This window comes from Tepidanaerobacter sp. EBM-49 (assembly GCF_001896645.1).
Lineage (GTDB): Bacteria > Bacillota > Thermosediminibacteria > Thermosediminibacterales > Tepidanaerobacteraceae > Tepidanaerobacter > Tepidanaerobacter syntrophicus.
In genome coordinates this window covers 1-44,453 of record NZ_MPPE01000032.1, presented here as the reverse complement: position 1 = coordinate 44,453, position 44,453 = coordinate 1, and the positions used below count along the sequence as shown (strand labels likewise).

General features: G+C 37.3%; 39 protein-coding genes, 1 tRNA gene and 1 riboswitch. Of the genes, 4 read left to right on the top strand and 36 right to left on the bottom strand.

The genetic code is table 11. The annotated features are described in order from the left end of the window. Window position 1: 1 nt before the first annotated feature. Together BUE08_RS05185 and rnr are read right to left on the bottom strand one after the other, a co-directional pair. A tRNA-Leu gene (locus BUE08_RS05185) sits at window positions 2–85 on the bottom strand. Window positions 86–148: 63 nt separating this feature from the next. Further along, window positions 149–2,263 carry a ribonuclease R gene (gene rnr / locus BUE08_RS05180; RefSeq protein ID WP_286680520.1) on the bottom strand — a complete coding sequence of 705 codons (2,115 nt, stop codon included), beginning with the start codon at window positions 2,261–2,263 and terminating at the stop codon, window positions 149–151. A gap of 165 nt (window positions 2,264–2,428) precedes the next feature. Here rnr and hisD point away from each other — a divergent pair, with 165 nt between their 5' ends. After that, window positions 2,429–3,694, top strand: coding sequence for a histidinol dehydrogenase (gene hisD / locus BUE08_RS05175; RefSeq protein WP_286680519.1), 1,266 nt, complete (start codon window positions 2,429–2,431; stop codon window positions 3,692–3,694). A gap of 81 nt (window positions 3,695–3,775) precedes the next feature. On the opposite strand, the gene BUE08_RS05170 is transcribed toward hisD, so the two are convergent. From BUE08_RS05170 to lpdA, 8 genes are all read right to left on the bottom strand, one after another. Continuing rightward, entirely contained in the window at window positions 3,776–4,264 is a 489-nt protein-coding gene (locus BUE08_RS05170) for a VOC family protein (RefSeq protein ID WP_213951076.1), read from the bottom strand. A gap of 39 nt (window positions 4,265–4,303) precedes the next feature. Then, window positions 4,304–5,449 carry a dihydrolipoamide acetyltransferase family protein gene (locus BUE08_RS05165; protein WP_286680518.1) on the bottom strand — a complete coding sequence of 382 codons (1,146 nt, stop codon included), beginning with the start codon at window positions 5,447–5,449 and terminating at the stop codon, window positions 4,304–4,306. Window positions 5,450–5,453: 4 nt separating this feature from the next. Beyond that, window positions 5,454–6,455, bottom strand: coding sequence for an ATP-NAD kinase family protein (locus BUE08_RS05160; RefSeq protein ID WP_281795679.1), 1,002 nt, complete (start codon window positions 6,453–6,455; stop codon window positions 5,454–5,456). A 50-nt stretch (window positions 6,456–6,505) separates the two neighbouring features. Then, complete coding sequence (locus BUE08_RS05155) at window positions 6,506–7,471, bottom strand: alpha-ketoacid dehydrogenase subunit beta (RefSeq protein WP_059033571.1); 966 nt, start codon at window positions 7,469–7,471, stop codon at window positions 6,506–6,508. Further along, window positions 7,468–8,454 (bottom strand): pyruvate dehydrogenase (acetyl-transferring) E1 component subunit alpha, encoded by a 987-nt coding sequence (gene pdhA, locus BUE08_RS05150; RefSeq protein WP_059033568.1) that lies wholly within the window; start codon window positions 8,452–8,454, stop codon window positions 7,468–7,470. Before pdhA ends, BUE08_RS05155 begins: the two co-directional genes overlap by 4 nt. Before the next feature lie 21 nt (window positions 8,455–8,475). Then, on the bottom strand, window positions 8,476–8,844 hold the full coding sequence (locus BUE08_RS05145; RefSeq protein WP_353682090.1) for a Lin0512 family protein: 369 nt from the start codon (window positions 8,842–8,844) through the stop codon (window positions 8,476–8,478). A 184-nt stretch (window positions 8,845–9,028) separates the two neighbouring features. Beyond that, window positions 9,029–10,984, bottom strand: coding sequence for a sigma-54-dependent Fis family transcriptional regulator (locus BUE08_RS05140; protein WP_286680517.1), 1,956 nt, complete (start codon window positions 10,982–10,984; stop codon window positions 9,029–9,031). Between the two features lie 132 nt (window positions 10,985–11,116). Beyond that, window positions 11,117–12,469: a dihydrolipoyl dehydrogenase gene (lpdA, locus tag BUE08_RS05135; RefSeq protein WP_286680516.1), complete on the bottom strand. Its 1,353-nt coding sequence runs from the start codon at window positions 12,467–12,469 to the stop codon at window positions 11,117–11,119. A gap of 339 nt (window positions 12,470–12,808) precedes the next feature. Here lpdA and BUE08_RS05130 point away from each other — a divergent pair, with 339 nt between their 5' ends. Beyond that, window positions 12,809–14,857 carry a methyl-accepting chemotaxis protein gene (locus BUE08_RS05130; protein ID WP_286680515.1) on the top strand — a complete coding sequence of 683 codons (2,049 nt, stop codon included), beginning with the start codon at window positions 12,809–12,811 and terminating at the stop codon, window positions 14,855–14,857. Window positions 14,858–15,110: 253 nt separating this feature from the next. Here the strand turns inward: BUE08_RS05130 and BUE08_RS05125 are convergent, their stop codons facing one another. The 16 genes from BUE08_RS05125 to BUE08_RS05050 form a co-directional block, all read right to left on the bottom strand. Further along, complete coding sequence (locus BUE08_RS05125) at window positions 15,111–15,671, bottom strand: flavin reductase family protein (RefSeq protein WP_286680514.1); 561 nt, start codon at window positions 15,669–15,671, stop codon at window positions 15,111–15,113. 458 nt (window positions 15,672–16,129) lie between these two features. Beyond that, window positions 16,130–16,705 carry a chromate transporter gene (locus BUE08_RS05120; protein WP_213996472.1) on the bottom strand — a complete coding sequence of 192 codons (576 nt, stop codon included), beginning with the start codon at window positions 16,703–16,705 and terminating at the stop codon, window positions 16,130–16,132. Beyond that, window positions 16,702–17,295, bottom strand: a complete 594-nt coding sequence (locus BUE08_RS05115) for a chromate transporter (RefSeq protein ID WP_213996471.1) — start codon at window positions 17,293–17,295, stop codon at window positions 16,702–16,704. The genes BUE08_RS05120 and BUE08_RS05115 overlap by 4 nt, the downstream gene beginning before the upstream one ends. 13 nt (window positions 17,296–17,308) lie before the next feature. Continuing rightward, window positions 17,309–18,511, bottom strand: coding sequence for an ROK family transcriptional regulator (locus BUE08_RS05110; RefSeq protein ID WP_286680513.1), 1,203 nt, complete (start codon window positions 18,509–18,511; stop codon window positions 17,309–17,311). Between the two features lie 231 nt (window positions 18,512–18,742). Then, window positions 18,743–21,376 carry a magnesium-translocating P-type ATPase gene (mgtA, locus tag BUE08_RS05105; protein WP_286680512.1) on the bottom strand — a complete coding sequence of 878 codons (2,634 nt, stop codon included), beginning with the start codon at window positions 21,374–21,376 and terminating at the stop codon, window positions 18,743–18,745. A gap of 219 nt (window positions 21,377–21,595) precedes the next feature. Then, window positions 21,596–23,059 (bottom strand): FGGY-family carbohydrate kinase, encoded by a 1,464-nt coding sequence (locus BUE08_RS05100; protein ID WP_286680511.1) that lies wholly within the window; start codon window positions 23,057–23,059, stop codon window positions 21,596–21,598. A gap of 18 nt (window positions 23,060–23,077) precedes the next feature. Continuing rightward, a complete protein-coding gene (locus tag BUE08_RS05095; protein ID WP_286680510.1) occupies window positions 23,078–24,268 on the bottom strand; it encodes a trans-sulfuration enzyme family protein in 1,191 nt (396 codons plus the stop codon). Window positions 24,269–24,305: 37 nt separating this feature from the next. Then, a complete protein-coding gene (locus BUE08_RS05090) occupies window positions 24,306–25,376 on the bottom strand; it encodes a 2,3-butanediol dehydrogenase (protein WP_286680509.1) in 1,071 nt (356 codons plus the stop codon). A gap of 17 nt (window positions 25,377–25,393) precedes the next feature. After that, window positions 25,394–26,368, bottom strand: a complete 975-nt coding sequence (locus tag BUE08_RS05085) for a sugar phosphate isomerase/epimerase family protein (protein WP_286680508.1) — start codon at window positions 26,366–26,368, stop codon at window positions 25,394–25,396. Between the two features lie 45 nt (window positions 26,369–26,413). Next, the gene (locus BUE08_RS05080) at window positions 26,414–27,115 is read right to left on the bottom strand and encodes an ABC transporter ATP-binding protein (RefSeq protein WP_286680507.1); all 702 of its coding nucleotides are present in this window, start codon (window positions 27,113–27,115) and stop codon (window positions 26,414–26,416) included. After that, window positions 27,109–27,882 carry an ABC transporter ATP-binding protein gene (locus BUE08_RS05075; RefSeq protein ID WP_286680506.1) on the bottom strand — a complete coding sequence of 258 codons (774 nt, stop codon included), beginning with the start codon at window positions 27,880–27,882 and terminating at the stop codon, window positions 27,109–27,111. The genes BUE08_RS05080 and BUE08_RS05075 overlap by 7 nt, the downstream gene beginning before the upstream one ends. Continuing rightward, window positions 27,875–28,768 carry a branched-chain amino acid ABC transporter permease gene (locus BUE08_RS05070; RefSeq protein ID WP_213951055.1) on the bottom strand — a complete coding sequence of 298 codons (894 nt, stop codon included), beginning with the start codon at window positions 28,766–28,768 and terminating at the stop codon, window positions 27,875–27,877. The genes BUE08_RS05075 and BUE08_RS05070 overlap by 8 nt, the downstream gene beginning before the upstream one ends. A gap of 13 nt (window positions 28,769–28,781) precedes the next feature. After that, complete coding sequence (locus BUE08_RS05065; RefSeq protein WP_059033537.1) at window positions 28,782–29,651, bottom strand: branched-chain amino acid ABC transporter permease; 870 nt, start codon at window positions 29,649–29,651, stop codon at window positions 28,782–28,784. 172 nt (window positions 29,652–29,823) lie between these two features. After that, the gene (locus BUE08_RS05060; RefSeq protein ID WP_213951054.1) at window positions 29,824–31,026 is read right to left on the bottom strand and encodes an ABC transporter substrate-binding protein; all 1,203 of its coding nucleotides are present in this window, start codon (window positions 31,024–31,026) and stop codon (window positions 29,824–29,826) included. A 72-nt stretch (window positions 31,027–31,098) separates the two neighbouring features. After that, window positions 31,099–32,136, bottom strand: coding sequence for a 2-hydroxyacid dehydrogenase (locus tag BUE08_RS05055; protein ID WP_213996455.1), 1,038 nt, complete (start codon window positions 32,134–32,136; stop codon window positions 31,099–31,101). Between the two features lie 25 nt (window positions 32,137–32,161). Then, the gene (locus BUE08_RS05050) at window positions 32,162–32,827 is read right to left on the bottom strand and encodes an L-fuculose-phosphate aldolase (protein WP_213951052.1); all 666 of its coding nucleotides are present in this window, start codon (window positions 32,825–32,827) and stop codon (window positions 32,162–32,164) included. 398 nt (window positions 32,828–33,225) lie between these two features. Between BUE08_RS05050 and BUE08_RS05045 the strand changes: the two genes are divergently transcribed. Continuing rightward, window positions 33,226–33,987: a DeoR/GlpR family DNA-binding transcription regulator gene (locus BUE08_RS05045; protein ID WP_083497737.1), complete on the top strand. Its 762-nt coding sequence runs from the start codon at window positions 33,226–33,228 to the stop codon at window positions 33,985–33,987. 85 nt (window positions 33,988–34,072) lie between these two features. Here BUE08_RS05045 and rsiV read toward each other — a convergent pair whose 3' ends face one another. The 6 genes from rsiV to BUE08_RS05015 all read right to left on the bottom strand — a co-directional run bounded on the left by rsiV (window position 34,073) and on the right by BUE08_RS05015 (window position 39,756). After that, complete coding sequence (rsiV, locus tag BUE08_RS05040) at window positions 34,073–34,972, bottom strand: anti-sigma-V factor RsiV (protein ID WP_213996453.1); 900 nt, start codon at window positions 34,970–34,972, stop codon at window positions 34,073–34,075. Further along, window positions 34,972–35,478: an RNA polymerase sigma factor SigV gene (sigV, locus tag BUE08_RS05035; protein ID WP_213996452.1), complete on the bottom strand. Its 507-nt coding sequence runs from the start codon at window positions 35,476–35,478 to the stop codon at window positions 34,972–34,974. The genes rsiV and sigV overlap by 1 nt, the downstream gene beginning before the upstream one ends. 51 nt (window positions 35,479–35,529) lie before the next feature. After that, complete coding sequence (locus tag BUE08_RS05030) at window positions 35,530–36,687, bottom strand: acyltransferase (RefSeq protein WP_286680505.1); 1,158 nt, start codon at window positions 36,685–36,687, stop codon at window positions 35,530–35,532. 14 nt (window positions 36,688–36,701) lie between these two features. Next, window positions 36,702–37,346, bottom strand: a complete 645-nt coding sequence (locus BUE08_RS05025) for a thiamine diphosphokinase (protein ID WP_213951039.1) — start codon at window positions 37,344–37,346, stop codon at window positions 36,702–36,704. 97 nt (window positions 37,347–37,443) lie between these two features. Continuing rightward, the gene (locus tag BUE08_RS05020; protein ID WP_213996449.1) at window positions 37,444–39,192 is read right to left on the bottom strand and encodes a methyl-accepting chemotaxis protein; all 1,749 of its coding nucleotides are present in this window, start codon (window positions 39,190–39,192) and stop codon (window positions 37,444–37,446) included. A gap of 201 nt (window positions 39,193–39,393) precedes the next feature. Then, a complete protein-coding gene (locus BUE08_RS05015) occupies window positions 39,394–39,756 on the bottom strand; it encodes a DNA-binding protein (protein WP_213996447.1) in 363 nt (120 codons plus the stop codon). 320 nt (window positions 39,757–40,076) lie between these two features. Between BUE08_RS05015 and BUE08_RS05010 the strand changes: the two genes are divergently transcribed. After that, window positions 40,077–40,583 (top strand): hypothetical protein, encoded by a 507-nt coding sequence (locus BUE08_RS05010; RefSeq protein ID WP_213996477.1) that lies wholly within the window; start codon window positions 40,077–40,079, stop codon window positions 40,581–40,583. 64 nt (window positions 40,584–40,647) lie between these two features. On the opposite strand, the gene ribH is transcribed toward BUE08_RS05010, so the two are convergent. The 4 genes from ribH to ribD all read right to left on the bottom strand — a co-directional run bounded on the left by ribH (window position 40,648) and on the right by ribD (window position 44,097). Continuing rightward, the gene (gene ribH, locus BUE08_RS05005; protein ID WP_013778900.1) at window positions 40,648–41,118 is read right to left on the bottom strand and encodes a 6,7-dimethyl-8-ribityllumazine synthase; all 471 of its coding nucleotides are present in this window, start codon (window positions 41,116–41,118) and stop codon (window positions 40,648–40,650) included. A gap of 21 nt (window positions 41,119–41,139) precedes the next feature. Continuing rightward, window positions 41,140–42,288 carry a bifunctional 3,4-dihydroxy-2-butanone-4-phosphate synthase/GTP cyclohydrolase II gene (locus tag BUE08_RS05000; protein ID WP_353682088.1) on the bottom strand — a complete coding sequence of 383 codons (1,149 nt, stop codon included), beginning with the start codon at window positions 42,286–42,288 and terminating at the stop codon, window positions 41,140–41,142. A 73-nt stretch (window positions 42,289–42,361) separates the two neighbouring features. Further along, complete coding sequence (locus BUE08_RS04995; protein ID WP_213996577.1) at window positions 42,362–43,000, bottom strand: riboflavin synthase; 639 nt, start codon at window positions 42,998–43,000, stop codon at window positions 42,362–42,364. 14 nt (window positions 43,001–43,014) lie between these two features. After that, window positions 43,015–44,097, bottom strand: a complete 1,083-nt coding sequence (gene ribD, locus BUE08_RS04990) for a bifunctional diaminohydroxyphosphoribosylaminopyrimidine deaminase/5-amino-6-(5-phosphoribosylamino)uracil reductase RibD (RefSeq protein WP_213996578.1) — start codon at window positions 44,095–44,097, stop codon at window positions 43,015–43,017. A 79-nt stretch (window positions 44,098–44,176) separates the two neighbouring features. After that, window positions 44,177–44,308: riboswitch (FMN riboswitch) on the bottom strand. Window positions 44,309–44,453 lie beyond the last annotated feature (145 nt).

Sequence of the window (44,453 nt, the reverse complement as noted above, 5' to 3'; positions counted from 1 at the left end):
GTGCCGAAGGCGGGAATCGAACCCGCATGGTATTGCTACCACTGGATTTTGAGTCCAGCGCGTCTGCCAGTTCCACCACTTCGGCTTGCATGTGTTTATAATATTATCATATGCTAAGAAATTTTTCAAGCAAGTTTTATTGTATATTCTACTCCGCTAGCACAAAATCTATTTGGCGCTCGGCAATATTTACTTTATAAACTTTTACTTTTACAATATCTCCTATTTTAAATACTCTTCCTGTCCTTTCTCCTCGAAGTGTCATGTTTTTTTCGTTAAAATTGTAATAGTCATCTTCGATATTGCTTACATGAACAAGGCCTTCGATTGTATTGTCCAGTTCTACAAATATACCAAAAGGTGTTACGCCGGAAATAATTGCCTCATAAACATTTCCAATTCTAGTAGACATATATTCGGCAATTTTAAGATCTACGGATTCTCTTTCAGCCTCATCAGCAATTCGTTCTCTTTCTGATGAAATTTTTGCAACCTTTTCGACTGTTTTACTTAGTTTTTCTTGGCGCTTTAAATCAAGTTTATTTTCCTGCAGTTCTCGCAAGATTCGGTGTATCTCCAGGTCAGGATATCGCCTGATCGGTGCAGTAAAATGCGTATAGTAAGGGGAAGCGAGGCCAAAATGCCCTAAATTTATCTCGCTATATCGGGCTCTTTTTAGTGAACGAAGAACCATGGTATTTACAAGGCGTTCTTCTGGTTTTCCTTTAGCTTTCTCCAAAACTTGCTGTAGTGATTTTGGTTTTACTATATTGCTATTGCCTTTTATTGTATAACCTAAATTATAGAGAAATTCTCTTAAAGATTCAATTTTTTCTTCATCCGGTGTTTCATGAACTCTGTAAATAAACGGAGTTTTTAGCCAGAACATATGCTCTGCAACTACTTCATTTGCAGCAATCATAAATTCTTCAATTATGCGGCTTGCTATTCTTCGCTCTTCTTTGGCTACATCAATCGGTTTTCCGTTCTCATCCAAAATAACTTTTGCCTCATCTAAATCAAAATCCAGACTGCCTCTTGCAAATCGCTTAGCTGTAAGCTTTCCGGCCAGTTCCTTCATTAAGATAAAATCCTCTACGAGGTAATCAAAACGTTTTATAAACTCAGGGTCTTCATCTTCTAATATTTTGTTGACCTGAGTATATGTCATTCTTTCACATGTTTTTATAATTCCAGGTGTTATAGTGTAGCTTAAGATTTCAGCGTTTTTATCAAAATCAATAACTACGCTCATGGTAAGCCTGTCTACACTTGGATTTAAGCTGCATATTCCATTTGATAGTTTAGTCGGAAGCATGGGAACTACTCTGTCTACAAGATATACACTGCAGCCTCTTCTTAGTGCTTCCTTATCTAATGGGCTCCTTTCTTTTACATAGTAGCTTACATCCGCAATATGAACTCCGAGTCTGTAGCCATCCTCTGTCTTTTCGATTGAAATTGCATCATCCAGGTCTTTTGCATCTTCGTTATCTATAGTGACGATTTTTAGGTGGCGAAAATCTTCTCTTTTGGCAAGATCTTCTTCTCTGACTTTATCGGGTATCTCTGCCAACTGCTTTACAACTTTTGGCGGGAAATCCAAGGGTAGATCATATTTTTTTATAATAGAAAGCACATCTACACCAGGCTCATCTTGATAGCCAAGTACTTCGATTATTTCCCCTGTGGGATTTCTATGTCTTTCCGGCCATTCGGTTATTTTTACTACAACCTTCTGCCTGTTTTTAACTCCTCGTGCCTTATTTTTTGGGATAAATACATCATAAAATATTCGTTTGTCGTCAGGAACTACAAATATGAAGTTCTTGCCTCTCTCTACAGTTCCTACTATCTTGTTATTAGCCCTTTTCAAGATTCGTATTACTTCTCCCTGCTTTTTATGAGCTCCTTTAGGGGCTATTTTAAGTCTTGCCAGCACTATATCCCCATGCATGGCTCCATTCATGTCTTCACGGGCTATATAAACATCTTCAATTTCAGGATTGTTAGGAATCAAAAAGGCATATCCTGCCGGATGGGCTTCTACTTTTCCGGCGACTAAATTCATTTTTTCCGGAACGCCATACCTTCCCCTTCTGTTTTTTACCACCAGGCCATTCTTTTCCATATAATCCAATGCTTTTATCAACTGATCAATTTCGCTTTTATCAACGTTTAAGGCGGAAATAAGCTCTTCCGGTGTCATCGGCTTATATGCCTCTTTATTCATAAATTCAATCAATCTTTCATTTAACGCCATCGGCATCTTCTCCTATCTTGTATGAGCTCCTTTTATTTTATACATAATTTATAAATATAACAATATTAAAATGTGGTTAATGTAAAATGGGTTATAATTGAAAATGCTGTAAATACATGGTATGCTTTTAAAAAATGAGTAATAAAATGAGCGGGGGGCAGGTAGATGAGTATAAAAATAATAAAGAAACCTAATTCTGAGATTAAGTCCGAAAATAATAGCCAGATAAGAGAAAAGGTGTCAGATATACTTTTGCAAATACAAAAAAACGGTGATGAAGCTTTGCTTGAATTTTGCAGAAAATTTGATAACTATCAAAGTGAAAATCTGAGGATTTCCTCAAAGCAAATTCAAGATGCCTATAAACATATAGATTCTGAATATATAAAAGCACTAGAAACAGCGGCTTATCGCATAAAAAAATTTGCTTTATATCAAAAAGAAGCGATAAAGCCTTTGGAGATAGAATTATCTGCCGGTGTTACCGTAGGGCACAGAATAATTCCTGTTTCATCTTCAGGTTCTTATGTTCCGGGGGGAAGGTATCCCCTTCCTTCATCTGCGCTTATGTCTATTATTCCGGCCAAAGTAGCCGGCGTAGAAAGGGTAATAGCTTGCTCTCCGCCTGATAAATCTATCGGTACAATTCACCCTGCAACGCTTGTTGCAATGGATATGGCAGGTGCTGATGAAATTTACTGTATGGGTGGGGCACATGCTATCGGTGCTCTTGCTTTTGGCACAAAAAGTATTGCACCTGTAGATATTGTAGTGGGGCCGGGAAATCAATGGGTAACTGAAGCGAAAAGGCAAGTCAGCGGCAGTGTGGGAATAGATTTTATAGCAGGCCCCAGTGAAGTGCTGATAATCGCAGATAAAACAGCAAATCCCGCTTTCATCGCTGCAGACCTTTTGGCTCAATCCGAACACGACCCAAATGCTAGGGGAATATTAATATCGCTAGATGAAAACCTCATTCAAGAGGTTCTAGAGTATTTAAAAACTTACTTAAATGATCTTCCTACACAATCTGTTGCAAAACGTTCATGGGAAAACAATGGCACAATATATTTTGCAGACAATATCAGCGAAGCTGTTGAACTTTCAAATAAAATCGCACCTGAGCACCTTGAATTGCAAGTATCAGATGTAAACCTGCTAATTCCAAAACTTTATAATTATGGTTCATTGTTTATGGGACCATGGTCTGCAGAAGTATTTGGAGATTATGTTTCAGGAACAAATCATATCCTTCCCACTATGAAAGCCGCCCGCTACACAGGCGGAGTATGGGTTGGCACATTTTTAAAGGTTGCAAGCTATCAACAAATCTCACCTGAGGGGGCAGAAGAACTTGCTCCTATCGCATCCGAGCTTGCAGAACTTGAAGGACTTTTCGCTCATAAACTTGCGTCTGATTTGCGAAAATAAGCAAAGAAGATAGTGTCATGTTCGATATGACGCTATCTTCTTAAGATCTCTTTAATGTATAAATTTAATAAATAAATAGTTTTAGCATTTTGGCGGATAAGTCGGCGCATCTTCCGGCATTACTACTTCTCCGTTATATATTTCGCCTATTAGCGCCAGCTCGTCTGTTAAGTCAAAGTAGGTATATTGCAGCCCCATGTAATTTCCGCCTTGAAGTTCATGGATACCTTTATCTGCAAGGAATTTAACAACATCGTCATAATTATCTATGCCAAGTGCCACGTGATGAATTCCCGGTCCATGGGTTTTTAGAAAGTCGTAATATACGCATTTGTCATCAAGAGGTTGTATAAGTTCCCATTGAATTCCACTAAAATCACAAGTAGCAAGTCTCATTGCGTAATCTACACGTTTACCCTTTATAGTCATATTTTTTACGGTATCTTTGTTGAAATCTAGAATTACCCATGGCCCTATTCCGTATTCATCATAATACTTTTTCAAGTATTTATCTAGATCATCTACCACTATGCCTACTTGAAGAAGGTTTTTAAATATTGGTTTTTGCATATTTTCACACCTCCTTCTTTTATAATTTTTATTTCGGACTTATAGCGCTAGCGTGGCAGGATTTTCCAGGACTTGTTTTAAATAAAGCAAGAATTTCGCTGCTGCAGCTCCGTCTATGATTCTGTGGTCAAAAGACAGGCTAAGGATCATGCTTTGACGTATGGTTATATTATCGTTTATCACGGCAGGTTCTTGATAAATCCGATTTACGCCTAATATTGCGCTTTCAGGTGGATTAATTATTGGCGTAAAGCTGTCAATTTCGTACATTCCAAGATTAGTTACCGTAAAGGTGCCTCCTATTGTTTCATCAGGTTGCAGTCTATTTTCTCTAGCTCTTATGCTTAAATCCTTGATGCAATCAGATATTTCTTTAAGAGATTTTTTATCTACATCCCTTACCACAGGAACAATCAATCCATTTTCCAACGCCACTGCTACGCCGATATTGATATTCTTATTTTTGATTATAAATTCTCCATCGGTAGACCAATTTATATTGGGATATTTTTTAATAGCTATAGCACAGGCTTTTACTATTATGTCGGTGAAGGTTATTTTAATTCCCTCATTCATATTTAGTTTACTTCTAAAATCTACCATTTCTGTCGCATCAATTTTTATATTTTCTGTGACATGAGGTGCCTGTGTCCAGCTTTGCTTCATCCTTTGAGCAATTATTTTTCGCATGTTGTCCATAGGAATTTTTTCTACTTCAGCTTTTTCTTCCTTTTCTTTGGTGCCGGCAGTCTTTGATGCCATATAGTTCTTTACATCCTCTTCCGTTATTCTGCCTCCGGGGCCTGTCCCCTGAATTTGAGATAAGTCAAGGCCATTTTCTTTTGCCAATTTCTTTGCGATAGGGGTGGCTTTTATGAAGCCTTCAGACGGTGGGGTAACCGCTTCTTCTTTTGCCGCTGCTTTAGGGATTTCGTCTAATTTTTCTCCTTCGCTGATAATTATACCTATGGGTGTTGCTACAGGCACTTCTTCCCCTTCGTTAACTAGGATTTTGCCAAGGATACCATCAGCCGGGGCTTCTACGACATTTGTAATTTTTTCGGAAGATATTTCAGCTACCGCATCTCCTTTTTTTACCTTATCTCCTACTTTTATAAGCCATTTATTTAAAGTTCCTTTAGTCATTGTAAGGCCAAGTTTTGGCATAACAACATTTACCGCCATGTTCTCACTCCTTTACGAAAAATCCCGACTCCTGCGCTATTTCTAATGCTTTTTTTGCATCTACTCTCAAAGGTCCGTTTCTTGTAAGTTTAATATTCAATTTTTGGCCTTTCTTGACAAATATTTCTCTTTCGCCATCTAATGCTAAAGTACCTGCAAATTCCATCACATAGGAATATTCTTTGCTTAAGTACATTTTTTCGTACTCCAAAACACTTACATCTCTTATTACACCTGCAGAAATCGGTGCGCTTACCACTTTCCCTCCATTATCGCCAATCCTTGCATGGAGCCCAAACTCATCTTCGCGCAAAACTTTCATAAAACATCCTGCTATCGAAGAGAGTCCTATTGAGCATGGGTGCGCTCGCGTTACAAAAATATCTGATATTGTCGATATATCCCAAATGGCACGGGATCCTACAAAATTCTCTCTAGAAACTGCAGCATCAATAAGAGCTATATCTAACATTTCACCGTTTTTATAAACTTCTATTCTTTTATCTTTATCGCAAAAGCACGCTAAGTCATACTTTTTGGAAGCGGTAATAGCTGCAGCCATTCCTCCTAATGTCCCTTCGATCATTTCCGGATACACATTATTTGTACCTGTCGATATCGGAAGTAGTGGAGTATCGCCTATAGCCTTCGCAATTGCTCTATTGGTTCCATCTCCTCCTAGTGAAACGATGCATCCGACTCCTATTTTTTCCATCTCTATAGTTGCTTTTATTGTATCTTCAATGCTGTAAGTTATTTCTTGTTCTATTACCTCAGCATTGCATTTAAGTTGTTTTAACGAAACCAATGCATCTATTGCTTTCAGGCCTATGTGAAACGTATCCGGCATAATGTAAACACTGTCTACTCCAAAATGCTGGGCAGCTAAAATTATTCTCTCAACAATATTGACCTTTTCATTGTTATCTATTACTGTTGCATGAGATACAAGTCTTCTTATATCTTTTCCTGATGCAGGATTTGCGATTATTCCTATGCTTGTCATAGATGTCCTCCTTTCTTGCAGAGGGGCAGAGGGTCTCCCCTCTGCAAGCTTCACACTATAGCTTGGACTGCTTTGATAATATCTGTTTCATTTGGCACAACAAAATTTTCAAGAGTTTTAGAAAAAGGTATAGGGGTATTCAGTGCTCCTATTCTCATAATTGGGGCATCTAAATAATCAAATACATCTTCCGCAATCATAGATGCAAGCTCAGCCGTCCAGGCACCTCTTTTTACTTCTTCGCTTACTATAACTACTTTATGTGTCTTTTTTACAGAATCGTAAATCATATCCTTATCTATTGGAAACAGGCTTCTTGGATCCACTATTTCGGCCTCGACACCATTTGATGCCAGTTGATTTGCAGCATTTAGCGCTTTGTGAACCATCATACCGGTTGCAATAATGGTCACATCTTTACCTTCTCTTTTAATATCAGCTACGCCAATGGGAATAGGCTCATTTTCGTCGGGAACTTCTCCTTCCATAGCATACAAAAGCTTATGTTCTAACACTATCACTGGATTGTCATCCCTTATTGCGGCTATCGTAAGACCTAAAGCATCCTTCGGAGTTGATGGGTAGACCACCTTAAGGCCCGGCACATGAGTAAACCATGCTTCAAGGCTTTGGGAATGCTGAGCTGCCGCTTGTATGCCTGCACCCACCATGGTTCTAAAGGTTATAGGAAGTGTTATTCTGCCGCCAAACATATAGCGCATTTTGGCAGCTTGATTTACGATTTGATCCATTGCAACTGTGGCAAAATCTATAAACATAATCTCAGCTACAGGCCTGCTGCCGGCAGCTGCAGCTCCAACTGCTCCGCCTGCAATAGCTTCTTCGGAAATAGGTGTATTTCTTACCCTTTCTTTGCCAAACTCATCTATTAAACCAGCCGTCACTCCGAAAACTCCGTGAACTACGTCTTCACCCATTAAAAATACTTTAGGGTCTCTTTTTAGTTCATTTCTTAACGCCTCGTTTATAGCTTGGGCAAAATTCATCTTTCTCACCTTACCCGCACCTCCTCCACAATATCTGTGTAAACATCTTCAACCGCTGCTTTTTCTTCGGGCTCTTTACTTTCTTTTGCAAATTTTACTGCGTCTTCGATTTCTTGATCTATATTATTTTGTATTTTTTTAATTTCTTCCTCGCTTGCTATATTATTTTCCAGGAGATACTTTTCAAATCTTGGTATTGGATCTTTTTTAGCCCATTCTTCTACTTCTTCTTTGCTTCTGTAAAGCTGCGGATCGCCTTCAAAATGTCCTCTAAGTCTATAGGTCTTGCATTCTATGAGAGTCGGTCCTGCTCCGTCCTTTGCTCTTTTTATTGCTTCATTTGTTGCTTCATAAACAGCCAATACATCATTACCATCTACGGTAATTCCCGGAAAACCATACGCTATCGCTCTATCCGCTACATCAGTTATGGCTTGATGGTCTTTCTGACTTGTAAACTCACCATACAGATTATTCTCGCATATATAGACTACCGGTAGTTTCCACACAGATGCCATGTTCATTGATTCATGAAATGTCCCTTGGTTAGATGCACCATCGCCAAAGAAGCATACAGCCACTTGATCGCTTCCTCTAAGCTTTATAGAAAGAGCCGCTCCTGTAGCAATAGGCAATCCTGCACCAACTATACCATTTGCACCTAATATGCCCTTTGTGGCATCAGCTATGTGCATCGAACCGCCCTTTCCTTTGCAATACCCGGTTTCTTTGCCATAAAGTTCAGCCATCATATATTTAGGCTCTCCGCCTTTTGCTATAACATGTCCATGGCCTCTATGGGTACTGGTAATGTAATCATCATCCGAAAGGTTTTCGCACACGCCAACGGCTGTTGCTTCTTCTCCTGCATATAAGTGCACAAATCCGCCTAGTTCGCCTGCGGCGAATAATTCAGCTGCTTTTAGCTCGAATTTTCTTATTCTAAGCATTCTGGTATACATATCAAGCAAAATTTCTTTTGAAAAGTCCATAAAATCAAGCCTCCCCAAAATTTATTTTTGTAAATTCTTATCTTCTATGCCAACTGTTACACATGCCACAGCAACTTCTACAGTATCATCCTTGTCTTCAAAACCCGGTATAAAAATCCCTGATACTCTCATACCTCCTTTTACTGCCGTAACTTTCTTTTTGCCGATAGGCAAAACAGATTTTATCACCTCCTCCCGAATTTCTTCCGGCTTTGATACCGCAACTGTTACATCTACAATCACATCATCTAATTTAACATCTAATATCTCCACAAGTCCTGATAAACAGCTATGAGAAATTGCATCTTTTACAGCTTTCTTGGCCGCATTAGTCACGTCTTGACCATGTAAATCTATGCCATAACCAAATTCTATAATGAAACGTTTAATAAATACCGCCTCCCTCCATTACATAAATCAAGCAAGTATCGTGCCAAAAAAACAAAGCCCCGATTATCGGGGTTTTCGCCATTTGTAAAAACAGTAATCTCATTTTGATACAAAATAATTTGTCTCAATTTGAGATTACTTTAAAGTAAGTATTAGTATTTTCTCAAAATGATACTAATTTGTCTTAACTTTGATTTTTGTAACTATTTACGTCAATATTATATTTCTTTATTTTGCGATATATTGTAGCTCTGCTTAGATTCAACATTTCAGCTGTCTTTAAAATATCTCCTCCAGAAGCTGCCAAGGTATTTTTAATACTTCTTTCTTCAATAATTTTCAGCGGTATTATGTTATCTTTTAATCTTGGGTCTTCATTTTTCAGACCTATTGATATATTTTCCGGTAAATATTCTTCTGTAATTAATTTTCCGTCGGTCAGATAATACGCTCGTTCTATAACATTTTGTAGTTCTCGAACATTTCCCGGCCAATAATATCTTTCAAGTTTAGTTATAAAATTCTTATCAAATTCCTTGTGATTTCCCGGATTTGCCTTATTTAATCTGCTTAAAAACACATTGGCCAATACCCTAACATCTTCCATTCTGTTTCTAAGCGGCGGTATAGTAATATTTATCACATTTAATCTGTAATAAAGATCATCTCTGAAATTTTTATTATCAACTTCTTTTCTTAAATTTTTATTTGTAGCAGCTAGCACTCTTACATCTACTTGACGCTCGTGGGTGCTGCCTACCCTTGAGATTTTATGATTATCAAGCACTCTTAAGAGTTTAGGCTGTATCTCAATCGGAAGTTCCCCAATTTCATCTAAAAATATTGTTCCACCGTCCGCAAGTTCAAACTTTCCGGGATGGCCCTCTTTATTTGCACCGGTAAACGCCCCTTTTTCATATCCGAATAATTCACTTTCTACCAGGTCCTTAGGCAGGGAAGCACAATTTACAGCTACAAAGGGACCTTTTGCCCTTTTGCTGTTGTTATGGATCGCCTGAGCAAAAAGTTCTTTGCCTGTACCGCTCTCGCCGGTTATTAGAATATTGCAGTCGGTTATAGAAGCTTTACGGGCAGATTCTATGACTTTTTTCATGTTTGGATTTACTGCTATTATATCTTCGAATATATAGTTTGCTCTATACCCTGCAATCTTGTTTACAAATCTATGCACGTATTTTTCTTCTTTAAATGTCACTACAAGCCCTGATATTCCTGAGGTATCAAGAATTGGTACAAAATTAGCAGTTGTCCTAACAGTCTTGCTTCCTGTGCAAAATGTGCATTCAGCATCGAAAATAGGCTTCAAGGAGGTCATAATCTCATCAACTGATTCATGATTCTGTATTAGAGAAACTATGGGAATATGGAATATTTGATCTTGTTCGATACCCAATATTTTTAAAGCTGATTTATTTGCCAGAATTAAGTTTAGCTTGCCATCTGTAATAAGTATCCCTTCGTTTATAGAATTGAAGGCTGTATCAATGATTTGATTAGATCTTATTAATGCAAGCTGCTTTTCTATCGAATAAGCTCCCGCAAGGACGATACCAAGAGTATGGGGATGAGCGGCTTCCTTTAATCCTGTCATGTTCAGGCAACCTATGAGTTGACCGTTTTCGTCATGAATAGGGGCGGCAGAGCAGGTTCCCGTTTGATGTGTTATGCAGTAATGTTCAGCTCCTACAAGCTGTATGGGCTTATCAAGGCGCAGAGCCATACCGATAGCGTTAGTTCCTACTGCGTTTTCTGTCCATAGGGCTCCTTCAACAAAATTCATTTTTCTAGCTTCGCCCATTATTCCTTCGTCACCTATTCTATCAATAAGACAGCCGTCTTTATCAGTCAAAACGATTACAAAGCCTGAACCCCTTACCTGATTGTAAATTTGTTCCATTATAGGATGAGCAATTTTAATTAAATTCTCATTTTCTTTCAGACGTTTTTTAAGTGCTGTTTTATCTAAAACTGCACCGGCACCGCCTAACGGATCAACCCCTGCTGACTTACATATTTTCCATGAATCTGCCACATCTTTTTTTATAACATCAGATTTTAATATTCCATGCTCGGTAAAGTCAGTCCATGCCTTTTTAATGAGCTCTGAAGTATCTTTCATATAATATCCCTCCCTTCTATAATTAAATTATAGCAAAATATTTGTAAATTACAAAATTAAGCGAAAAAATTCACATATAAAATAGGGACGTTAACGTCCCTATTTTAAGTAAATATTTGGCTGTATTTAATTTTAACCTTTGTTTATTGGCATGCCCAAGATGTCTTCAGCCGCTTCTTTAATTCCTTCAGAAAGTGTAGGATGTGCATGAATTGTATCCGCCAGTTCCTCTGCAGTAAATTCTTCTTTTACTGCCAGGACCCCTTCGTGAATCATCTCTGTTGCATCTTTTCCTATAATCTGCATACCCACTATCTGATTATATTTTCCTTCAGCAATTATTTTAATTAAGCCTTCGCTTTCGCCCATTGTCATGGCTCTGCCCAAAGCAGAATATGGAAATGTTCCTATCTTTATTTCACCATACTTCTCTTTTGCTTGCTTTTCATTTAAACCAACCCAGGCTATTTCAGGTTCCGTATAGACGCAACTTGGAACTGCATTTAAATCGGCTTCCTTTGCTTCTCCGGCAATATTGTGAGCAGCTATTATTCCTTCATATGATGCCACGTGAGCAAGCTGTATACTTCCTGTTACATCACCTATAGCATAAATATTATCTATGCTGGTTTTCATATGTAAATCTACTTTGATGCCCTTTCTATCCATTTCAAGGCCCAGGTTTTCAATGCCGTTTACATTTGCAACCCTGCCAACTGCCATCAAAACTGCGTCGCAGTCAACTTTAACTGATATCCCATTTTCTGAATAAACCACAGCAGGACCAGCTTCTATCCTTTCAACTTTGCTATTTAAATGCAGATCTATCTTCTTATTTCTTAAAGCCTTCTGCATTATATCGGCAATATCCCTATCAATCATCGGCAAAAGCTCAGGCAGCATTTCTATTACGGTTACTTTGCTACCCAGAGTACTATAAATGTTGGCAAATTCAAGGCCGATTATGCCTGCGCCTACAATAACGATTCTTTCCGGAACGTTTTCAAGTTCTAGTGCCTTATCACTTATCATCATTCCAGGATCATCGGTACCCGGTATTGGTGGTACAAATGTTTTAGACCCTGTCGCTATTATGAAATTTTCGGCAGTATATTTTTTATCTACCTGGATTGTATTTTTGTCCAAGAATGTAGCTTTGCCATTGATTACATCGATATTATGGGATTTCATAAGATAGCCAACACCTGCTACAAGTCTTTTTACTACGCGCTCTTTTTTCTTTCGCATCTTATCAATATCTACATTGTATTCTGCTGCTATGCCAAAATCATTTGCAGACTTTATAGAATTTATAAGTTCTGCAGCATGGGCATATACCTTTGTAGGTATACATCCACGATTGAGGCAAGTGCCTCCAAGGGAATTTTCTTCCACTATTGCAACTTTTTTGCCTAAATCAGCAAGCCTTATTGCGGCAGTATACCCTCCCGGTCCGCCGCCGACAACAATTACATCATAATCCATAATAGAACCTCCTCTTTGTGAATTAATTATTAAAGCAGGACAAAAAAATACTATTTCTTAAATAAGTTATTACTATTTTAACACAAAAAATTATATAGGTGTATTCATAAGTTTATATTTTAGGACAAATTGTCTGATGTTTCATAACAGGCATAATTTACCGCCTTAATATATAAAAACTATTATTAAGCTAAAAAATCTCAAAAAATATTAAAAAATTACTCAAATGAAAATAAGCAGGATTTGGAAAATTTTATTATATTATGGTATAATTTCCACAAGATGAATTCTCTGGCATAATAATGTATAATGATTAAAATTTAAAAGGGGGTATACTGTGTGAAATTTAAAAGTATTCGAACAAGAACTCTGGTTTATATTTTGCCTTTGACTATTGGCATTATGGTAGCTCTGTCAGCATTTAGTTTTTTCTTTTTTAGAAGCACTATCGATGAAGAGGTAAATAAAGGATTAGATTATCAAATACAGGGAGTTACAGAAACAATCGACAAGCTGCTGATTCAGCACGGTAAAATACCGGAAATACTGGCTCGCTTTGCTGAAGCCATGGGGACTAATCTTACAAAAGAGGAATACATAGAAGTATTAAAGAAAGCGGTTGCTACAAATGACGATACGTATGGTGGGGGAATTTGGTTTGAGCCTTATCGGTATGATAAGAACGTCAAGTATTTTGGACCATATGTATATAAAGAAGGAAACGAAGTAATAGCAAGTTCAGATTTCGAAACTGAGGCCTATGACTATTTTAATTGGGAATGGTACAAGATAGCTGTTAATACAAAAAACAGTGTTGAATGGTCTAAACCACTTAATGATGAAACCGCAGGAAAAATATTAATAACTGCAAGCGCTCCATTTTATGATGAAAATGGAAAATTATTTGGCCTTGCTACAGCCGATATTGATTTAACTCATTTTCAAGAGATGATATCTGAGATCAAAGTAGGCAAAGAAGGATATGCTTTTTTGCTTAGCAAAGACGGTGATTACCTTGCATCTCCCAACAAGGATGTGATTATGAAAGAAAAAATAACGGAAAGCAAAAATGAGTCTTTGTCAAAATTAGGTTCACAAATTTTAAACGGCACATCAGGTATAGGATACTACACAGAAAATGGGGAAAAGATGAGAGTCGGTTACAATATTATTCCGAGTACCGGATGGTTTGTCTGCACTGTTATACCCGAAAGCGAGCTTCTTGCGCCTGTTCAAAGACTGCTTTCTACCTTACTCCTTGTTATGCTACTTTCTATTTTGGCGGTTGTATTTGCTGTATTTCGTTACAGTAACTATATTAGCAAGAATATACTAAAGGTAAATGAGTTTTCCAAAAACATCGCTCTTGGAGATTTATCCGCAAAGCTCTCTTTAAAGAGTGAGGATGAACTGGGCCAAATGACAGAAAATCTAACTTCTATGGTCAAATCTGTGCGAAAAGTAATTATAAATATTCTGCACAATATAGAGCAGCTGCTTGAAACAGGAAAATTGCTAAGTACAAGCACGGAGGAAACTATGAAGGCAAGCGAACAGGTTGCAGTTACTATGCAAAACCTTGCTGCTGATAAGCAAAAAGAACAGGAAATTATTGATACAACCTCTACCGGAGCGGAAGAAATAGCAAAAGGCGTCGAGCAAATAGCTCAGACTATTCAAAGTGTAACACAGGCCGCAGTCAGCAGTGCGCAGCAAGCAGGCAAAGGAAATGAAGTGGTAAATTTAGCGGTAAGTCAAATGCAGCAAATAGACAACAATACAAAAACAATCGAGGAAAGAATAACTCAGCTTGAGAAAAAATCCGATCAAATCGGAGAAATAGTTTCGCTGATCACTTCAATTGCCGATCAAACTAATTTACTCGCATTAAATGCAGCTATTGAAGCAGCTCACGCCGGCGATCAGGGCAAAGGCTTTGCTGTTGTAGCTGAAGAAGTAAGAAAGCTTGCGGAAGAATCAAGGCAGGCTGCTAAAGGTATAGAGGAAATTATTGACGCAATCAAGGCAGATGTAAAAACAGCAAGTTCAGCAGCAAAAGAGGGCACCCAGTCGGCAAAAGAAGGCAGTGTGCTTGTAAGCAATGCAGGAGAAGCTTTCCATAAGATCTTGCAAGATGTCACGTCTGTATCGAACCAACTCCAAGATGTGGTTGCTGTGGTGGAAGAAATATCTGCTGAAACTCAAACGATGGCAAGTTCTATGCAACAGGTGACTTCAATTTCGCAAAACTTCCTTAACAATATAGAAAGTGCAGCAGCTGCAAGCCAAGAACAAACCGCGCTTAACAGAGAAGTATCAGAGGTTGCTGTAAAGCTTTCTAATATGGCAGAGGAATTAAGAAACTCAATAAGCAGATTTAAACTATAATTGATAAAATTTTAAGCCGGACCTTAGCGTACATATTAGTCATTAGCTTCTATCGGTCCGGCTTAAAATGCCTTAAATATGGTTTATTTGCGGGATTATACGAATACGGATTGGTTAAGACAAGCCTTCCACATCTTATGGTCATTTGATTTTCTTTATGTAAGATGTAACTTTAGATGGTAATCGAACTTACTGCTCTTTTAGCAAAAGTTATGCCTTGCTTTTAGCCAACAAGCATATGCTCGCTTCAAGCCTAAAACTTAAGAGCGTTACCATCTTCAAAAGCATTGCCAACTTTTTCACCTACAACTAAATAATCATTGTGAACCGGATCGAAGGAAATTGGCTTCAGTTTAGCTACGTCAATCAAACCGTCTTTGTCAAGTATGTTTTCATCGGCACTGATGTTGACAATCTCCCCGATAATGTTTCCGTCTTCATTCACTTTTAGTAGACGGCACTCTAATGTCATTGGAAGCTCACGTATGATTGGCGCGTCCACAAAGCTGCTCTTTTCAGTGGTAAAGCCGGCTTTTTTCAATTTATCCGGGGTATCATTTCCGGAAACAAGCCCTACATAATCGCAGGCTGCAATATGCGCAACATCGCCAAAACTTATAGTAAAAGCTCTTTTGGTTTTAATATTTTTTGTAGTTTTATGATCTTCACTAAGAGAAAGTATAACACGATTCGTGTCATAAATACCTCCCCATGCCGCATTCATAGCATTTGCATTGCCATTTTCATCATAACTGCCCACAATCAGAACAGGCAAAGGATAAAACCAGCTTTTTGCTCCAAAATTTTTTCTCATAATCTTTTGCTCCTTTCGCTTTTCTCTACAGCTTTATTATACTCCATATCTTATAAAGATTCACACCACTTAATGCCTGAATTTTTTACCCTTTGAAGCACCATAGGCATACTCTGCAAGTTTCTCGAGAAAACGGAATCCTATTTTGCCATTTCTATACGAAGTTTTGTCGTGGTTCTTGAACCTATACATAATACATTATTTTTGATATAAGAAGCATCTTGCCCAAGTATTCTAAAATCAGGCTCTGAGTTTCTAATAAAATATACTTACTTAAACAAAATCCTTCAAATCAAAGGCATGTTATTAAATAAAGCCAGACCTGTTAAGATAATTCTTATAGTTCTAGCTTTAAGTGCCTTAAATTGATAAGCATGCCAAAACTCATTATGCGAAAAGTGCAATCGCCGAAATAGATAAGCAGATTGCCGGCAGATGAGATATGCTTGTTAGTAAGGCTAAAAAGCAAAGACAACCCCTAAAATCCCGGCAATTACTATCATCCAAATCGGATTTATCTTAAATTTAATAAGACATATCAGCGAGGCAGCGAATATAAGCACACTTTTGAAATTAATTATATACAGGAAATTTTTTAATATATAACTTAAATTAAATACGAGATCTTCTTTGAAAAATGCAGTTTGAGCAACAATCACTGCAGCGGAAAAGATAAGCCCAACAATAACCGGTCTTATGCCGTAAAAGAGCATCTTATTTAAAGGGTGGTCTTGGAATCTAAAAAAATACCTTGAAACTATTAAAACCAGCACTACAGATGGTAACGCTACGCCAAAAGTTGCAACAATTCCGCCTAATATACCTGCTGCCTTATATCCCACAAAAGTTGCAGAGTTTACAGCAACAGGACCCGGCGTCATTTCAGATATCGCTATAATATCGACAAATTGGGAAGCAGAAAGCCACCCATGGCTTTCAATTTCCTTTTGTATAAGGGGTATCATTGCATAGCCGCCGCCGAAACTAAATAATCCGATTTTAACAAATGACAAAAATAGCTGTAAATAAATCAATCTTTATGTCCTCCGCTATCTAGAATCTTTGCTGCTTTTAAAGGAAGCAAATAGTATATAAAAAGCCCTACTGCAGCCCCTGCAAGAATTACAAATATAGCCTGCACATCAAAAACAGCAACTAAAACAACCGCTGCTATCGCAAGAAAAAGCCCAACCTTATCTATAATTGATGCTTTAGAGATATTTACTGCGGCAACAGATATAAGCCCGACAATAGCCGGCCTGATTCCGGAAAATATAGCCTTTACTACAGGGTTGTCCTGAACCCTTGAAAAAAACATAGCTATTACAGTTATGATTAATAGTGAAGGCAATATAACACCTGCAGTAGCTACCAGCGCTCCTTTTTTACCGGCTATCTTGTATCCTATAAAAGTTGATGAATTTATTGCAACAGCGCCCGGCAGAGATTGGGCCACGGCAAATACATCAACGACCTCTTCCTCTGTAACCCATTTCTTGTTTTCAACAACTTCCCGCTCTATAAGCGGTATCATTGCATAACCGCCGCCAAAGGTGAAGCTCCCTATTTTAAAAAATGTCGCAAACAGTTCTAAAAACAATTTAAATTGACTCTTATTTTTCATCTTCATTCCTCGCTTATACATCTTGGCTTGCCAAGATTTCCTCAACTAATAATGCTGCTGCCCCTACCGCTATGGCTTTATCTTTAAAATATCCTCCCCTGCTGAAAATAACCCTGCTGTTTTTCATATATCTTCGCTTTGATGCCACCTCCACTCCTGTTTTATAAAATAGTGGAGAATGTTCAATAAGCGGCCCACTGAGCACCACCAATTCAGGATTGATTAAATTAATATAGTTGGCAAGGCCTATGCCAAAACGGGTGGCAGCATTCACTATTGTTTCTTTAGCAAGCTTATCGCCTTGCTCTGCAGCATTGCAGATATACAAATAATCAATTTTATCCAAAGGCTCGTTTATAGATGACGAGTTTCTTTGTTCCAGCAGTTTTTTAAATTTCTTAGTAATAGAAGGTATTGAGCACATTGTTTCAATACAACCACGATTTCCGCAGTGGCATAATTCCCCATTAATATCAATAACCATATGCCCAAAAGCATCCTCATACTCATTAATAGCCCTTACAATGCCTCCTGAAGAAATGGCACCTGTCCTAATGCCGACGCCGCATTGAAAATATGACATGTTATCTATGCCCTTGCCTGTCCCGAATAAATGCTCGGCCAAAACTGCAGTATTTGCACCATTATCAACGACGATTGGAAGACTCAATTTTTCCTTGAACATATCCCTGATAGGCACATTAACCCATGAATTTGATGGAAAATTCGCCGGGTTAAGGATAATTCCTTTCTCACGGTCAAGAGGTCCTACAGTGCCTATTCCCGCTCCCAGCACAAAGGATTTTGCTATACCCAATCTGCGCAACGAATCTTCCAAGTACAAAGATATTTGATTTACAGTATCTTCCGGATCATGCGGCGATTCAAAACGATGCAAATCGATAATACCCATCTTCAGGTTTGTTATGACAGTCTCAGTATAAGTTCGTGAAATATCAATACCGATTACATAAAAACCTTCGGGATTTACATCGTATAACGCGGGAGGTCTGCCGCCGGTAGATTTTCCCATGTCTGCTTCAATTATAAATCCTTCATCTAAAAGTGGCTGCATAAACCGTTTTAAAGTAGTTAACTTCATACCGGTAGCATCCATAATTTGGTTCCTGGTAACCGGTCCATTTTTTTGAATGAGACCAAGAAGCAGCTTACTTTGGTCTTTCATATTCATTAGTTTATCATAGACATTTACCATAAAAAGATACCCCAAAACAAGGTTTTCACAGTAATAGCTTTGTTTATATCATAATATCTTTTTGCCATCTTGGCAATAAGTTTTTAAAAATATTTTTTGTTTATACGCTTTGTTGTAAGATAATAGTTATAAAATTACTAATCTGTGGATTTGTGTCAAGAATTTAGACACAAATCCACAGCATCAATACGTTTCAAATTTATCACCTTTATATTATCTTTCAAAAACTCTTTAGTATTTAATTCTTTTATAGAATTGGAATTTAATAATCTCGGCGCTTATTATGTAAATGAATATTATAGCGGCTATGAGCAAAAGTGTATGAATCTTTAAAGGCTCGAAACCTAATATTCCTCCAAGCGGAGAATATGGAATAGCGACAGTTGCAGTTGCGACAGCAAAAGTTGCTATCAAGAGATACTTCCCGGGTTTACTCTTATAAAATGGTCTCCTGCTGCGCACAACTAAAACAATCAAAGCAGCGGAAATAACTGATTCTACAAACCAGCCAGTCCTAAATTGAACATCATCTGCATGAATTAATAAAAGCAATGAACCGAATGTTAAGTAATCAAACACGGAGCTGAGAAGTCCAAATGTCAGCATGAATTTGCGTATAAAACCTATATCCCATCTTCGAGGTTTTTCTATCATTTCCGCATCTACAGAATCCGTAGCTATTGTCATTTCAGGAAAATCTGTAAGCAAATTTGTAAGCAATACTTGTTTTGGAAGCAGTGGTAAAAATGGAAGAAACAAAGATGCTCCGGCCATGCTGAACATATTCCCAAAGTTTGCGCTTGTGGCCATAAACACATATTTTAATGTATTGGCAAAAGTGTTTCTCCCGGCCATTATGCCGTCTGCCAACACGTTTAGATTTTTTTCAAGCAGAACTATATCAGCCACTTCTTTTGCCACATCTACCGCACTGTCCACGGAAAGGCTCACATCAGCAGTATGCAAAGCCGACACATCATTTATTCCATCGCCCATATATCCTACAACATGGCCTGCGTTTTTTAATGACTCTATTATGCGTTCTTTTTCATTTGGCTCAACCTCTGCAAATATAGAAACGGAAGATGACCGCTGAGTAAGTGCTCCATTAGTCATTTTATGTATTTCCGGCCCCGTAAGTATTTCTGCATTATTAAAACCTAATTGTTTTACTATATTTGCCGCAATATATCTATTGTCACCTGTTACAATTTTTAGAGAAACTCCTAAATTCTTAAGGTTGGTAATTGTTTCTATTATACCGGGCTTTAGAGGATCAGTGAACGTTAAAAAGCCGAGAAATATCATATCTTCTTCTTTTTCGTCTTCAATCGTAGACTTAGCATCTATTTTTTTATATGCTATCCCAAGCACCCTGTAGCCGCTGTTGCTGTAATTTTCATAAAGCTGCTGAATATTTGGCAATATAGTTGAAATATCTACAATTTCACCTGTTTCAAGTTCAGCTTTTGTACATATTTCAAGAATGTTGCTTACGGCACCCTTAGTTACCATAAGGCTTTCGTCGCTACCTTGTTTGCTCACCATTATGCTTAGTCTTTTTCGAATAAAATCATAGGGGTGCTCGTCTATTTTTTCATAATCTTTAACATCAAACTCCTTATAATTTCTTATCGCCTGGTCGATAGGATTTACAAATCCTGATTCAAAGAAAGCGTTTATATAAGCATACATTAGAACTTTTTCGCTCGGTTTACCATTTGCATCAACTCCGGCTTGAAGCTGTATTTCTCCTTGAGTCAAGGTTCCTGTTTTGTCTGAACACAATACATCCATACTGCCAAAATTTTCTATCGAAGCAAGTCTTTTAACTACGACTTTAGCTTCTGCCATCTTTTTTGCTCCGTAAGAAAGGTTTACGCTGATTATAGCAGGAAGCAGTTGGGGTGTAAGTCCTACAGCCAAGGCCAATGAAAAAAGGAATGAGTCAAGAGCAGGGCGCTCAAGTAAAACATTTACTGCAAATATAAATATCACCAACAGTAATGTAAGCTCTATGAGAAAATATCCGAATTGATTTATTCCTCTTTCAAATTCAGTTTCCTTTGGTTTTATTTTAAGTCTTTCGGATATGCTTCCGAATTGCGTAGACTTGCCGGTAGTGACGACTAAAGCTTTACCGGTTCCACTTATAACATGGGTGCCCATCCATAAGCAGTTTTTTCTTTGGGCAAGCGGTGTATTAGGTGAAACTATACCGGGTGATTTTTCAGCCGGAAAGCTTTCCCCTGTTAAAATCGCTTCATTTACCGTCAGGGAATTAGAATCTAATATTATGCTGTCGCCCGGTATTAAACTGCCGGCTTTCAATAAGATAATATCGCCTGGCACAATTTCCTCAACTTTTACCTGAATCGGCGTATTATCTCTAAGAACTGTAACTTTAACTTCAACTAAGGCTAATAATTTAGATATTGCATTATTTGCACTATATTCCTGCCAAAAGCTCAGCAAACCGCTTATTATTATAATTGTTAAAATAATCAAGGCATCTAATGTATCGTGTAACAAGAAAGAAAGCAATGTCGCAGAGAAAAGTATAATGATTATCGGACTTTTAAATTGGGAAATTAAAAGTGAGAATGTGCTTTTGCTTTTTGAAGCAGCGATAGAATTTATCCCATAGATTTGCAGTCTTTTTTTCGCTTCTTCAGTAGATAAGCCATTTTCAGTAGTATCCAGTGATTTTATAATTTCTTCCGGTGGCGCAAACCAAAAACTCTCTTTAAGATCTGCCATACTTTTATACCTTATCCCTATACCCTTCAATAAAATTATTGCAGCTTTTTCTTCAGCTGCTTTGCTGTCATTTTTAATTTTATCCGTATTTAGAGTTTTTTGCAAGATAAGGAGTTTTTCTGATTATGGTAAATATCCGTGAAGTCTGAGGATTACTGAATTGTTTGTTGTATCTTAAGTGAAAGAAGCAAAAACCATGTACACAAATTTATAAAGTATAAAGGAGTACATAATAAAAATCAGTACCTGCATTGAATCTGCCGGTACTGATTTGATAATTTTATAGTTGCTTCTACTGCTGAGTAGAGCGCTTCATATTAAAAACTAATCTTTCCCCCAGTAATTTATCATTAGGTTTTTGTATGTCGAATATCGTTCATAAATTTTCATATATATTTGATGGTTGTATTGATTTGGGTAAAAATATGTTAAGTATTGCTCATTGAATTTAGGAATTTGACCTGCTATCTTCTGTAATAAATAGGAGATGCCCAAGATACCAAGCTCTTTTACATTATTTCGGACTAATGGTTCATCTAAGCAGTCGCATATTATCTGGCAAAGAAAGTCACTCTGTGCCCCTCCGCCTGCTATGTAGAGCCTATTCTTGTACTTTGGCAGATTTGTATGGCAATCATATAATGCTAAAGCAATACCTTCATAAGCAGACCTTATCATATCATATTTTTTATGATATGCTCTAAGTCCTAAAAATGCCCCACTGGCATTTGCCAATCTAAAAGGAGCTCTTTCACCGAAAAGGTATGGTAAAAATATTATCTCATTGCTTCCTATTGGAACTTTTTTTAGTTCTTCCTCTAATTGGGCATAAGTCATCCCTTCAGCTAATATGTTTCTGGCCCAGTCTAATGATGCTATTCCGCTTAAGGCAGACATTTGTTTGATGTACATATTTGGTTCTACATGGCATAGGACGCTGCCAATACTGCCTAAATTTCTTTTTGCCTCATTTTCATTTATAACTACGAAATTTGCAAGAGTAGTGCCAAGGATACTACCTTTTTCTCCCGTTTTCATTAAACAATTACCCTCAGCCGCAGCTAAAATATCTAGAGAACCTGCTATTACTGGTGTTCCTGCAGGTATTTTAAGATACTTAGATATGCTTTCAGAAACTTCCCCTACAACTTCAGTCGACTGGTAAACAGGCGGCAAGCAATTTCTTAACTCGTCTATATCAAGCCAATTTAATATTTCATAGCAATATGTCTTATTAAAAATATCAAAGGCGGCTGTTGATGCATCGGTTACATCTGTAGCTATATTACCTGTAAGTTTGTAATTTATCCAGTCTTTGCAATGTATTACCCATTTGACTTTTTTGTAGTTATTTGGTTCATGTCTTTTTAGCCAGTTAAGGATTATAGGAAAAGCTCCAGAAAAAAGTGGTGTTGTATTCAAATCAATACATTTTTGATTTATAAGATTTAGCTCATCTTTTTGTATAGTCCCCGGACGCGTATCATTCCAAAGAATAGCAGATCTTACAGGATTACAATTTGTATCTAAGAGCCAAGCGCCGTCGCCTTGAGCACAAACCCCAACAGCACAAATTTCACTCCAAAGGTCGGTGTTTCTGGTATATAAGATTTCAAGAACTTCGTAGAGTAAGTCCCAATACTCATTCATACTTACTTCTGAAATGCCTGGACTTGGCATCAGGACTTTCACATCTTTGCTTGCAGAGTCAATTAATTCTGATTCTGTAGTTGTTAATGCAGCTTTTATCTTTGTTGTTCCGGCATCAATACACAAGAAACTTTTCATCGTGTAAACCAATCCTTCTTAAATTTTTTCAAGGGCTTGCTCAAAATCACAAATTATATCATCGATATTTTCAATACCTACAGAAACTCTTATTAATCCATCCTTTACACCCATTTTTTCACGTTCCTCTTTTGGAACTTTGCCATGAGTCATTATTGCAGGAATTTCTACAAGTGTATCTAAATCGCCTAAGCTCACTGCAGGTTTGCCTATTTTTAAACTAAATATGACTTTCTTTGCTTCTTCTATTCCTCCATTTATTACAAAACTTACCATTCCTCCAAAACCGTTGAAATATTTCAGCGCACGATTATAATATTCATTGCTTTCAAGGCCAGGGTATATTACTTTTTCTATTTTTGGATGTTTGCTCATTGCATTGGCAAATGCTAAAGCATTTTGACAATGTCTCTCCATTCTCAGGTGAAGGGTCTTTAAACCTCTTGTCATTAAATAGCAATTAAGCGGTGCAGGTACCGGCCCTATATCCATATATTCTGTTTTCCTCAGGCTTTCGCAGAAATCTTTACTTCCAACTACTACTCCGCCTACCAAGTCACCATGGCCATTAATATATTTTGTACAGCTATGGACAACTGTATCAATTCCCCAGTCAAGAGGCTTGAATAGATATGGTGAAGTAAAGGTGTTGTCAACAACAGTTTTTATATTATTTTTCTTTGCCCAATCAACTATTTCATCAAATTCAGGAATTTCCAATGTAGGGTTTGCTATGGTTTCAAAGTAAATTACTTTTGTATTATCATTTTTAGCATCCTCTAAACTTTCTACAGTCAAATCTTTAACAAATGTCACATCAATGCCGTATTCTGGCAATACATGTGTAAAAAGGCCGAAGGTTCCCCCGTAAATCGTCTGGGCAGATATTATATGATCACCTTTTTTGCAGTGTCCCATAATTGCCATTGTTATGGCAGACATGCCTGAAGCAGTAACCAATGATGCCTCACCATGCTCAAGCGCGGCGATTTTTTCTTGAAGGGAAACTTGGGAGGGATTCCTCGATCTGCTGTAAGTATAAATTATCTCATCCTCTTGCGGCGCGCCTGCAAGCCATCTTTCCATTTTATCAGGTGTGAAAACGAATGTGCTTGTCATATATACCGGTTCAACAAGTGCTCCTGTTTTTTCATCAGGATGGCTTCCGGCATGAACAGCTAAAGTTTCAAACTTGAAATCTTCTTTCATTTTATCTTTCTCTCCTTCACATTTTAGAAATAAAAGTTTATGCTAACTGATCTCCTGCAATACGCACCAGAACTTTTATATTGTCATTTGGATGCCTGTTCATTTCTTCAAACCCGCCTTCAACTATATCATCCAGGTCGACTACTCCTGTTATCATTTTTTCTATATAGGGATATTTGCCTTTGCTCATATTGTCCAGACAAATTCCTATTTCATTGATGTGGGCTTGTGAAGTATATAAAATTCTTTCTCCCTCTTGAAAGTCATTCATCGGAAAAACCGGTGGCTTCTCAAACACCCCCATTACCATTACAGAAGCTGCCGGTCGTGTTGATTTAATAGCGCTGTGCAATGATGATTCTACCCCAACACACTCAAACGCAGCATCTGCCATCCATGAGTCGGTTTCTTGTTTTACCACATCTAACAGATTTTCTTGTGTTATGTCAACATGTTTTAAACCTATTTCATCTGCAAGGCTTTTTTTAAAGGTCCCTACTCCTGATATAATTACGTTTTTTGCACCTGCTTGCTTGCAAGCTATTGCTGCACTAAGTCCAATTATACCATCTCCTGAAACTACAACCGTTGTTCCATCAAAATCAAAGTTCATTATATTGACGGCATGTAAGCCGCAAGCTAATGGTTCGCACAAAACTGCATCTTTAAGGCTTACATTATCAGGTATCTTGAACAATCGCTTTTGTTCAACGATTACATACTCTGCAAAAGCTCCGTCGGTAGAAACACCAAGAAATCCAAGTTTTGAGCAAATATTCTCTCGCCCCGCCCGGCACATTGGGCATTGGCCACATGATAGAGTGCCATTTGCGGTTACTCTGTCTCCTTTTTTCCAGTTAGTAACGCCTTCCCCCACATCAACTATTACACCAGAAAATTCATGCCCCATAATAAGAGGAGCTGTTCTTCCAGTAAGCCGATGCGGAGTCTTTACAGGTATAAAATTTGGTCCCACATATTCATGTCTATCAGTTCCGCAAATACCAGCCCATGCCACCTTAATTTTTACATATCCAGGTTTTACTTCCGGTTCTGGCATTTCTTCTACCCTAACATCTTTATGTCCATGCCATACTGCTGCCTTCATTTTTTTCATCTTCTTTCTTATTCTAAATGTTTAAAAGCTTCTATAAGGCGTGTAATAGACATTCCTTTTGGAAAAGTACCGTCAAAAAAATCTACTTTTAGATTTGCGGCTACTTTCTCAACAAATCTTACAAAGTCAATTGTTGCTTGATTTGCTTGCTGTGCTTCATCTCTATATGGATAGATGTCAACGCTTATCCACTCGCTATAACCAAGTTTATCAAGCCAATAGATAAATTCAATAAACTGTGGCCAATGCACTGTACCAGCCGGCATATCATCGTCGCATATACCATAATTGTCATTTATATGAACATGAAAAAGTCTTTTCTCTCCCATCAGCAAAGCGGCGGATTCTGCTGGATTTTCATTTGCATTTAGTGAGTGGCCGAAATCAAGTGTAACCCCTACATTGCTGCATCCAGTCAGCAAGCATAATGCCAAAGCTTTTCCGGCAGAGTTAATATAACATTTCATATTTGGCTCATTAATCTTATATTCAAGGGCTAATCTGATATTGGGACGATACTTTGCACATTCCCGTATGCCTTCAACTAAGTAATTCCATCCTTTTCTGTAATCTGCTTCAAAGACATAATCAAATCCATCAAGGCCAAGCCATAAATTAAGAGTATTGCAATTGCAGACTTCAGCTATATCCATAGCTTTTTTCGTTCGCAAAATCGCCAATTCTCTCATGCTAGAATCAAATGAAGAAAAAGAGCCATGTTTCCATTGAGTTTCGCAAACTAATTCGACGTTTATTACCGAGACCTTAAGACCTGCTTCACTGAATTTGCACATTCTTTCCTTATAATTTTCCTCGTTTAAATCATTAGGATAATTTAATTCTATGTCACAATTTTCCTTTAGACTTTTTATCTTTTCAATCCGCTGATCGAAATCTAAAAATGGCTTGTAGCCATCTGAAACGTAACGATCGCTGCATTTTCCATATGTCCATATTCCAACAGACAATTTATTTGTTTTCAATGGATTTGCCTCCATTTATGAAATTTGTATTTTTGTATTAATTTATTATGTTCCAAGATAGGCTTCAAGAAGTGCGCTGTCTTTCAACAGTTCTTCGGGCGTCCCTTCCTTTACTATTTTTCCAACGTTCATAATATATGCTCTATTACTAATTGCAAGAGCTTTATATGCGTTTTGTTCAACCAATAAGATGGATGTTCCTGTGGATTGCAGGCTTTGAATTATTTGAAAAATCTGTGACACGATAATCGGAGCAAGACCTAAAGACGGTTCATCGAGCATTATCAGTTTCGGTCTTATCATCAAAGCTCTGCCGATTGCTAGCATCTGCTGTTCTCCCCCTGAAAGGTATCCACCATATTGATTTTTTCGCTCCTTTAAAATTGGAAATAGAGCATAGACTTTTTCTAAATTTTCTTTTACCTCGTTTTTATCTTTGCAAAGATATGCCCCCGCTATTAGGTTTTCGTATACAGTCAGATTTGTAAAAATTAACCTGCCTTCAGGGACAAGGGTGATACCCAGTTTTACTACATCATAAGGTTTATCCGGCGTCTTTTTGCCTTCGAAAAGTATTGAACCCTCTGATTTTCGCATTGCCGAACAAATGCACTTTAATAGTGTGGTTTTGCCAGCTCCGTTAGCCCCCAAAATAGCAACGATCTCTTTAGGCTTTACTTCAATGGAAACATTGCTTACAGCTTTAATTGCTCCATAAGCAGCTGACAAATTCTCTACCTTTAGCATCTATACTCCTCCCCCAAATACGCCTCGATTACAAGAGGATCCTTCTTAATTTGTGCAGGAGACCCTTCTGCAATAGTCTCTCCAAAATTCAGCACTGTACATTCATCACATAAATCAGTTATAACATCCATGTGATGTTCTATAATCAAAATCGTTAAGCCGAATTCTTCTTTTATCCTATAAATAAAGGAGACAAGTTCCTTTGATTCTTCCTGATTCATTCCGGCAGCCGGCTCATCAAGCAACAATAATTTTGGATTTAAAGCAAGAGCTCTTGCGATTTCCAACTTTCTTTGATGGCCATAAGGAAGACTGCTGGCACGTTTTTGGCTCATATCTTGCAGCCCTACAAACTCTAAAAGTTTCATGGATTTTTCATAAAGTGCCTTTTCTTCTTTTCTAAATTTTATTGTTCTTATAAAAGATTCGAACATATTATAGGTAATATCTTGATTTCCAGCGATAATTACATTTTCTAAAACTGTTAAATATGAAAAAAGTTTAATATTTTGAAATGTCCTTCCTATTCCTTCTCTAGCTATGGCGAAAGTTTTCATCCCTGAAATTTCCTTGTCGCAAAATATAATACTCCCGTTAGTTGGTTTATAAACTCCTGTAATTACGTTAAAAATCGTGGTTTTTCCTGCACCGTTCGGGCCAATCAAACCATGAGTTTTTCCGTCTTCAATAGTAAGGTTGAAATTGTTTATGGCTTTTACGCCGCCAAAATATTTGCTGAGGTTTTTTATTTTAAGTAATTCATTCATGATTTGCATCTGCCCCCTTCTTCGGGACCTTTCTGGCAATATTATTTATATGAGAGATTACCTTGCTAATAGAAAATTCCCTATATCCATATAGACCATCTGGTTTAAAAACAATTACTGTAACTACGGCGATACCATATATTAACATTCTGTATGAGGCAAGACTGCGAAATACTTCTGGTAATAGTGTAACAAGAAGTGTGCCAAGCACTGTTCCCGTTAAGCTTCCTAACCCACCTATAACAGCTGTAATAGTAAGCTCTGACGATTTTGCAAGGTTAAACATCTCTGGGGAAATAAATGTTAGATTGTGACTATAAAGTGCTCCTGCCCATCCGGCATATATGGCGCTTATTACAAAAGATAATTTTTTGCTGCTGAATGTATCAATTCCAACCATTTCAGCGGCAAGTTCCTGTTCTCTAACTGCTATCAAGTTTCGGCCCGTCTTTGAGTGAACTAAATTCCATGCGAATACAAAAGCAAGTATTACGCTTATTACAGTAATAAAAAGTGTCGTATAGTGCGGTATCGAGGCAAATCCACGAGCTCCGCCTGTCACAGGCTCCATATAGGCGAAAAGAACCCGAACGCACTCTCCAAATCCTAAAGTTGTAATGAGAAAATAATCTCCCTTTAGCTTAAGGGTCAATGTTCCCAGTAAATAAGCAATACATCCTGCGAATAAAGCACTAAAAACTAGTGCAGGTATAAATGGAATTCCATACTTTGCAGTCATTATTGCAGAAACATATGCCCCTATTGACATAAAACCGGCATTTCCAAAAGAAAACAGTCTTGTAAAACCTGTAAGTATCGATATTCCCAAAACCGCAATCAGATTTATTCCTACTAATATAATTATTCCCTGTAAATAGCTGGACATATGCACACCTCTTTTAAGCTTTGTCTTCTACTTGAACGCCCATTAGTCCGGAGGGTTTTACAAGTAATATAACTATAAGTAACACAAACGTAAAAAGATCTCGCAAACCCGAGCTCAGATATGCAGTTACCATAACTTCCATTATTCCTATTATCAATGCACCTACTATGGCTCCTCGGACACTTCCTAGACCACCTAATACGGAAGCAATAAAAGCTTTTAACGCGACATTACCCATCGTCGGATATACAGTGTACTTCATTCCCAACAATATTCCGGCACAGCCAGCATACATCCCCGCAACAAGGAATACTATGGAAAAATATCTGTCAATGTTTATCCCCATTAAACTAGCTGTATAGGGATTAGAAGCTACCGTGCGTATACCTAAGCCAAGTTTAGTATGATTTATTGTTATATCTAAAATTACTAAGGATGCTAATGATACAGCAAGAGATATAACATCTAGTAAGCCAAGAGTTGCATTACCCATATTAAAGGAAGTGGCGGATAAGCCTGGAAATATTTTAAACTTTGAGCCAAAAAGGTTCAAAGCAGCATTTTGATAAATTATGGACAATCCCATTGCGGCAATCATCAAGAACATAGTTGGTGAATTATTATCTCTTATTCGTTTATAGGCTACTTTTTCATTAAGGAAACTGAAAAACCCTGCACCTGCCACACCTATAATAACTGCAAACGGCAGCGGCATATTAGCAAGAAGTACAGACTGTATCGCAATATAAGCCCCGATCATGGCAACATCACCGTGTGCCCAATTAGAAAATCCTAATAAGCTATATATTAATGCATATCCCGTTGCCATTAAAGCATAAATACCGCCAACCGAGATACCATTAACCAATTGCTGAATAAACATATTGCAACCACTCCCATGTACTTGAGGAATTTATTTATTTTAATTGAATATCTATTTTGTAAAATGACGAATGTTGTAATTCATGTTTAATTATTGTTAATTCCATGCAAGTAAATAAACTTGCATGGAATTAACATAACTTAATTGGATAGTTTAAGTTTCTAAAATTATTTTAAGGAGTATAAATCTGAACAAATTTTACTTGTCCGCCTTCTATTTTGAAAATAGCTGCATCTCTTACGGGATCATGTGTCTTTGGATCAACTGACATCTTTCCTAATAGCCCTGTAAAATTAGTTGTAGACTCTAATCCTTTCCTAATACTTTCGCTGTCTGCAGCGCCTTCTCTTTCGATAGCATCTTTAATCCACATGAGTCCATCATATCCGAACAAGCATTCAGCTTCAGGTGTAATCTTATAGACTGATTGATATCTTTCGGCAAATTTCTTTGCTTCAGGAGTATTGAATCCCGGGCGTGAGCAGAAATAGCCGCCTTCGATTGCATCTCCTGCAAGTTTAGGCAAATCCTGCGAATCCCATCCATCAGCACCTATAAACACGCAGTCAATGCCAAGCTCTCTTGCTTGTTTTACTATGAGCGCCACATCTTTATATATCCACGGAATGAAAAGAGCTTCAGGTTTTGCAGCTTTAATTTTTGAAAGTTGTGCACGGAAGTCATTATCGCCTGACGAAGCATTTTCATGCGCCACTATCTTGCCGCCAAGCTTAGTAAATTCATCTATCAGATATTGAGTAATACCTGTTGAATAAGCATCGGCAATATTTGTTAATATGGCAGCATTTTTGATGTTTAATTCTTTATAGGCATAAGAGGCAATTACTCTGCCTTGGAACGGATCTGTAAATCCAATTCTAAAAGAATAAGGATGAAGCTTGCCTGATTCATCTACTGTAACTAGCGGACTTGAAGCAGCTGTAGCAATTACGGGAACTTTTTTCTCATCAGCTACTGATGCCATAGGTATATTACAACTTGAAAAGTTTGTTCCGACTACAGCAACACATTTGTCTTGATCAATTAATTTGTTTAGTGCATTAACTGAATCTAATGGTTCGCCCTTGCCATCATAAGATATGACCTTAACTTGCCTTCCTAGAATGCCGCCTGCATCATTAATGTCTTTCTCGGCAAGAAGCATACCATTTAAACCTGCTTGACCCCATAGTGCCGTCTCACCGGAAAGAGCTCCAATATAGCCGATTTTAATTGGCTCCTTGTCGCCACTTTCGTTTGAAGCTGCTCCATTTTGTTCGGTTTGGGAGCCCTGTTGCGTACTTCCACCGCCGCAACCGGCTACAGTAACTAATAGCACAACAGTCAAAAGCAATACTATTAATTTCTTGAGCATTTTTTCTCCTCCTAAATTATAATTTTTGCTTACTTATTACTTTTTACTTTATTTTTTTGGATGGTAGCTATTTTATACTTTATATTCGTATTCTAGCGGCTCATGATTTAAAAAATGCTTTATATCTGTTAGTAATTGTTCTGTATGATTTTCAATGGCTTCGTAAGTTGCCCCGGCAAGATGAGGGGTAATTACAACATTATTACACTTTGTAATAAATGGATGATCTTTGGGTATAGGCTCTTCGTCAAAAACATCAAGGGCTGCTCCGGCTATTTCATCATTAAGTAGCGCATTAATTAACGCATTTTCATCTACTATGGCGCCCCTTGAAGTATTTATAAAAAAGGCTGTCCTTTTCATACTTTTAAATACCGATTCGTCAATTATGTGGTATGTTTGAGGAGTATCTTTGCAATGGACTGTTATAATATCGCTTTGTTCAGCAAGTTCTTTAAGGGTTGATGTAAAAATTGCACCATCTTCAGAAGTTGATTTATAAGGATCATATGCTAAAATGTTCATCCCGAATGCTTTACATAGCTGGCCTACTCTTTGCCCGATTGTACCATATCCTACTATGCCTAATGTCTTTTTGTAGAGTTGGTTTCCTTTATACAAAACATAAGGGGTATCTATCCCTAATGACCATGTTACATCACGGCGCAATCCTTCAACTGGTTTCGTTTTATTATTTTCCTCAATATCTTTAGTGTGTTTTCCGCTCTTTAACGCCGCATAGGCCATTGGAATTTTTCGAGTAATAGACAGCATCATTGCGACAGTATATTCTGCTGTGCAGATTGAATTTCTTCCCGGGGCATAGCTTACTAAAATATTCTTTTTTGCTGCATATTCTGCATCTATATTTACAGGATTAGAGCGTGTGCATACAATCAGTTTAAGATTTGGAGAGCTGTCTATTACTTTCCTTGTGATTGGATCATAGCTCGTTATAATAATATCAACATTATGTGCTGCAACAAGGTTTGACATTTGCTCTTCCGTCAAGATCACACCGTCTTTGTACCAACCTGCATAAACTATTTCAAGAAGTGCTTCAAGTTCTTTCGCTTCTTGGCTTACTTCAGCGGTTAATAATGCCTTCACAATTCTTCAGCTCCTCGGATTTGCACTATATTTTCTCGCAATTGTCTACTCGCTGTCCATAGTTCTTAAATCTTTCCATTACTCTTATCATTTCATCTTCAGGCAGAATAACAGGTTCTCCTATAGATTTTGCTCGGTAATACAGTTCACAACAAAACTCTATTTGTTCTGTCACTGCAAACGCTTCCGCTAAACTTGTTCCTCCTGCAAGCAGGCCATGATTTGCAAGTAAACAGGCTTTTCTATCTTTCATCGCTTCAAAAGCATTCTTAGCAAGTTCAACAGTGCCATAAGTTGCATAAGGTGCACATCTTACGTTTAGCCCGGCAAAACCTACTAAATAATGAAGAGGCGGAAGCGACTGATTTAAACAAGAAATTGAGGCCGCAAAAGTTGCATGGGTATGTATAACTGCATTAACGTCTTCTCTGTATTTGTAGAAAATACGATGCATTTCGCACTCGCTTGATGGAATGGTATCTCCTTCTTTAATATCTCCTGTCTCTACATCGATTAAGACAATCTGTTCAGGCTCAATTTTAAAATAATCGATACCGCTAGGAGTTATAGCCATGATATTTTTTTCTCGATCACACATGCTAATGTTTCCCCCGGTACCTCGGGTCAATTTTGACTCAATTAGTTTTTTCCCATAATCTATTATCTCTTTTCGTGCTGCTTCAAGTAACATATAATACCTCCTAGTTTTATAAAATATAAAATGTGCCACACAAAACTTTTTATTAATGATTAAAATTACTAACAATTTATATTACTTTCTATTTACTCTATCTTCAACGTTGGCAAAATCTTATCACTACTAATGTCTGCTGTCAATGTATTTATGTTGTTTTCTATCCTATTTTTTATCATTTTTCTCCTTTATGCTTTTGTTTTATTTAATTTATATCATATTGTTAGTATATTTATTTTTGTTTTGATACTTATTTCTAAATAAAACTCCTTAAAAACAACATAAACAGAAATTATTCTTGACCAATAAAAATCTGTTTGGTATATTTTAAATTAAAGAAAATATTAATTACTTTTATCTATATAGCTTAAAACATACGAACCGGAGGCGTATTTATGCTATCAATCGAAAGGCAGAATGGTATAAAAGAAATATTAGCAGAAAAAAAGAGTGTAACAGTAGCAGAGCTTTCAAAACTTTTTAATGTTACCGAAGAAACAATTCGACGAGATCTTAATTCAATGGAAAAAGAAGGTTTGCTTATCCGTACCTATGGTGGTGCTTTTATCCAGGAAGGAACTTTAAACGAGATAGATTACTCTTTACGCGAAGCAAATCATGTAAAAAGTAAAAAAACAATTTCTGAGAAGTGTACAAAGTTTATTCAGAATGGTGACTCAGTATTTTTAGATTCTTCGACTACTGCGGCATATGTGGCAAAAGCTATAAGTAAAATGAAATTAACTGTTCTTACAGATTCGTTAAAAATAATAAGTATGTTGTCAAACTGCGACAACATTAAGCTTATAGGAACCGGAGGGGAGTTCTCTCAGCGTTCCATGTCTTTCATAGGACCTGGTGCTATAAATTCAATAAAACAGTATTATGTAGACATCGCGTTTATATCTTGCAGATCAATTTCTTTAGACAATCAAATTACTGATTCAAATGAATATCTTGCAGAAGTAAGAAGACATGTAATCGAAAGAGCTGATAGGACTTTCGTAATCGCTGACTTTTCTAAATTTGGAAGAACGTCTTTTTACCATATATGCAACTTTCAACAAATCGATTCCATAATTACAGATAAAACCTTAGATGAGAATTGGCATACAACCCTTGCAAAATATAACGTAAAAATTTACGATGAGGAATAAATAATTAATAATAAGCCCCTCACTCTCAGCCATGTTTTTAAGGATTCAAGGCTGGAAAGTGCGGGGCTGTTTTAAAAATCAATCTTTATTTAATATATTCATTACTTACCAAAACATTTGATATAACCTCTGTAGGGATAATAAATTCTTGGACTCCCATATAACCCGGGGCCACTTCGTACTTATCAAAACAGATTACGAGTTTGCCATCATTATTGATATAGAAGTTTTGATCTTTGGATATTTTTTCGAAAAGTTCTATGAGGTCTTCATCTTCAACACCGCTTACCCAATAAATCATATTTTCATCTTCTTTGTGCCGTTTAATCATTTGCTCTTTTATGTTTTCGCTTATAATATTTATATAGCTATCATCTTTAAATAGGCTGGGCAGCGTGATTAGAACCTCATTCTTTTTGTCTATGGTATCATATTTAAAGGTCGTGGACGACGACGCGACCGTATTTACCACATACCGGCCAACAGACAATATTCTGTCATTATCTGTTTTTATTACATAGCCGCTGTCTACTCCTAAGTGCCCGCCTCCGTTTTTTTTCATTTCTTCCATGTCATTTATAAATTGTTGATACAGTTTTTCGTTTTCTTCAAGATATTTTTCATTTAATGCCTTCTGCAATTCTTCATCTTTTAATCCGCTAATTTCAGGAATTTTTATGTCCGCGTTGAAAGTTTCATCATTTAATGTATATTCCTTAAAGGTGAGAACCTTAACAATGCCGCCCACAATCGGCACTTTCGAAAGGGTCTCGGCAAAAGCAGGGCTGGTATTTATGCCCACTGTAACTGTTGCCATAATAATAAGCGCAGAGGCTGCTGCAATAATTGTTTTCTTAAAACTACTTCTCTCTTTCGGTTTAAGCGATCTGTTTTCCTTTATGGCTTTTCTAACAACAAAATCCAGTTCTTCAGGTATGGGAATATCAAGATATTCATTTTTTAAATCTTTGAGACCTTTTTCCATTATATTAGAACCTCCTCGTTTTTCTCGTCCATTGCAATGCGGAGCTTTTTAAGACCTGCATATAGGCGAGTTTTGACAGTATTAACATTTTCGTTCAAAACATCAGCAATTTCTTGCAGTTTTAAATCTTCAAAATATCTAAGGATAATTATTGTTCGATAGTTTTCAGGTAAACTGTCAAGAGCTGTCTTTAAATCAAAATTTTCATAGCTGTCATATTCGCCTTCGTCAATGGAGGATAAAAAGGTTTCATTTGCTAAAATTTCTCTTTTTCTTTTACGTAAAATATCCACTGAAGTATTTACTACAATTCTGTAAAACCACGTCTTTATGTAGCTTGGGTTTTCCAAAGAATCAAGTGATGAAAATGCTTTATAAATGGATTCTTGAACAATATCCATGGCATCTTCACTATTTTTAACATAGCTATAAGCCAATCTGTAGTACCTCTCTTTAAACTCGATTATATGTGCTGCAACTGTATCCTCTAAGCAAGTTTTGTGCATTTACCGTAGTTCTCTCCCCTCTTCAAGATACGTATCTTGTGTCATCTTTCACTATATAGACGGCGGGCTATTGTAAAAAGTTTTACTGTGCCTTGGTTTTTTATTGCTTAATCCCAGCAAAATTCCTCTAAGTCTTGTCTTATCTATAATTCTACAAATAGCATACGAGCATACTAATATTAGCAAAAATACTAAAATTAGCTGAAGAATACGTGTAGTATATGTACCGAATATTTTACCTACAATTATTTTTACAATCGTCAAAACTTGGGGATGTATAAAGAAGATGCCGTATGAATATCTTGAAATATTATTCAATAGTTTCGTTATTTTCCCGTATTTTATTAAGGATTGAGCAAACAGGTAAAATGCAGGTATTGCAGCCATAGAATTGATTAAAACCATTGGACGAAGTGAAGTATATGATTCAAGGTGTGTCTGTCCATAATTTATAAAGCCTATGTAAGCTTCAATTATTACAAAACAAGTGGTAATGATATATATCATTACAATGCGCAATTTATTTAAATCAAGCCTCCTAGCTTTTTTCCAATCCTTTGCCACAATTCCCCCAAGAATAAAATAGAAATACCATCCTACAAAATTTACAGAGTAATACCTTTGCAGCCAATCTATTATTGTAATTCCGCTCATGGTCATAAAGTTTCTAAAATAGATAGTTAAGAAAAAGTAGATGGCAAAATTCACCGCTGTAAAGCGCAATGGATTTTTTACACTTTTCACTAGTTTTAAAAGAAAAGGAAATACGAGATATAGCTGTATAATCATAAGCACAAACCAAATAGGAGTATGTATGTTTTCTTTTAAAGTCCATTCTAAATATGAGAGAAAAGCCTGTTTTAAAGGTAAACCTATAAATGTAAAGGAGAGATTGAATATATCCCTTAAAATCATATATATAAAGCTCCAGACAAGATATGGCAAGAATACAGCCCTAAATCTTTGAAGGTAAAAGTCTTTAAGATTAAGTTTTTTACTGCCGTATCCGTAGAATATTCCAAAACCCGAAACAAAAACAAACAATGGCAAGCAAATTCGCGACCACTGATTTAATATAAGTCCTATGTAAAATACATGGCTTTCAGGAGGACTATATGCTACATAAGCCGCTGAAACATGTAGGACAAGCACCATTAATATGGCAAATGCTCGCATAAAATCCAACTCAATTATTCTTGAATTAGCCACTAAATCCCTCCATTCTAAGATTTTGGTTCTGTAAGTTTTATCACAAGCAACAACCCATCTTTTATGCTGACTGTAGCTACATTTTCAACAAATACATTGCTTATGCCGCGAGCAGGTCCCATAACAAGAGTCTCTCCTTTTAGAGGATAATAAAGCCCGCCAGTCTTAACATCTTGAACCTTCGGCGTTAAGGGAATTAAAGATAATATATCGCCTTTTTCCCCCGGTATTTCAACTTTTTTGTCAATAACAAACATTTCCCAGTTTTCGTCTGCAAGTTTTAGTTCCAAGCCTTTTTCTTTAAAGCTTACCATTAAAAATATATTTGCAAGACTATGATCAGGCCTGCCGCCAAGAGCACCCAGAAGCACCACTTCACTTGTCCCCATTTTTAACGCCTCACAAATTGCAAGTTCTGTATCTGTGTAATCTTTTTCTTTTGGAAATCTCACAATTTTCGTTCCTAATTCCTCAATTTTTTTTCTATCTTCACAGCTGATTGAGTCTAAATCTCCTACAAGTATATCCGGTTTCACGTTCATACTAAATGCATGCCGCACGCCGCTGTCGGCACATATTATCAAATCAGTGTTCACTGTATATTTTCTAACTTTTTCATAATTTTTTATTTCTCCGCCGGTAAATACGACTGCTTTCATTACCTATCCACCTCAATAATCAAATGTAGTTATCTTTAAGGAAATTATATCATAAAGGGCCGCCCTTGTAAGAGCGACCCTTGTTTTTGTTGTTCAATTAAATTTTAAATTTCTGTACTGCTTCGTTTAGTCTTTCTGCAAGATGTGCCAGATTTTCGGCAACCTTTGCTACGTTATCAATAGCTGCAGCAGTTTGAGATACGCTCTCTGCAATTTGCGAAGAACCGGCAGCTCCTTCTTCTGTGGTAGCACTCACATTTTCTATTGCTTTGCTAATTTCTTCCACAGAAACTTTTACTTCCTGAGTGCTTGTTAAAAACTGGTGAGTCAGTTGTTTTACCATTTTGGCATCATCTAAATATTGTCCTCCCATATCAGCAAAAGCGTTGTAGTCTGTTTTAACTTTTTCGTCAATAAAATCGAGTATGCCGTTTGCGCTGCCAGAAAGATTTTTAAATGCTCTCTGAACTTTTTCTATGATTTTTTGAATATTTGCTACTGAGGATGCCGATTGTTCGGCCAGTTTTCGAACTTCTTCCGCAACTACTGCAAATCCTCTACCTGCTTCACCAACCCTAGCAGATTCGATTGCGGCATTGAGTGCTAAAAGATTTGTTTGATCTGCGATTTGGGAAATATCGTCAGCCATTTTGCTTATTTCTTCTACGACTTTACCTTCTTCAATGGCTTTTATAATTTCGTCCTGCTTTTCGCTATAAATCGACTCTGCTTCATTCTTAGATTGTATAGCGCTGTTTTTCATTTCATTGGCGCGTTTTTCAATTTGATCTGCGGCCTTGCTTCCTTCTTGCGCTTTTTCTACAAGGCCTTCTGTGGCTCCAAGTATTACTTGAGTTGAAGCATTAATTTCTTCTGCAGAAGAACTTGTTTCTTCCATCCCTTCAGCAATTTGGACGGTACCAGTGTTGATCGTCTCGATTTGAGAAGCAACTTCTTCCACTGTTGCTGATAATTCCTCGCTTTCAGCGCTCATTTCCTCTGCATCGCTTAATACTTGGGAAACCATATTTCTGGTATTTCGTATCATTAAATCAAAGGCTTTGACTAATTTTCCTATATCATCTTTTCTATATAGAAATTTCTCCGGAACATTAACTGATAAATCACCGGTAGCAATTACCTCGGCAAGTTTTGTAGCAGCGATAAGCGGATTGGTAATAGATCGGCTGATAAACCATGTAAGGATAAGAACGATTACAAACGAGAAAGCCATCATCATTAAAACCAAATTTCTCGTTGTATTGTATTTATCGAAAGATTCTTTTGCTAAAATGCTTGCAGCATCTTTATTTATTGCTACTAAATTTTCCATGTCAGTTCGCATTTCATCTATTAATGGTGCAGCTTTGTTTTTCCATATAGTCAGATCCGGACTTTGATAATAAGTTTCTAAAACAGATTTTAGTTTTGGCATCTGAGTACTTAACGAATTTACGGAGGTTGCCTCTGTTTCAAGAATATCTTGTCTGCCTGCTTTTGTAAGCATATCCACAGTTGCAGGATCGCTTGAAAGCAGATAAGTATCTGCATAGTTTTTTATAATTTCTTCAGCTGTATTTAGATTTTCTTGAATCTTGCTCTTTGCATCAGTTTCATTCTCAACAGCCATGCTTAAACCATTTGCATAAATCTCAGAAAAAGCTACATTGGCATCTTCGATATTTGTTATTGGAATCAGCATCCATTCATACATTGTATCCACGTTACTGTTTATTGCACCAAGCTGCAGAAGGCCAAACCAATCTGTGCCAAGAATGAATAAGCACATAATGATACCAAAAATAAGGATTTTTATGCCTGTATTAAGATTATAGAACCACTTCATCAAAGCCCCCTCTTTCATAATAATTTCAGGTTTAGTAAAATTACCTTTTTATAGATATATATTCTATAAAAACCATCTTTTTCCTTCTTTGTAAGCAATGATAATTCAAGGAATTTTGAAAGCTCAACTATTTCGCAATAAAAAAATAGGGATAGAACTTAATTCTTATCCCTAAAAATATTGCAGTTAACGCTAAGGATACTATTCGTCTTCATCGATGTTATCATTAAATAGAGATTCCTCTCCATCTACATAAATTTCAACTTGCATCTGCTCTATTATTTCAACTATAACTACCTCTTTCGTAACAAATCGCACGATTCCATAGGCAAAAGTATCAAACGTATCATAAAGTCTGCCGGCACTATAGCACCCAAGGGGAACTGTATGCGCACTGTTTGCCACGTATCCTACGGCACCCACCGGCTCCAAAATCGCCATAATAGCCTCACCGTCATAATCGTTTTCAAAATCTTTAACAAGTCGCAAGAACTGTCCCGGCTTAAATATCTTTGCGCCAAAATAATTGCTCAACCCAACGATTGCCACATAAATTGGTTTCATAATTATCATCTCCCCCGATCTTGTCGCATCAGCAGTTACGACAAGCCTGGTCTTCTTTTTTATAATAGAATTGTTCCTAACTATAAAAATTAAATTGACCTTATATTTATATTTCGTTACTGCTTGCAAAAATCCTTCTAAATTCTTTAAGATTGGCACAAATAATATAGCATCGGCTGACTAAAAAGTCAATAATTTGTTACCTTTATTTGTTAGGCTATATGTTATACAATATACTTGCTGTACGTTCTGGAGACATTTGTACCAGATTACAAAGTTTCAATTTAAATTTAAACATAGCTAAAGGAGAAAAGATTGTGATGGGAAAAGTTTCGGGAAGAATCGGCGGTGCTATAGGCGGATATGATGTGGATGCCAGTATTGAAGATGGTGTGATTTCCGGCAGAATTGGCGGCGCAATTCTTGGAAATGATATAAATGCAAACTACTCTATGGAGGAAGGATCTATAGCAGGGAGAGTGGGCGGGGCAATAGTCGGAAAAAATATTGAAGGAAAAATTGGCCCTGATTTTCTCTCGGTGCGAATAGGTGGAGTGATTGACGGTTATGACTTAGATCTTGAAACTCGAGGTTATTCCGTATGCGGCCGATGCGGCGGCCCTGTAATCGGATTCGAAGTAAATATTGAAATTGCCGATAACCAGGTCAAAGGGCGTTTAGGCGGAGATGTAATCGGCATGGATGTTGCAGGATATGTAGAAAACGTAGATCCAATTATTGCGGGTGCAATATTTGCCATAGCATATTACATATATCAGGTAAATCACAGAAACAGCGGTAGCCATGGAAATACGGGCAATAATTAAAGTTTGTATTTTAAAGACCCATCTTACTTTTCAATAAAATGGGTCTAATTTATTAATTATTTTTTTAGAAATTCAACTGCTTTTTAAGATTGGCCATTTCTATAGCACTAAGGGCGGCTTCGCTTCCTTTGTTTCCTGCTTTTGTCCCTGCTCTTTCGATGGCTTGTTCTAATGTGTCAGTGGTTATAATTCCAAAGATTGTTGGCACCTGGGTTTGCAGGGATACTTGTGCCACACCTTTTGCAGCTTCAGAGGATATATATTCAAAATGAGGCGTAGCTCCCCGTATCACAGCTCCAAGACATATAACCGCGTCATACTTTTTACTCTCGGCCATAAGTTTTGCAGCAAGGGGAATTTCAAATCCTCCCGGCACCCATGCAATTTCAATATCTTCTTCTGCTGCGCCATGGCGTATGAGTGTATCTTCGGCACCTTCCAACAGTTTTTTTGTAAAAAAATCATTGAATCTGCTTACAACAATTCCGAACTTTAAGTTTTCGGCTATAAGTTTACCTTCGATTATTTTTGACATGTAACATTCTCCTCCCTGTTTTTAAAGCCAGTGGCCCATTTTTTCTTTTTTTGTAGCTAAATATTTCATGTTATATTCATTAGGTTTTATTTTTATAGGAACACATTCCGTAACAGTAAGACCGTATCCCGAAAGCCCAATGAGTTTCTTTGGGTTATTGGTTAAAAGCCGCATTTTTCTTATGCCTAAGTCCCTTAGTATTTGAGCGCCTATGCCATAATCTCTAAGATCTGCTGCAAAGCCCAATTCTTCGTTGGCTTCTACGGTATCAAGACCTTTATCCTGCAGACTGTATGCCTTTATCTTATTTGCAAGACCTATCCCTCGCCCCTCCTGCCGCATGTAAAGAAGTATGCCTTTGCCTTCACGCTGAATCTGTTCTAATGAGCTTTTTAATTGTAGTCCGCAGTCGCATCGGCGAGAGGCAAATACATCTCCTGTTAGACATTCGGAATGGACCCTTATAAGGGGTGTATCTTCCTCGTTTATATCTCCCTTAACTAAAGCTACATGGTTTTCCTTTGTTATGATATCTTCGTAGCAGTAAAGCCTGAAATAACCGTAATCCGTTGGTAAGTCTGCCTCGGCAATTTTTTCAACAAGCTTTTCCCTTGTTTTTCTATATTTTATCAGTTCCTCAATGGTAATAATTTTTATATTGTGTGTTTTCGAAAATTCCATAAGTTCAGGGAGTCTTGCCATTTTGCCATCGTCCTTCATGATCTCGCAAATAACTCCTGCCGGGTAAAGTCCTGCTAGGTTCGCCATATCTACCGCAGCTTCGGTATGGCCTGCTCTTCGCAGCACTCCGCCGGGTTTTGCCTCAAGCGGAAAAATATGGCCCGGCCGCCGGAAATCTTCAGGCTTTGCCTTGGTGTATGTCAATGCTTTTGCGGTTAGGGCTCTGTCATATGCCGAAATTCCCGTTGAAGTGCCAATATGATCCACTGATACAGTAAAAGCCGTCCCCATATTGTCAGTATTTTTTTCTACCATAGGTGTAAACTTTAATTGTTTTGCCCTTTCCTCGGTAATCGGCGCACAAATAAGACCTTTGGCAAAAGTCGCCATAAAGTTTATGCTTTGTGGGCTTGCCATTTCAGCTGCCATCAAAAGGTCTCCCTCGTTTTCGCGGTTTTCATCATCAACTACTATTATCATCTTGCCCATACGAATATCTTCAACGGCTTCTTCTATGGTATTAAAATAAAAATTGTTTTTCAATCTAATCTCCCCTATCTCTTCAGTATCCAAGAGAAATAAGTTTTTCCATGGTCATTGTTTCATTGCATTTCTCTTGCCTTAAAAACTTTTCAACATATTTACCTATAATATCCGTTTCTATATTTACCAGGTCACCCGGCTTCTTAGAGCCGAGTGCAGTGCTGTTTAAAGTAGTGGGAATAATAGAAACCCCAAAACTTTCACTTCTTACCTCCTGCACTGTAAGGCTTATTCCATCAATAGCTACTGAGCCTTTTAAAACTATGTATTTTAAAAGCTCTTGTTTTGCAGCAATATGGATTGTAAAGAATTCATCACTCTTTTTAATTTCGCAAATAGCGCCAACCCCATCAATATGCCCTTGAACAATATGACCGTCTAATCTGCCTGATACCTTCAAAGCTCTTTCAAGATTTACCTTACTTTTTGGCAGAAGTTTCCCTAAATTTGTGCTTTCTAAGGTCGCAGGCATTATATCAGCTGAAAATCCAGCTTTGTTTAAATCTTTTACGGTAAGACATACACCATTTACCGCAATACTGTCACCGTGTTTAAGGCCATCAAGGATTTTCTTGCAGGAAATCTGCAGCATAGCTCCGCTGGTTTTATGCTGCAAATTGGATATCTCTCCAACTTCTTTTATAATTCCGGTAAACACTTGACACCTTCCTTTCATTTTTTAGGATACATTGCAAGCATCACATCATCACCGGCTTTTTCCACATGGTCAATATAAAAATCATATACATCTTTCATTTCCCTTAGAAAAAGATTTCCTACATAATCTTTGCCATCACCTCCGATGATCTTTGGCGAAATGAAAACTATTATTTTATCCAAAAGCCCTTCTATAAGAAATGAAGTAAATACCCGGGCGCCTCCTTCCACCAAAATACTGTAAATTCCCTTATTGTAGAGAGCTTTCAGTAGTTCCTTAAGGTTTACTTTATCTTGAGATGTCGTTACAATTTCTACGCTTATTTCCTCAAGTTTTTTCAAACGCCCTTTGTCAGCCTGCGCTGTAGTGGCTAAAATAACCTTGCCCTTGCTTTGTAAAAGTCTTGACTCTATAGGAATTGCAGCCGATGAATCTAAGACTATCTTCACCGGACTTGCCGAGTTATTTGCAAGACGGCAGTCAAGGATTGGATCATCTGCTAAAACCGTCCCTATACCTACCAAAATACCATCATACATGCTTCTTATTTCATGGCCCCTTTTTCTGGCAGCATCACATGTTATCCATTTTGACTTTCCTGAAGATAGGGCAATCTTTCCGTCAATGCTCTGAGCTATTTTTGCTGTCACAAAGGGGATTTGCTCGGAAATGTTTTTAATAAAAACTTCATTTAACTTTGATGCTTTATCCTTTAGAACACCTACTGAAACTTCTATCCCGGCATTTTGCAATTGCGAAAACCCTTTTCCGGCAACTTTGAAATTGGGATCTTCTATAGCCGCAACTACTCTTGCTATTTGGGCTTTTATCAGTGCTTCAGTGCAAGGTGGCGTTTTCCCATAGTGACAGCAAGGTTCCAAATTTACATAAATAGTTGCTCCTTTTGCATTAAGTCCGGCTTCCTTTAAAGCATCTATTTCTGCATGAGGTCCTCCAGCCTTTTTATGATAACCTTCTCCTATGATTTTGCCTTCTTTTACAATAACTGCACCTACCATGGGATTTTCTCCCGTTGTTTTTCTACCCTTTTCTGCAAGTTCCAATGCCCTTTGCATAAAGTACTCATCAGTTTCCATAAAATCCCTCGCTTTTTATGTAAAATAAAAATGCCCCGGAAAATACATTCTCCAGGGCAAATAGATCTATAAAAATATAATGAACCTTCTTCCATCCAGACTATACTGTCGGCTTTGGATTCGCACCAAATCGGCTCCACATCGGAGTTCGCGGGCTTACTCTCTCGAGTTTACCGCCGGTGGGGAATTTCACCCCGCCCTGAAGGTCGTTTTTTAAAATTTTTAAGTTTTGAATTGAGTATGAGTTATGATATCATATAAAGATCATATTTTCAAGGGAATTTTATCTAAATTAATTCATTCGGCTTTGATTTACCCCAAAAAACTTCTATAACTTTCTTTGGAGGTTTTGGAGT

Coding starts and splice junctions, on each gene's coding strand:
- rnr (WP_286680520.1), bottom strand. CDS start 2,263: ATGGCGTTAAATGAAAGATTGATTGAATTTATGAATAAAGAGGCATAT.
- hisD (WP_286680519.1), top strand. CDS start 2,429: ATGAGTATAAAAATAATAAAGAAACCTAATTCTGAGATTAAGTCCGAA.
- BUE08_RS05170 (WP_213951076.1), bottom strand. CDS start 4,264: ATGCAAAAACCAATATTTAAAAACCTTCTTCAAGTAGGCATAGTGGTA.
- BUE08_RS05165 (WP_286680518.1), bottom strand. CDS start 5,449: ATGGCGGTAAATGTTGTTATGCCAAAACTTGGCCTTACAATGACTAAA.
- BUE08_RS05160 (WP_281795679.1), bottom strand. CDS start 6,455: ATGACAAGCATAGGAATAATCGCAAATCCTGCATCAGGAAAAGATATA.
- pdhA (WP_059033568.1), bottom strand. CDS start 8,454: ATGGACTTTTCAAAAGAAATTTTGCTTGATATGTATACCAGAATGCTT.
- BUE08_RS05140 (WP_286680517.1), bottom strand. CDS start 10,984: ATGAAAGATACTTCAGAGCTCATTAAAAAGGCATGGACTGACTTTACC.
- lpdA (WP_286680516.1), bottom strand. CDS start 12,469: ATGGATTATGATGTAATTGTTGTCGGCGGCGGACCGGGAGGGTATACT.
- BUE08_RS05125 (WP_286680514.1), bottom strand. CDS start 15,671: ATGAGAAAAAATTTTGGAGCAAAAAGCTGGTTTTATCCTTTGCCTGTT.
- BUE08_RS05115 (WP_213996471.1), bottom strand. CDS start 17,295: ATGAAAAATAAGAGTCAATTTAAATTGTTTTTAGAACTGTTTGCGACA.
- BUE08_RS05110 (WP_286680513.1), bottom strand. CDS start 18,511: ATGGTAAATGTCTATGATAAACTAATGAATATGAAAGACCAAAGTAAG.
- BUE08_RS05100 (WP_286680511.1), bottom strand. CDS start 23,059: ATGAAAAGTTTCTTGTGTATTGATGCCGGAACAACAAAGATAAAAGCT.
- BUE08_RS05095 (WP_286680510.1), bottom strand. CDS start 24,268: ATGAAAGAAGATTTCAAGTTTGAAACTTTAGCTGTTCATGCCGGAAGC.
- BUE08_RS05090 (WP_286680509.1), bottom strand. CDS start 25,376: ATGAAGGCAGCAGTATGGCATGGACATAAAGATGTTAGGGTAGAAGAA.
- BUE08_RS05080 (WP_286680507.1), bottom strand. CDS start 27,115: ATGCTAAAGGTAGAGAATTTGTCAGCTGCTTATGGAGCAATTAAAGCT.
- BUE08_RS05075 (WP_286680506.1), bottom strand. CDS start 27,882: ATGAATGAATTACTTAAAATAAAAAACCTCAGCAAATATTTTGGCGGC.
- BUE08_RS05070 (WP_213951055.1), bottom strand. CDS start 28,768: ATGTCCAGCTATTTACAGGGAATAATTATATTAGTAGGAATAAATCTG.
- BUE08_RS05065 (WP_059033537.1), bottom strand. CDS start 29,651: ATGTTTATTCAGCAATTGGTTAATGGTATCTCGGTTGGCGGTATTTAT.
- BUE08_RS05060 (WP_213951054.1), bottom strand. CDS start 31,026: ATGCTCAAGAAATTAATAGTATTGCTTTTGACTGTTGTGCTATTAGTT.
- BUE08_RS05050 (WP_213951052.1), bottom strand. CDS start 32,827: ATGTTACTTGAAGCAGCACGAAAAGAGATAATAGATTATGGGAAAAAA.
- BUE08_RS05045 (WP_083497737.1), top strand. CDS start 33,226: ATGCTATCAATCGAAAGGCAGAATGGTATAAAAGAAATATTAGCAGAA.
- rsiV (WP_213996453.1), bottom strand. CDS start 34,972: ATGGAAAAAGGTCTCAAAGATTTAAAAAATGAATATCTTGATATTCCC.
- sigV (WP_213996452.1), bottom strand. CDS start 35,478: ATGCACAAAACTTGCTTAGAGGATACAGTTGCAGCACATATAATCGAG.
- BUE08_RS05025 (WP_213951039.1), bottom strand. CDS start 37,346: ATGAAAGCAGTCGTATTTACCGGCGGAGAAATAAAAAATTATGAAAAA.
- BUE08_RS05020 (WP_213996449.1), bottom strand. CDS start 39,192: ATGAAGTGGTTCTATAATCTTAATACAGGCATAAAAATCCTTATTTTT.
- BUE08_RS05015 (WP_213996447.1), bottom strand. CDS start 39,756: ATGAAACCAATTTATGTGGCAATCGTTGGGTTGAGCAATTATTTTGGC.
- BUE08_RS05010 (WP_213996477.1), top strand. CDS start 40,077: ATGGGAAAAGTTTCGGGAAGAATCGGCGGTGCTATAGGCGGATATGAT.
- ribH (WP_013778900.1), bottom strand. CDS start 41,118: ATGTCAAAAATAATCGAAGGTAAACTTATAGCCGAAAACTTAAAGTTC.
- BUE08_RS05000 (WP_353682088.1), bottom strand. CDS start 42,288: ATGGGCAAGATGATAATAGTAGTTGATGATGAAAACCGCGAAAACGAG.
- ribD (WP_213996578.1), bottom strand. CDS start 44,097: ATGGAAACTGATGAGTACTTTATGCAAAGGGCATTGGAACTTGCAGAA.